General features: G+C 46.7%; 69 protein-coding genes, 1 rRNA gene and 1 other annotated feature (1 of these 71 cut by a window edge). Of the genes, 69 read left to right on the forward strand and 1 reads right to left on the reverse strand.

All coding sequences use genetic code 11. From position 1 onward, the window contains the following. Positions 1-245: 245 nt before the first annotated feature. The 9 genes from rrf (at position 246) to pssA (ending at position 10,524) form a co-directional block, all read left to right on the forward strand. Positions 246-362: ribosomal RNA gene (rrf, locus tag MH144_RS28840) — 5S ribosomal RNA — on the forward strand. Between the two features lie 211 nt (positions 363-573). Then, entirely contained in the window at positions 574-1,758 is a 1,185-nt protein-coding gene (locus tag MH144_RS28845) for a GNAT family N-acetyltransferase (RefSeq protein WP_239305637.1), read from the forward strand. Between the two features lie 486 nt (positions 1,759-2,244). Beyond that, entirely contained in the window at positions 2,245-2,706 is a 462-nt protein-coding gene (locus MH144_RS28850; protein WP_095293442.1) for a CtsR family transcriptional regulator, read from the forward strand. Positions 2,707-2,737: 31 nt separating this feature from the next. Continuing rightward, positions 2,738-3,256 carry a protein-arginine kinase activator protein McsA gene (mcsA, locus tag MH144_RS28855; protein WP_095362295.1) on the forward strand — a complete coding sequence of 173 codons (519 nt, stop codon included), beginning with the start codon at positions 2,738-2,740 and terminating at the stop codon, positions 3,254-3,256. A gap of 28 nt (positions 3,257-3,284) precedes the next feature. Next, the gene (gene mcsB / locus MH144_RS28860; RefSeq protein ID WP_239305639.1) at positions 3,285-4,355 is read left to right on the forward strand and encodes a protein-arginine kinase McsB; all 1,071 of its coding nucleotides are present in this window, start codon (positions 3,285-3,287) and stop codon (positions 4,353-4,355) included. A gap of 188 nt (positions 4,356-4,543) precedes the next feature. Beyond that, positions 4,544-7,015, forward strand: coding sequence for an ATP-dependent protease ATP-binding subunit ClpC (gene clpC / locus MH144_RS28865; protein ID WP_183527006.1), 2,472 nt, complete (start codon positions 4,544-4,546; stop codon positions 7,013-7,015). A 258-nt stretch (positions 7,016-7,273) separates the two neighbouring features. After that, entirely contained in the window at positions 7,274-8,641 is a 1,368-nt protein-coding gene (gene radA / locus MH144_RS28870; protein ID WP_095293438.1) for a DNA repair protein RadA, read from the forward strand. Between the two features lie 13 nt (positions 8,642-8,654). Next, on the forward strand, positions 8,655-9,731 hold the full coding sequence (disA, locus tag MH144_RS28875; RefSeq protein WP_239305640.1) for a DNA integrity scanning diadenylate cyclase DisA: 1,077 nt from the start codon (positions 8,655-8,657) through the stop codon (positions 9,729-9,731). Between the two features lie 61 nt (positions 9,732-9,792). Then, a complete protein-coding gene (pssA, locus tag MH144_RS28880; RefSeq protein WP_239305641.1) occupies positions 9,793-10,524 on the forward strand; it encodes a CDP-diacylglycerol--serine O-phosphatidyltransferase in 732 nt (243 codons plus the stop codon). Between the two features lie 135 nt (positions 10,525-10,659). On the opposite strand, the gene MH144_RS28885 is transcribed toward pssA, so the two are convergent. Then, entirely contained in the window at positions 10,660-11,055 is a 396-nt protein-coding gene (locus MH144_RS28885) for a nucleoside triphosphate pyrophosphohydrolase family protein (protein ID WP_095293446.1), read from the reverse strand. Positions 11,056-11,229: 174 nt separating this feature from the next. Between MH144_RS28885 and MH144_RS28890 the strand changes: the two genes are divergently transcribed. The 60 genes from MH144_RS28890 to MH144_RS29185 form a co-directional block, all read left to right on the forward strand. Beyond that, positions 11,230-12,315: a PIN/TRAM domain-containing protein gene (locus MH144_RS28890; RefSeq protein WP_095362290.1), complete on the forward strand. Its 1,086-nt coding sequence runs from the start codon at positions 11,230-11,232 to the stop codon at positions 12,313-12,315. 101 nt (positions 12,316-12,416) lie between these two features. Next, entirely contained in the window at positions 12,417-13,109 is a 693-nt protein-coding gene (ispD, locus tag MH144_RS28895; protein WP_095362289.1) for a 2-C-methyl-D-erythritol 4-phosphate cytidylyltransferase, read from the forward strand. Continuing rightward, the gene (gene ispF, locus MH144_RS28900; protein ID WP_095293433.1) at positions 13,106-13,582 is read left to right on the forward strand and encodes a 2-C-methyl-D-erythritol 2,4-cyclodiphosphate synthase; all 477 of its coding nucleotides are present in this window, start codon (positions 13,106-13,108) and stop codon (positions 13,580-13,582) included. The genes ispD and ispF overlap by 4 nt, the downstream gene beginning before the upstream one ends. Before the next feature lie 36 nt (positions 13,583-13,618). After that, the gene (gene gltX, locus MH144_RS28905; RefSeq protein ID WP_239305642.1) at positions 13,619-15,082 is read left to right on the forward strand and encodes a glutamate--tRNA ligase; all 1,464 of its coding nucleotides are present in this window, start codon (positions 13,619-13,621) and stop codon (positions 15,080-15,082) included. Positions 15,083-15,679: 597 nt separating this feature from the next. After that, positions 15,680-16,348, forward strand: coding sequence for a serine O-acetyltransferase (gene cysE, locus MH144_RS28910; RefSeq protein WP_239305654.1), 669 nt, complete (start codon positions 15,680-15,682; stop codon positions 16,346-16,348). Positions 16,349-16,375: 27 nt separating this feature from the next. Then, the gene (cysS, locus tag MH144_RS28915) at positions 16,376-17,776 is read left to right on the forward strand and encodes a cysteine--tRNA ligase (RefSeq protein ID WP_239305643.1); all 1,401 of its coding nucleotides are present in this window, start codon (positions 16,376-16,378) and stop codon (positions 17,774-17,776) included. An 83-nt stretch (positions 17,777-17,859) separates the two neighbouring features. Then, entirely contained in the window at positions 17,860-18,297 is a 438-nt protein-coding gene (locus MH144_RS28920; protein ID WP_239305655.1) for a Mini-ribonuclease 3, read from the forward strand. Positions 18,298-18,376: 79 nt separating this feature from the next. Then, the gene (gene rlmB / locus MH144_RS28925; protein ID WP_095362297.1) at positions 18,377-19,123 is read left to right on the forward strand and encodes a 23S rRNA (guanosine(2251)-2'-O)-methyltransferase RlmB; all 747 of its coding nucleotides are present in this window, start codon (positions 18,377-18,379) and stop codon (positions 19,121-19,123) included. A 5-nt stretch (positions 19,124-19,128) separates the two neighbouring features. Further along, complete coding sequence (locus MH144_RS28930; protein WP_239305644.1) at positions 19,129-19,650, forward strand: NYN domain-containing protein; 522 nt, start codon at positions 19,129-19,131, stop codon at positions 19,648-19,650. A 170-nt stretch (positions 19,651-19,820) separates the two neighbouring features. After that, positions 19,821-20,465 (forward strand): RNA polymerase sporulation sigma factor SigH, encoded by a 645-nt coding sequence (gene sigH, locus MH144_RS28935; protein WP_024633601.1) that lies wholly within the window; start codon positions 19,821-19,823, stop codon positions 20,463-20,465. A 304-nt stretch (positions 20,466-20,769) separates the two neighbouring features. After that, positions 20,770-20,919 (forward strand): 50S ribosomal protein L33, encoded by a 150-nt coding sequence (gene rpmG, locus MH144_RS28940; protein WP_072735843.1) that lies wholly within the window; start codon positions 20,770-20,772, stop codon positions 20,917-20,919. Between the two features lie 21 nt (positions 20,920-20,940). Continuing rightward, positions 20,941-21,132, forward strand: a complete 192-nt coding sequence (gene secE / locus MH144_RS28945; RefSeq protein ID WP_024633600.1) for a preprotein translocase subunit SecE — start codon at positions 20,941-20,943, stop codon at positions 21,130-21,132. A gap of 22 nt (positions 21,133-21,154) precedes the next feature. After that, a complete protein-coding gene (gene nusG / locus MH144_RS28950; RefSeq protein WP_056697652.1) occupies positions 21,155-21,688 on the forward strand; it encodes a transcription termination/antitermination protein NusG in 534 nt (177 codons plus the stop codon). Between the two features lie 68 nt (positions 21,689-21,756). Continuing rightward, positions 21,757-22,182 (forward strand): 50S ribosomal protein L11, encoded by a 426-nt coding sequence (gene rplK, locus MH144_RS28955; protein ID WP_053779217.1) that lies wholly within the window; start codon positions 21,757-21,759, stop codon positions 22,180-22,182. Positions 22,183-22,277: 95 nt separating this feature from the next. Beyond that, positions 22,278-22,970: a 50S ribosomal protein L1 gene (rplA, locus tag MH144_RS28960; protein WP_095293428.1), complete on the forward strand. Its 693-nt coding sequence runs from the start codon at positions 22,278-22,280 to the stop codon at positions 22,968-22,970. Positions 22,971-23,037: 67 nt separating this feature from the next. After that, positions 23,038-23,184 (forward strand) — a sequence feature (ribosomal protein L10 leader region). 24 nt (positions 23,185-23,208) lie between these two features. Next, positions 23,209-23,712 (forward strand): 50S ribosomal protein L10, encoded by a 504-nt coding sequence (gene rplJ / locus MH144_RS28965; protein ID WP_095293427.1) that lies wholly within the window; start codon positions 23,209-23,211, stop codon positions 23,710-23,712. A gap of 72 nt (positions 23,713-23,784) precedes the next feature. Then, positions 23,785-24,147 carry a 50S ribosomal protein L7/L12 gene (rplL, locus tag MH144_RS28970; RefSeq protein ID WP_239305645.1) on the forward strand — a complete coding sequence of 121 codons (363 nt, stop codon included), beginning with the start codon at positions 23,785-23,787 and terminating at the stop codon, positions 24,145-24,147. A gap of 96 nt (positions 24,148-24,243) precedes the next feature. Continuing rightward, positions 24,244-24,861: a class I SAM-dependent methyltransferase gene (locus MH144_RS28975; protein ID WP_095293425.1), complete on the forward strand. Its 618-nt coding sequence runs from the start codon at positions 24,244-24,246 to the stop codon at positions 24,859-24,861. A gap of 393 nt (positions 24,862-25,254) precedes the next feature. After that, positions 25,255-28,800 carry a DNA-directed RNA polymerase subunit beta gene (gene rpoB, locus MH144_RS28980; RefSeq protein ID WP_239305646.1) on the forward strand — a complete coding sequence of 1,182 codons (3,546 nt, stop codon included), beginning with the start codon at positions 25,255-25,257 and terminating at the stop codon, positions 28,798-28,800. Between the two features lie 112 nt (positions 28,801-28,912). Then, positions 28,913-32,527, forward strand: a complete 3,615-nt coding sequence (gene rpoC, locus MH144_RS28985) for a DNA-directed RNA polymerase subunit beta' (RefSeq protein WP_095293423.1) — start codon at positions 28,913-28,915, stop codon at positions 32,525-32,527. 203 nt (positions 32,528-32,730) lie between these two features. Next, positions 32,731-32,979: a ribosomal L7Ae/L30e/S12e/Gadd45 family protein gene (locus tag MH144_RS28990; protein ID WP_076292165.1), complete on the forward strand. Its 249-nt coding sequence runs from the start codon at positions 32,731-32,733 to the stop codon at positions 32,977-32,979. A gap of 154 nt (positions 32,980-33,133) precedes the next feature. Then, complete coding sequence (gene rpsL, locus MH144_RS28995; RefSeq protein ID WP_017692070.1) at positions 33,134-33,556, forward strand: 30S ribosomal protein S12; 423 nt, start codon at positions 33,134-33,136, stop codon at positions 33,554-33,556. An 87-nt stretch (positions 33,557-33,643) separates the two neighbouring features. Beyond that, on the forward strand, positions 33,644-34,114 hold the full coding sequence (gene rpsG / locus MH144_RS29000; RefSeq protein WP_056697679.1) for a 30S ribosomal protein S7: 471 nt from the start codon (positions 33,644-33,646) through the stop codon (positions 34,112-34,114). 47 nt (positions 34,115-34,161) lie between these two features. Further along, on the forward strand, positions 34,162-36,240 hold the full coding sequence (gene fusA, locus MH144_RS29005; protein WP_095362282.1) for an elongation factor G: 2,079 nt from the start codon (positions 34,162-34,164) through the stop codon (positions 36,238-36,240). A gap of 99 nt (positions 36,241-36,339) precedes the next feature. Continuing rightward, a complete protein-coding gene (tuf, locus tag MH144_RS29010) occupies positions 36,340-37,530 on the forward strand; it encodes an elongation factor Tu (RefSeq protein ID WP_095362281.1) in 1,191 nt (396 codons plus the stop codon). A gap of 437 nt (positions 37,531-37,967) precedes the next feature. Beyond that, complete coding sequence (gene rpsJ / locus MH144_RS29015; RefSeq protein ID WP_017692074.1) at positions 37,968-38,276, forward strand: 30S ribosomal protein S10; 309 nt, start codon at positions 37,968-37,970, stop codon at positions 38,274-38,276. A 43-nt stretch (positions 38,277-38,319) separates the two neighbouring features. Then, positions 38,320-38,943, forward strand: a complete 624-nt coding sequence (rplC, locus tag MH144_RS29020; protein ID WP_095362280.1) for a 50S ribosomal protein L3 — start codon at positions 38,320-38,322, stop codon at positions 38,941-38,943. A gap of 25 nt (positions 38,944-38,968) precedes the next feature. Continuing rightward, positions 38,969-39,592 carry a 50S ribosomal protein L4 gene (gene rplD, locus MH144_RS29025; RefSeq protein ID WP_095293419.1) on the forward strand — a complete coding sequence of 208 codons (624 nt, stop codon included), beginning with the start codon at positions 38,969-38,971 and terminating at the stop codon, positions 39,590-39,592. Then, entirely contained in the window at positions 39,592-39,882 is a 291-nt protein-coding gene (gene rplW / locus MH144_RS29030) for a 50S ribosomal protein L23 (protein WP_024633586.1), read from the forward strand. The genes rplD and rplW overlap by 1 nt, the downstream gene beginning before the upstream one ends. 31 nt (positions 39,883-39,913) lie before the next feature. Beyond that, entirely contained in the window at positions 39,914-40,744 is an 831-nt protein-coding gene (rplB, locus tag MH144_RS29035; protein ID WP_095293418.1) for a 50S ribosomal protein L2, read from the forward strand. A 71-nt stretch (positions 40,745-40,815) separates the two neighbouring features. Then, positions 40,816-41,094 carry a 30S ribosomal protein S19 gene (gene rpsS / locus MH144_RS29040; RefSeq protein WP_095293417.1) on the forward strand — a complete coding sequence of 93 codons (279 nt, stop codon included), beginning with the start codon at positions 40,816-40,818 and terminating at the stop codon, positions 41,092-41,094. 35 nt (positions 41,095-41,129) lie between these two features. After that, a complete protein-coding gene (gene rplV / locus MH144_RS29045; RefSeq protein WP_095293416.1) occupies positions 41,130-41,462 on the forward strand; it encodes a 50S ribosomal protein L22 in 333 nt (110 codons plus the stop codon). A 15-nt stretch (positions 41,463-41,477) separates the two neighbouring features. Next, positions 41,478-42,143 (forward strand): 30S ribosomal protein S3, encoded by a 666-nt coding sequence (gene rpsC, locus MH144_RS29050; RefSeq protein WP_090924673.1) that lies wholly within the window; start codon positions 41,478-41,480, stop codon positions 42,141-42,143. 2 nt (positions 42,144-42,145) lie between these two features. Then, a complete protein-coding gene (rplP, locus tag MH144_RS29055) occupies positions 42,146-42,580 on the forward strand; it encodes a 50S ribosomal protein L16 (protein ID WP_017692082.1) in 435 nt (144 codons plus the stop codon). Beyond that, positions 42,570-42,767: a 50S ribosomal protein L29 gene (rpmC, locus tag MH144_RS29060; RefSeq protein ID WP_017692083.1), complete on the forward strand. Its 198-nt coding sequence runs from the start codon at positions 42,570-42,572 to the stop codon at positions 42,765-42,767. The genes rplP and rpmC overlap by 11 nt, the downstream gene beginning before the upstream one ends. Before the next feature lie 48 nt (positions 42,768-42,815). After that, complete coding sequence (gene rpsQ / locus MH144_RS29065; RefSeq protein WP_056697701.1) at positions 42,816-43,082, forward strand: 30S ribosomal protein S17; 267 nt, start codon at positions 42,816-42,818, stop codon at positions 43,080-43,082. A 35-nt stretch (positions 43,083-43,117) separates the two neighbouring features. Further along, positions 43,118-43,486: a 50S ribosomal protein L14 gene (rplN, locus tag MH144_RS29070; protein WP_090905289.1), complete on the forward strand. Its 369-nt coding sequence runs from the start codon at positions 43,118-43,120 to the stop codon at positions 43,484-43,486. A 41-nt stretch (positions 43,487-43,527) separates the two neighbouring features. Next, positions 43,528-43,881 (forward strand): 50S ribosomal protein L24, encoded by a 354-nt coding sequence (gene rplX, locus MH144_RS29075; RefSeq protein ID WP_024633578.1) that lies wholly within the window; start codon positions 43,528-43,530, stop codon positions 43,879-43,881. Between the two features lie 32 nt (positions 43,882-43,913). After that, complete coding sequence (rplE, locus tag MH144_RS29080) at positions 43,914-44,456, forward strand: 50S ribosomal protein L5 (RefSeq protein WP_095293414.1); 543 nt, start codon at positions 43,914-43,916, stop codon at positions 44,454-44,456. 74 nt (positions 44,457-44,530) lie between these two features. Continuing rightward, a complete protein-coding gene (locus MH144_RS29085) occupies positions 44,531-44,716 on the forward strand; it encodes a type Z 30S ribosomal protein S14 (protein WP_095362279.1) in 186 nt (61 codons plus the stop codon). Between the two features lie 32 nt (positions 44,717-44,748). After that, a complete protein-coding gene (gene rpsH / locus MH144_RS29090; RefSeq protein ID WP_095293413.1) occupies positions 44,749-45,147 on the forward strand; it encodes a 30S ribosomal protein S8 in 399 nt (132 codons plus the stop codon). A 30-nt stretch (positions 45,148-45,177) separates the two neighbouring features. Continuing rightward, positions 45,178-45,720: a 50S ribosomal protein L6 gene (rplF, locus tag MH144_RS29095; protein WP_017692089.1), complete on the forward strand. Its 543-nt coding sequence runs from the start codon at positions 45,178-45,180 to the stop codon at positions 45,718-45,720. Between the two features lie 117 nt (positions 45,721-45,837). Further along, positions 45,838-46,206, forward strand: a complete 369-nt coding sequence (gene rplR / locus MH144_RS29100; RefSeq protein ID WP_095293412.1) for a 50S ribosomal protein L18 — start codon at positions 45,838-45,840, stop codon at positions 46,204-46,206. Between the two features lie 27 nt (positions 46,207-46,233). After that, positions 46,234-46,731: a 30S ribosomal protein S5 gene (gene rpsE / locus MH144_RS29105; protein ID WP_017692091.1), complete on the forward strand. Its 498-nt coding sequence runs from the start codon at positions 46,234-46,236 to the stop codon at positions 46,729-46,731. Between the two features lie 12 nt (positions 46,732-46,743). Then, the gene (rpmD, locus tag MH144_RS29110; RefSeq protein ID WP_017692092.1) at positions 46,744-46,929 is read left to right on the forward strand and encodes a 50S ribosomal protein L30; all 186 of its coding nucleotides are present in this window, start codon (positions 46,744-46,746) and stop codon (positions 46,927-46,929) included. A gap of 42 nt (positions 46,930-46,971) precedes the next feature. After that, the gene (rplO, locus tag MH144_RS29115; protein ID WP_095293411.1) at positions 46,972-47,412 is read left to right on the forward strand and encodes a 50S ribosomal protein L15; all 441 of its coding nucleotides are present in this window, start codon (positions 46,972-46,974) and stop codon (positions 47,410-47,412) included. After that, entirely contained in the window at positions 47,412-48,710 is a 1,299-nt protein-coding gene (gene secY / locus MH144_RS29120) for a preprotein translocase subunit SecY (RefSeq protein WP_095293410.1), read from the forward strand. Before rplO ends, secY begins: the two co-directional genes overlap by 1 nt. Before the next feature lie 90 nt (positions 48,711-48,800). Further along, entirely contained in the window at positions 48,801-49,445 is a 645-nt protein-coding gene (locus tag MH144_RS29125) for an adenylate kinase (RefSeq protein WP_095293409.1), read from the forward strand. A 4-nt stretch (positions 49,446-49,449) separates the two neighbouring features. Beyond that, the gene (map, locus tag MH144_RS29130; protein ID WP_239305648.1) at positions 49,450-50,202 is read left to right on the forward strand and encodes a type I methionyl aminopeptidase; all 753 of its coding nucleotides are present in this window, start codon (positions 49,450-49,452) and stop codon (positions 50,200-50,202) included. A 10-nt stretch (positions 50,203-50,212) separates the two neighbouring features. Continuing rightward, positions 50,213-50,521 carry a KOW domain-containing RNA-binding protein gene (locus tag MH144_RS29135; RefSeq protein WP_095293407.1) on the forward strand — a complete coding sequence of 103 codons (309 nt, stop codon included), beginning with the start codon at positions 50,213-50,215 and terminating at the stop codon, positions 50,519-50,521. Between the two features lie 3 nt (positions 50,522-50,524). Next, on the forward strand, positions 50,525-50,740 hold the full coding sequence (gene infA, locus MH144_RS29140) for a translation initiation factor IF-1 (protein ID WP_017692098.1): 216 nt from the start codon (positions 50,525-50,527) through the stop codon (positions 50,738-50,740). 150 nt (positions 50,741-50,890) lie between these two features. Next, positions 50,891-51,004, forward strand: coding sequence for a 50S ribosomal protein L36 (gene rpmJ, locus MH144_RS29145; RefSeq protein ID WP_003333770.1), 114 nt, complete (start codon positions 50,891-50,893; stop codon positions 51,002-51,004). A gap of 20 nt (positions 51,005-51,024) precedes the next feature. Then, positions 51,025-51,393: a 30S ribosomal protein S13 gene (rpsM, locus tag MH144_RS29150; protein WP_095293406.1), complete on the forward strand. Its 369-nt coding sequence runs from the start codon at positions 51,025-51,027 to the stop codon at positions 51,391-51,393. 19 nt (positions 51,394-51,412) lie between these two features. Beyond that, on the forward strand, positions 51,413-51,808 hold the full coding sequence (gene rpsK, locus MH144_RS29155; protein ID WP_017692100.1) for a 30S ribosomal protein S11: 396 nt from the start codon (positions 51,413-51,415) through the stop codon (positions 51,806-51,808). Positions 51,809-51,944: 136 nt separating this feature from the next. Beyond that, positions 51,945-52,889: a DNA-directed RNA polymerase subunit alpha gene (locus tag MH144_RS29160; protein WP_024633566.1), complete on the forward strand. Its 945-nt coding sequence runs from the start codon at positions 51,945-51,947 to the stop codon at positions 52,887-52,889. Positions 52,890-52,923: 34 nt separating this feature from the next. Next, positions 52,924-53,289: a 50S ribosomal protein L17 gene (rplQ, locus tag MH144_RS29165; protein WP_017692102.1), complete on the forward strand. Its 366-nt coding sequence runs from the start codon at positions 52,924-52,926 to the stop codon at positions 53,287-53,289. A 158-nt stretch (positions 53,290-53,447) separates the two neighbouring features. Beyond that, the gene (truA, locus tag MH144_RS29170) at positions 53,448-54,221 is read left to right on the forward strand and encodes a tRNA pseudouridine(38-40) synthase TruA (protein ID WP_239305649.1); all 774 of its coding nucleotides are present in this window, start codon (positions 53,448-53,450) and stop codon (positions 54,219-54,221) included. A gap of 205 nt (positions 54,222-54,426) precedes the next feature. Then, positions 54,427-54,864, forward strand: a complete 438-nt coding sequence (gene rplM, locus MH144_RS29175) for a 50S ribosomal protein L13 (RefSeq protein ID WP_095293404.1) — start codon at positions 54,427-54,429, stop codon at positions 54,862-54,864. 19 nt (positions 54,865-54,883) lie between these two features. After that, positions 54,884-55,276 carry a 30S ribosomal protein S9 gene (gene rpsI, locus MH144_RS29180; protein WP_056697740.1) on the forward strand — a complete coding sequence of 131 codons (393 nt, stop codon included), beginning with the start codon at positions 54,884-54,886 and terminating at the stop codon, positions 55,274-55,276. A gap of 611 nt (positions 55,277-55,887) precedes the next feature. Next, positions 55,888-56,218, forward strand: the beginning of a protein-coding gene (locus MH144_RS29185; RefSeq protein ID WP_239305650.1) for a phosphoadenylyl-sulfate reductase. Its footprint extends 362 nt past the window's final position; the window shows 331 of its 693 coding nt (coding positions 1-331); the start codon lies at positions 55,888-55,890; its stop codon lies beyond the right edge, outside the window.

A 56,218-nucleotide genomic window follows, 5' to 3' on the forward strand; every position in this document is an offset into this window, starting at 1 on the left:
GGGGGTGGAAGTGCAGTAATGCATGGAGCTGACCAGTACTAATCGGTCGAGGGCTTATCCAAATTGCAGGTTTTAGTCGCAAGTTTCGTTTCGGATCTAGTTTTCAGAGAATAATCTCTGAAATGAAAATCGGTACATCACTCCAATGTGTGTATGATTTTCAGTTCCACAGACGCTGAACCATTCATCCACACTAATGTGTTGGACCGAATGGAACGCGAACGCATTTGTTACACAAATGCTCGTTTGGTGGCGATAGCGGAGGGGTTCCACACGTACCCATCCCGAACACGACCGTTAAGCCCTCTAGCGCCGATGGTACTTGGACCGAAGGGTCCTGGGAGAGTAGGACGTTGCCAAGCAAAGAACCACTGCCGATGAACTTCGGTGGTGGTTCTTATTTTTTTGTTTGTCTACTTAACAGATCTATATATGATTACACCGGGAGATGCGAATGCATCTCATATTTGACTTTGTACGACGCCTCTGACACACTCATAGAAGATACATACATCACATTTAAGGGCACAATTAGAGTCGCTTACAATTCTGAAGAATGGGGTGCAGGATGATATGGATATTCGCAAACTAACCATGGATGATTTCGAAGCGTGTATGACGCTTTCAGAGTACGCTTTCCAATTTGTATTAAACGAGGAACAGATTGAAAAGCGCCGAGAGGAGTTCGCTTCACACAATGTGTTGGGAGTATATGAGGATGGACAAGTTGGAGCCAAGCTTCAGATCATTCCTTTTCAGACTTACATTCAAGGTCGATCATTTGCGATGGGCGGTATTGCGGGTGTGGCAACTTGGCCTGAATACCGGCGCAAAGGCTGGGTAGCAGGGCTGCTTAAATTTGCACTCGAAGAGATGAATCGGAATAAACAGAGCATTTCCTTCCTGCATCCATTCTCGTTTGCTTTTTATCGGAAATATGGATGGGAGACTTATGTAGAATTTAAAAATTACAAGCTGTTTACCGATCAATTACCTGCGAAGAAGCCAACTTCAGGTACTCTCCGGCGAGGCAATCCAGAGCTTTCAGTGTTGAAGGAGGTATATGACACGTATGCAGAACGTTATAACGGAACCTTAGCCCGAAATGATGCTTGGTGGGAAAATTCAGTTTATGCTAAGAAAGGTAGCCAGCGGGCTGTTTACTATGATGAAGCAGGACTACCTCAAGGCTACGTGCTTTACGAGGTGAAGGAAAGAAAATTTACCATCGGTGAGATGGTGCATCTTAATGAAGAGGCAAGACAAGGGTTATGGACGTTTATCGCCAACCATGATTCGATGATTGATGAAGTGACGTTAAAAGCGCCTGCGAACGATACACTGGCCTTTCAACTTGATAATCCACGGATTCAGCAGGAGGTTACCCCATACTTTATGGCGAGAATCGTTAGTGTGGAGCAGTTTATTTCACAGTATCCTTTTGCAAGCCAAGACTCTCCGGTACAGATTCAGCTTGAGGTAGAAGATGCACATGCACCGTGGAATGAAGGGCTATGGGAATTGAATGTGGCCATGAACGGAACAGCTTCTATATGGAAAAAAGGGGAGCTTACTACGGAAGATCAGCCTGCTAAGCATATCAGACTCGACATCCAATCGCTTACGGCATTGTTGATGGGGTATCGCAGACCCTCTGAGATGGCCCAGATTGACAGGATCCAAGGCTCGGAAGAGGATATTCAGTCTTTGGAAAAAGCGATACCTGTTCGCCAGACTTACCTGATGGATTTCTTTTGATTTTTCAAGTGTGTTTATGAGTATTTCCGAGCCAATTTATACTGGCAGCTTTCCCTTTTCGTATTTATAGAAAAACAGTGCTACAGTGAGACAAATGAACTTCTCCGGCTTTTTTGGAGAGGTTTTTTTGTGTCCGGGGAATATTTCGTGTAAAATCGTAAAAAATGAATAGTGACCCCACTTGGCAAAACCACAAAATATGCTATAATGTATATAAAGTCAAAGAAAGTCAAAGTCAACCGAAGGTTAAATACTTACGTAGCTTTCTTTCTACATTCCGGTGATGAGACACATTTCATGACGATGGATATCATCGGAAAGAGGCAGTACCAAGAGGACCTTCGTGCGTCCTTGCTCTCCCGAATAAGCCAGCGGAAATCAAGATTCGTTGTTTCCCTGTTTGGTTAAAATGGTTGAGAAGGTGCACTCTGTGGGGGCGTGTGGGTCCTTATTGACTTAACGTTTCAGACAGTGGAGGATGAGTGGATGCGTAATATCTCTGATATTATCGAACAATATCTGAAGAGTATTTTGCATGAAAGTCCCGAAGGAATGGTTGAAATTCAGCGCAATGATCTTGCAGATCAATTCTCATGCGTACCATCCCAGATCAACTATGTAATAAGCACACGCTTTACTCTTGAAAAAGGATATTTGGTAGAGAGTAAACGTGGTGGCGGCGGTTATGTCCGCATACAGCGGATCGAATTGCCGGCTCACTCTGCTCTGCATAATCATCTGCACCATAGCATCGGGGATGAGATTGGACAGACAGCTGCCGAAGGCTTGATATATCAGCTGGAAGAAGCACGTTTTCTGAGTAAAAGGGAAGCCGGGCTGATGCGTGCAGCTGTATCAAGAGAAATTTTATTGGTCAAACTTCCTTACCGGGATCAAATTCGTGCCAGAATGTTAAAGGCGATGTTAATATCTTTGCTCGGTAAATGAAAACTATCGGGATCAAGGAGGTACATCCTAAATGCTGTGCCAAGAATGCGACAAACGTCCGGCGACTCTTCATTTCACCAAAATCGTGAATGGCGAGAAGACGGAATTCCATATTTGTGAGTCATGTGCCCGTGAAAAGGGAGAAATGATTCCGGGAACATCGAATGGATTTTCCATTCATAATCTGTTGTCCGGGTTGCTTGATTTCGAACCTAAGAATGGAAATGCCGGGGCTCCCCCTGCTCAGACTCTTCGTTGTGAAGAGTGTGGCATGACTTACTCACAGTTTAGCAAAATCGGCCGATTCGGCTGCAGTTCTTGTTATAAATATTTTGACAGTCGTCTGGATCCATTGTTCAAACGGGTTCATGGCAGCACAACCCATGTGGGCAAAGTGCCTGCACGAGCTGGTGGTCGCATTAAAGTGAAGCGGCAGATTGCCGACCTGAAACGCGATCTTCAGGAGAGTATCGCCCAGGAAGAATTTGAAGAGGCGGCTCAGATCCGTGACCAGATCAGGGAACTTGAAAAAGAAATAGCTCAGGAGTAGAGTTTGTCATGAGTAGGAGGGACGCGTAATGCCTAATCTGCGCTTTACAGAGAAGGCGCTCAGCGACTGGATGCGCAGCGATGCGGCTGATTCCGAAATCGTCATTAGCAGCCGTGTCCGGATCGCACGTAATCTTCAGCATTATCCATTTCCAATGCTTGCTTCCAATGAGCAATCGGAAGAAGTGCTGAATAAGCTGAGCGAAGTACTTCAATATGATGACGTTCATGCCTTTGGAGATTTCCATACCTTGGACCTGATGGATATTGATGACCTCGATAAGCGGGTGCTGGTGGAGAAACATTTGATTAGCCCCAGTCTTGCGAATGAATCAAAGAATGGTGCGGTTATTCTCAGTGAGGATGAATCTGTCAGTATTATGATTAACGAAGAAGACCATCTTCGTATCCAATGCCTCTATCCGGGGTTCCAGGTGAAAGAAGCCTGGGAGAAAGCTTCCGCCATAGACGATGCTTTTGAAGCGCATGTGGATTATGCTTTTGATGATCGCAGAGGGTACCTGACCAGCTGTCCTACCAATGTAGGTACAGGGGTAAGAGCATCTGTAATGATGCATCTACCTGCTCTGGTGATGACACAGCAGATCGGACGCATTCTGACAGCTGTTTCTCAAGTGGGATTGACCGTGCGTGGAATTTATGGCGAAGGCAGCGAGGCGATGGGCAACCTTTTCCAGATATCCAATCAGATTACGCTTGGACAGACGGAACAAGAGGTCATCGATAATCTGCACAGCGTTGTGCTTCAGATGATTGGGCATGAGCGTACTGCCAGAGAGCGGTTAATTTCCGACTCGAGACTGCGGATTACCGATAGAGTGATGCGTTCATATGGGATTTTGTCCCACGCAGCCATTATGGATTCTAAGGAAGCCGCGCAGCGTCTCTCGGATGTTCGCTTAGGTGTAGATCTGGGGCTGTTGAACGGATTGTCCATTACGGTAATGAACGAGTTAAACGTGATGACACAACCAGGCTTTTTGCAGAAAACATTCGGAGAAGATATGCGCACAGATGAGCGTGACATCTACCGGGCTCAGTTGATTCGTGATACGATCAATGCAGCCAATCAATCCTAGTAATTGTTTTCGTCAGATTTAATATTAAGGTTTCATGCCGCATCTGCGGCTTTATATAAAATAGGCATTTACCTAAGTGCTGAATGACTTTATTCGCAGCATGGCTGCAAACAAAAATGATATGAATTATACGGCGGGATCATGATCAAGGCCCCCGTTTTATCCAAAACCATGGAGGTGCAGGAGATATGATGTTTGGAAGATTTACGGAACGGGCCCAAAAGGTGCTCGCACTCGCGCAGGAAGAAGCTGTCCGTCTCGGTCATAATAACATCGGTACAGAGCACATTTTGCTCGGCCTCATTCGTGAAGGCGAAGGCATCGCAGCCAAAGCGCTGATCGGCCTGGGACTCGGATTGGAAAAAATTCAAGATGAAGTAGAAACGCTGATTGGCCGCGGCCAAGAGCAACCTACGAACATTGCATATACGCCTCGTGCGAAAAAAGTAATTGAACTGTCCATGGATGAGGCTCGCAAATTGGGCCACACCTATGTAGGTACAGAGCATATCTTGCTCGGATTGATTCGTGAAGGCGAGGGCGTTGCAGCACGCGTGCTGAACAACCTTGGTATTAGTTTGAACAAAGCACGTCAACAAGTGCTGCAGTTGCTTGGCAGCAGTGAGGCTGTATCCAGTCATAATGGAACGCCTGCTAATGTTAGCACACCAACACTGGACAGTCTGGCACGTGACCTTACCGCTTATGCGAAGGAGAACAACCTGGATCCGGTTATTGGCCGCAGCAAAGAAATCGAGCGTGTCATTCAAGTATTGAGCCGTCGTACCAAGAACAACCCTGTATTGATCGGTGAACCTGGTGTAGGTAAAACAGCGATTGCTGAAGGTCTTGCACAGAAAATCATCGCCAACGAAATTCCGGAAACATTGCGCGACAAACGTGTCATGACCCTGGATATGGGTTCTGTTGTTGCCGGAACGAAGTACCGTGGTGAGTTTGAGGATCGTTTGAAAAAAATCATGGATGAGATTCGTCAGGCAGGTAACATTGTCCTGTTCATCGACGAATTGCACACCCTAATTGGTGCAGGCGGAGCTGAGGGCGCCATCGATGCTTCGAACATTTTGAAACCGGCCCTGGCTCGTGGAGAATTGCAATGCATTGGTGCAACAACCCTGGATGAATACCGCAAATATATCGAGAAGGATGCAGCGCTTGAGCGTCGTTTCCAACCGATTACTGTAGATCAGCCTTCTCCAGAAGAAGCTATCCAAATCTTGCACGGCCTGCGTGATCGTTATGAAGCGCATCACCGCGTGAAAATTACGGACGAAGCTATTGTACAGGCGGTTAAATTGTCTGACCGTTACATCACAGATCGTTTCCTGCCAGACAAAGCGATTGACCTGATTGATGAAGCGGGTTCCAAAGTAAGATTGAACTCATACACCATTCCGCCGAATCTGAAACAACTGGAAAGCCGTCTCGAAGATATCCGTAAGGAAAAAGACGCTGCGGTCCAAAGTCAGGAGTTCGAAAAAGCAGCAGCTCTGCGCGATACGGAACAAAAAATACGTGAAGAGCTGGATGTAACGAAGAACCAATGGAAAGAAAAACAAGGTCGTACGGATTCCGAAGTAACGCCTGAGGATATCGCACAAGTGGTAGCCAACTGGACGGGAATTCCGGTGAACAAGCTGAAAGAGGAAGAGACACAACGCCTAATGAATCTGGAATCCATCCTGCATGAACGTGTCATCGGTCAGGATGAAGCCGTGAAATCAGTGAGCCGTGCGGTTCGCCGTGCTCGTGCTGGATTGAAAGATCCAAAACGTCCAATGGGATCCTTCATCTTCCTCGGCCCTACTGGGGTAGGTAAAACGGAGCTGGCTCGTGCCCTTGCCGAAGCTATGTTCGGCGATGAAAATGCAGTGATCCGGATCGACATGTCCGAGTATGGTGAGAAGCACTCGACTTCAAGACTCGTTGGAGCGCCTCCAGGATATGTTGGTTACGAAGAAGGCGGTCAGTTGACAGAGAAAGTTCGTCGCAAACCGTATTCCGTAGTCCTGCTCGACGAGATCGAGAAAGCACATCCGGAAGTATTCAACATCTTGCTGCAAGTGCTTGAGGATGGCCGTCTGACAGACTCGAAAGGTCGTGTCGTGGACTTCCGCAACACATTGATCATTTTGACATCCAACGTGGGTGCCGAAGCGATTAAACGTAACTCTACACTCGGCTTCACAGCTGTTGTGGATGCAGGTGCGGATTACGATAACATGAAGGGTAAAGTCATGGATGAGCTGAAGAAAAGCTTCCGTCCAGAGTTCCTTAACCGGATTGATGAGATCATCGTATTCCACTCTCTTGAAGAGAAACACATTGCAGAGATTGTCACCCTGATGAGCGAGGAGCTTCGGAAACGTCTGCGTGAATACGAGGTCGACTTCGAGCTCACAGACAACGCCAAGGCCTTCCTGGCCAAAGCTGGCTTTGACCCAGCTTACGGTGCTCGTCCGCTTCGCCGGGCAATCCAGAAGCATATCGAAGACAAATTGTCTGAAGAATTGCTTACAGGTACGGTAACCAAAGGTGATTCGTTGTTGATTGACGAAGAGAACGGTGCACTGTCCGTAACCAAAAAGGAAGCCGTCGTTCCTTCCAATGAAGCCAATGAAGAAATTGAAACAAAATAAAGGATGAATAGGTTGGGTTTAAGCCCAACAGCTATTGATTCTGAATGTCCTTCTCGGCCCCGGCCGGGAAGGATTTTTTTGATGTATGGACTTAACACAAATGATTATGTTAGGAACATGTGTAAAGTTTACGATAATCCTTTACGAAAAATCTCAAACAATGGTAAACTTTTATTAACCCTGCACGTCAGAAATTCAGGGCAAAATTCGTCGAAAAATGCAAAATGCTGTTATAAAATAAATCCTAGGAGTGCTGAAGTGGCCAAAGTTAAAACCAAGTTTCAATGTACGGAATGTGGTTATGAAGCCCCGAAATGGTATGGCAAATGTCCGGGGTGTCAGTCATGGAATTCCATGGTGGAAGAAACGGAAACGGTTGTCAAAACACAAGGGAGAAATTCCCCCCTCTTTGACAGTAAAGATAAACCGCTTCCCATCATAGATATAGATAGCGGTCAGGAACCGCGTGTGCAGACTGGAATCGGAGAGCTGAACCGGGTATTGGGTGGCGGGATTGTTCCGGGGTCTCTCGTGCTGGTAGGCGGAGATCCGGGAATCGGAAAATCAACGCTGATGTTGCAAACCTCGCATGCTCTAACGCATTCGGGTTTGCGCGTGTTATATGTTTCGGGTGAGGAATCGGTGAAACAGACCAAATTGCGGGCTGACCGCCTGGATGCACTCTCTCCTGAACTGTATGTGCTGTGTGAAACAAATATGGAACGTGTAGAGGAAGCTGTGGAGCAGATCCAGCCGCATTTTCTTGTCATCGACTCCATTCAGACGGTTTACCTTCCAGAAGTCACCAGTGCACCCGGTAGCGTAGCACAGGTAAGGGAATGTACTTCCCGGTTCATGCGGATCGCCAAAGGCCGAGGCATTGCAACCGTGCTTGTGGGGCATGTTACGAAAGAAGGGGCTATCGCCGGTCCGCGTATGCTGGAACATATGGTGGACTGTGTTCTTTACTTTGAAGGGGAACGGCATCATACGTATAGACTGTTACGTGCGGTGAAAAACCGTTTCGGTTCAACCAATGAGATCGGTATTTTCGAAATGGGCGAAGACGGCTTGCGTGAAGTGGGCAATCCTTCTGAACTCTTTTTGTCTGAACGACCGCTCGGTGTAGCGGGTTCTACGGTAGTTGCAAGTATGGAAGGCACAAGACCGATGCTGGTTGAGCTGCAGGCACTCATCTCTGCAACACATTTCCCGTCTCCCCGCCGTATGGCAACAGGGATAGATCATCACAGGCTGAACCTGATTATTGCGGTGCTTGAGAAGCGAATGGGCATGTTTTTGCAAACGCAGGATGCGTACCTGAATGTGGCCGGGGGAGTACGGCTCGATGAACCGGCGGTGGATTTGGCGGTTGCCGTCAGCATTGCATCCAGTCTGAGGGATGTGCCGACCAAGCCAGATGATGTGATATTTGGCGAAATTGGTTTGACAGGTGAGGTACGGGCCGTATCACGGGCTGAACAACGTGTGAAGGAAGCCGAGAAACTGGGCTTCAAACGAGTCATTTTACCAGAGAAAAGCTTAAAGGGCTGGAAACATCCTCGCGGGATACAACTGATCGGTGTGAATACCGTGGCAGATGCACTAGCGGTTGCTTTAGATTAGGGGGCATAACAAGATGAAAGATTCGAGCCAACTGGATAATATGAATGAATTGTTGAGGCTGATCGCACCAGGTACACCTTTCCGCGAAGGTCTGGAGAACGTGCTGCGCGCCAAGACGGGGGCACTGCTTGTTGTAGGATACAGCCCTGAAGTAATGGAAGTGGTCGACGGGGGCTTCTCGATTAATTGCGATTTCTCCCCCAACTATCTATATGAACTCGCCAAGATGGACGGTGCCATCATTCTTAGCGAGGATTTAAAGCGTATTCTGTATGCCAACACCCAGCTTATTCCGGATTCCTCCATCTCTTCCTCTGAGACAGGGATCCGTCACCGGACAGCAGAACGTGTAGCCAAGCAAACAGGCAAATTGGTCGTATCCATCTCGCAACGCCGGAATATTATTACCTTATATCAGGGAACGCTTAGATATTCGCTCAAGGAAATTGGAGTTATTTTGACGAAGGCTAACCAGGCGATTCAAACGTTGGAGAAGTACAAAGCTGTACTTACCCAATCCCTTACGAATCTAAGTGCCTCGGAGTTCGAAGAACTTGTCACCATCCCTGAAGTGGTAAACGTCATTATACGTACGGAAATGGTGATGCGCATCAAAACGGAAATCAAGCGCTACATCCATGAACTTGGGAATGAAGGACGACTCATCTCCATGCAGATGGAAGAATTGGTTGGAACGACGGAGGAAGAAGCGTGGTTGCTGTACAAGGACTATGCACGTGATGATAGTGACGAGAAGATCCGCGAAATTATCGTGGGCCTCAAGCGCCTGTCGGATGATGAATTGCTGGATGCGCATCACATTGTCCGTCTGCTCGGCTATCCTTCATCAGCTGCGACATCCGAAGATTCGGTTGCACCGCGCGGATATCGGGTATTGAATAAGATACCACGCCTTCCGAATGTTATTATTCATAACCTTGTGGACCAATTTGAACAATTGCCGCATGTGATCATGGCAACGATTGAAGAGCTGGATGAAGTCGACGGTATTGGTGAGGTACGTGCTCGGACCATTAAAGAAGGGCTGAAGCGTCTGCAGGAGCAAATGTTTATTGACAGACAAATGTAATCCAGAGCTATCAGTATAGGTTTGCCTATAACGGCCCTGAAGATGATGAGGTGAAACAACAATGTTAACCAGATTCATTCCGAACCTCTTTACCTTGGGTAATCTGTTTCTTGGAATGATGGCGATACTGCTTGCAATTGATGGGAATTATAGCCTGGCTGCGATTATGGTCATCGTTGCGATGCTGCTGGATGGGTTGGATGGCCGGGTAGCGCGTGCACTCAATGCCCAAAGTGAATTTGGCAAGGAGCTGGACTCCCTGTCTGATATGGTTTCGTTCGGTGCAGCCCCGGCACTCATTATGTTTATGGTTTCCTTCCAGGATGCAACGCCGGTTCTCGCCTGGATCGCTACGGCAAGCTTCCCCATTTGCGGAGCCATTCGGCTGGCACGCTTTAATGTAAGACCCGGAATTCCCGGATACTTCACCGGCCTGCCCATTCCGGCAGCTGGAGGTGTGCTTGCAACGCTGACGTTGTTTAACAAGGATATTGGTCCCGTGAGCATGATGATAGCCACATTGTTATTATCCTATCTGATGGTCAGCTCGCTTAAATATCCGAATTTCAAAAAGGTCGGTCTGCCGCGAAAAGCGATCTGGATCGCCCCTTGGGTGGTTGTATTCGCTGTAGCGGTTGCTGTCATTTTCCCGGAACAGTTGTCGAAGCTGATCTTTATTCCGCTGGTGCTTTACGCTCTATATGGAATGAAGCATAATATGCGGACGGCCGCCTCCCGCAACCGGGCAAAGAAGCGCAAGGAAGAGAAGTCTTCCCGTCCTTCTGATCGGTAATTCTTTTTTTAATTGGGACAATACCCCGGAAATGCATAAGAAAAAGCACGCATTCTCCTTCAGGAGCGTACGTGCTTTTTTTATTGATTCGAATCTATACGGTACCTACTTTTGTACGGCAACTTGGCCAATCATTTACGACAAATTGAACATCCCTAACGTCGAACACTTCTGTGACTCGTGATTCACGACTTCTTCCATGTTGATATCCAGCAGATTGCAGAGAGCTGACATATAAAACAGGTTTCGCCCCAGTTCGGAGCTGATGACCTCTTTGCAATTCTCACACAATTCACCTTCCACATGCGTTTCCAGCAGGCCCTTGGTTTGAGCAATACCGCTCTCGGGGGCATATTTCTGCTTGGTGGCGTGCAGCTCAATGCAGCCGCATTCGGTAATGGCCTTGGACACGGCACGGTTGACAGAAGCTCCGGCTTGTCCTGTTTTGGACAGTACATCAATCAGACTGCGATGACGCAGCAACAGCTCGGAAACCTGATCCTGAAAAGCCTGTAAACTTAGCGTACTCATTTTGCTACTCACCTCGGGATATGAATTGAATTCATTATATGCCAATAATTTACCTTCTTTCAACTGACGATTGCAAACATTTCCAAAAAGTTCTTGCAACCGGGATTAGCAATCCAACAATTGGATCATACTGGATATGAAGATGAAGGACAATTAAAGGAGGTGCAGGGACATATGTGGAAAAAAGGCATTTTAACTTTTACAGGATTGTGCGGTGCATGGTTTGGCTACACGGCATATCATCTGGCAGGAAAATCCGTCCCGTGGATGGCTGAATGGATTCAGTCAGCAGGGCTGCTGGGGGCAGGAGTAGCAACGGCACTGGGCGCTGTATTGTTTATGGCTGTGTGTAATATTGGTGGAACCTTGCTGGCAAGCAGGCTGCAAAATGGGATTGATGCTTTGGCTAAAGTACCGATGAACGAACTGGCTGCTGGTGCAGCAGGTACCGTTGCAGGGTTACTGGTGGCTTTGCTGCTCTATCCATGTCTGACTTGGCTGGGAACAGCAGGAGAGGTGCTTCAGGTGGCGCTGACGGCCGTTAGCGGATATACGGGGTACATGCTAGCCATGGCGAAGAAAGAGGACCTCGCTGCATTCTGGATGTCTGGGCGATGGGGTCACCCCGAGCTGGATGAAGACAGACGGATGGAAGAACACAAGATTTTGGATACCAGTGTCATTATTGATGGCCGTATTGCAGATATATGCAAGACCGGGTTTATCGAAGGTACAATCGTGATTCCGGAATTCGTCCTGGAAGAACTTCAGCATATTGCAGATTCCTCCGATCTGCTGAAGCGAAACAGAGGACGGCGTGGACTCGACATATTGAATAAAATCCAAAAAGAACTCGACGTGAAGGTGCTCATTTACGAAGGGGATTTTGAAGAAATATCAGAAGTGGACAGCAAGCTGGTCAAACTGGCCAAAGTGCTTCAGGGCAAGGTGGTTACCAATGACTTTAACCTGAACAAGGTTTGCGAGCTCCAGGGTGTATCTGTACTGAACATCAACGATCTGGCGAATGCGGTGAAGCCAGTGGTGCTGCCTGGTGAAGAGATCATGGTGCAAATCATCAAGGATGGCAAGGAGCATGGCCAAGGTGTAGCTTATCTGGATGACGGTACAATGATTGTCGTGGAAGGCGGACGCGAGTATATTGGCATGATGATGGAAGTGCTGGTGACCAGTGTGCTGCAGACTTCCGCGGGACGAATGATTTTTGCCAAGCCGAAACTGTTGGAAAAAGCCCAATAAAGGGGTATGATGGGTAGTGTATCGTTCACCGATATTTATATCGCTTGAAGATATTCAGTATCGTAGAACGATAAACTGACAGACAAGGCAGGGATTACGGCATGGATAAAGGGTGGGGTGTCGTCATTGTGGCAGCAGGTCGGGGAACCCGAATGGGAACAACCGAGAGCAAGCAGTTTCTGCTGCTGCAGGACAAGCCCGTTTTCATACATACGCTTGAAGTGTTTGCCGCTCTGGACGAGATCAGCGAGATCGTGCTGGTAACCGGAGCCGCAGATGTTGAACGCTGCCTGGATTGGGTAAAAGAATACCGACTGGAGTCGCGTGTCCGTGTCATCCCCGGAGGGAAAGAGAGACAGCATTCTGTTCAAGAAGGCCTGAAGGCCTTACAGACGGATTGGGTTCTCGTTCACGACGGGGTACGTCCTTTTGTTGACCGTAATCAGATTACAGGTTGCATGGAGGCCGCGATGTCGGGGGGAGCCGCTGTACTTGCCGTTCCCGTTAAAGATACGATTAAACAAGTGAATGCGGAAGGAATCGTTACGGCGACGCCTGACCGCAGCAGTCTGTGGAGTATTCAAACCCCGCAGGCTTTTCGTCTTTCTTCACTGCTGCTTGCTTACGAGTCGGCCGCAAGGGACGGATTTCTCGGGACGGATGACGCCATGCTGGCTGAGCGCCAGGGGATGTCCGTCCAGGTTGTGGAAGGAAGTTATACCAACATCAAATTAACGACGCCGGAAGATTTGGAATATGCCGCGTTTTTGCTTGGGGGAGAAAAGAAGCGATGATACGTGTAGGACAGGGATTTGATGTACACCAATTGGTGGAGGGACGTCCGTGCATCATTGGCGGGGTAACGATTCCTTATGAAAAAGGACTGCTTGGTCACTCGGATGCAGATGTGCTGCTGCATGCCATCAGTGATGCCATTCTGGGTGCACTTGCACTTGGGGACATCGGCAAACACTTTCCGGACACCGATCCGGAGTTCAAGGACGCGGATAGCCTCAAACTGCTGGAGCATGTATGGCAGCTCGTGAAAGATCGCGGATATCGTTTGGGCAACATCGATTCCACCATTATTGCGCAGAAACCGAAAATGGCACCTTACATTCCACAGATGGCCGAGGTTATTGCCAAGGCACTGGAAGCGGATGTTGATCAGGTCAATGTCAAAGCAACGACTACGGAGCAACTCGGATTCCCTGGACGGGGAGAGGGCATTGCGGCCCAATCGGTTGTTTGCCTTGTTCGTGTGTGATATTATCAACCAACTAATATACGGAGGGGATATTTTATGAGCACAGAAGTTCGTGTGCGTTACGCGCCAAGTCCAACGGGACATCTGCATATCGGGAATGCCCGTACGGCGCTTTTTAACTATTTGTATGCTAAACATAATAACGGGAAATTCATCATTCGTATTGAGGATACTGACGTAAAACGGAACATTGCGGGTGGCGAGGAAAGCCAGCTTAAATATTTGAAATGGCTCGGAATCGAGTGGGATGAAAGCATTGATGTAGGCGGGGAATACGGACCTTACCGTCAGACGGAGCGTTTGGATATTTACCGCAAATACACCCAGGAGCTGCTGGACAAAGGTCTGGCTTACCGCTGTTTCTGCACTGAAGAAGAGCTGGAGCAAGAGCGTGAAGAGCAAACGGCACGTGGAGAAACGCCGCGTTATTCGGGTAAACACCGGGACCTAACGCCAGAGCAGATCAGTGCTTTTGAAGCTGAAGGCCGCGTTGCGAGCATTCGTTTCCGTGTACCGGAAGAGCGTACGTATACATTCGATGATATGGTTAAAGGGACTATTTCATTCAACAGCAAGGAATCTGGGGACTTCGTCATTGTGAAAAAAGACGGCATTCCCACGTACAATTATGCCGTTGCAGTGGATGATCACCTGATGAAAATCTCCCACGTTCTCCGCGGGGAAGATCACATCTCCAATACGCCGCGTCAGCTGATGATTTATGAAGCGCTCGGCTGGGAGCCGCCGCAATTTGGTCATATGACCCTGATCGTGAATGAAAATCACAAGAAGCTGAGTAAACGGGACGAGTCCGTCATTCAGTTTATCGAACAATATGATCAGCTCGGCTACTTGCCGGAGGCGATGTTCAACTTCATTTCCCTGCTTGGCTGGTCGCCGGAAGGGGAAGAAGAGATCTTCTCGCAGGAACAGTTGATCTCCATCTTTGATACCAAACGTTTGTCCAAGAGCCCGGCTGTATTCGATACGCATAAGCTGGCGCACTTGAACAATCACTATATTAAACATGCAGACCCGGATCGTATTGCCGAAATGGCGATTCCACATCTGCAAAAGGCAGGACGCATCGCAGCTGAGCTGTCACCTGAACAGAAGGAATGGGCATATGCACTCGTTCATCTGTACCAGGAGCAAATGACTGCAGCCTCTGACATTGTGGAACTGTCTGAAGTATTCTTCCGCTCCCATCTGGAGCTGGATGCAGAAGCGACTGCTGTACTTGGAGAAGAGCAGGTGCCAACCGTTCTGAAGGCCTTTGCCGACAAAGTTCAGGCGAGTGAAGAGTTTACCCCAAGTAAAATGGCCGCATTGATCAAGGAAGTACAGAAGGAAACCGGCTTTAAAGGTAAGCAGCTCTTTATGCCTATCCGTGTAGCACTGACTGGGCAGACCCATGGACGTGACCTGAATCAGACGATTGTATTGCTCGGGCGGGATACGGTTATTGAGCGTCTGCATGCACAGGTGAAAGGCGCGTAATCCAGGAACGCTGTCGATCCTGGTACTGACGCCAATGAGGGCGGGTATCGCCTGGGATGAAGTTATTGCAAGGTTGTTGTCAGTCCAGTACCTTTTCGCTATAATAGCAACACAAAGGTTAAATGACATGTTTCAGCATTCATCATAGAACAGCAAAGACCGGGAGGAGTAAACCGAACCGGACAGTTCCAGAGAGGATGGTCCTGCAGCGAAGAATGAATTTCTTTGGCTGCGGTGGCTGTGAACCATCCACTGTCTATCGGTCGAAATGCGCCCGTGAGCTGCATAGCCGAATCCGGCCCCGCCTCTTGTACGTGTAGGAGAGGAAAACGTCAGGATAGGTTGTGACGGTTGGTTTCCGTTACCGAACCGCTTGAGGGTTCATTCTTATTTGTCGGAACAGGTGGCAGACATTTGCTGACTGTATAATTCTGATATATAAGTCTGGGCCGAGCAGAGTGGGACCGCGATTAACGCCTCTGCAGCATAATGCTGCAGGGGCGTTTTTTGTTTGGGGCGAGTCAGCAGTACACTACCAAGAGGGCTGCGCCGTCCGGTATGCCGGAGGACGAAGACCTGAACAAGAGGGGAACGAGCATGTTCAAGAAGATCAGATCAGATATCCAGGCGGTGTTTGAAAACGATCCGGCTGCCCGGGGATGGTTCGAGGTGGTATTCACCTATTCGGGGCTGCATGCGATATGGGCTCATCGGATCGCGCACTTTTTCTACAAACGCGAATGGTTCTCGGTTGCCCGTTTCATCTCGCAGATCAGCCGGTTTATGACAGGAATCGAGATTCACCCTGGAGCGACCATAGGAAATCGGCTGTTTATTGACCATGGAATGGGTGTAGTTATTGGTGAAACCTGTGAGATAGGCGATGATGTTGTTATTTACCAGGGGGTTACACTTGGCGGAACAGGGAAAGAAAAAGGAAAGAGACACCCGACGATTGGCAATAATGTGGTTATCTCATCGGGAGCCAAAGTGCTCGGTTCATTCAGCGTTGGTGATCAATGTAACATTGGAGCCAACTCGGTCGTATTGAAAGAAGTGCCATCCAACAGTACGGTTGTAGGCATACCGGGGAGAATCGTCAAGCAGGACGGACGCCGGGTCGATCGTCTGAATCAGCAGCTGCCCGATCCGGTCATTGATTCTCTGCGCAGTATGCAGCAAGAGATCGAACGATTGCGCGAAGAAGTGCGTACACTACAGGATAGCCGTAAGAATGAGACTTCACGTGATACAATAAATAAATAGGGAAGTATGAATGAAAGGAAAGTGACCATGACGCTTCAAATTTACAATACGATGAGTCGTACCAAAGAAAATTTCGTTCCCCAAGAGCCGGGGAAGGTAAAAATGTATGTGTGCGGACCGACAGTATATGATTACATTCATATCGGGAATGCACGTCCTGTTATTTTTTTCGACACCGTTCGCGGTTACTTGGAACAGATAGGACATGAAGTAAACTACGTTGTAAACTTCACGGATGTTGATGATAAATTGATTCGCAAAGCTGAACAGCTGGGTACTGACGTTCCTCATGTTGCAGAGAAGTTTATTGCTGCGTACTATGAGGATCTTGAGGGATTGGGGATACCCAAAGCCAGCAGCAACCCGAGAGTTACAGAGAATATGCCGCTCATTATCGATTTTATCCGTGAGTTGGTTGAAAAGGGCTTTGCCTACGAAAATGGTGGTGACGTATATTACCGCACAGGCAAATTCGAGGAGTACGGCAAGCTGTCGAAGCAGAACCTGCAGGAATTGCAGTTCGGTATCCGGATTGGTGTAGATGAGCGCAAAGAGCACCCCGAAGATTTCGTGCTCTGGAAAGCGGCTAAACCAGGTGAGATCTACTGGTCCAGTCCTTGGGGTAATGGTCGTCCGGGCTGGCATATCGAATGCTCTGCTATGGCGCGTGAATACCTGGGAGATACGCTCGATATCCATGGAGGTGGACAGGATCTGCAGTTCCCTCACCATGAGTGCGAATGCGCACAATCCGAGGTGCTTACAGGCAAACCGCTCGCCAACTACTGGATGCATAACGGATTTATCCGTATCGATAACGAAAAAATGTCGAAATCACTCGGTAACGGAGTGCTTGTAAAAGACCTTCGAACCCAGTACAAACGTGAAGCTATTCGTTATTTCATGTTGTCGACACATTACCGCAACCCGCTTAACTTTACCGAAGATACAATGGAGCAAGCGCAAAACAGTGTAGATCGGATCGCGAATGCCGTTGGCAATCTGAAGCATCGTTTGCAGGCGGTAACGGTAGATCAGGATGTTACACCGGAGTTCGCTACTAAACTGGAGCAGATTCGCCAGCAGTATCACGAGAAAATGCAGGATGATTTCAATACTCCGGATGCCATTACCGCATTGTTCGAATGGGCTGCGGAAGCAAACCAGCTGCTGCAAAAGGAAGTCGTAAACGCCGCGGAAATTCGTGCATTGCTTGAACTGTTTGGTGAGTTGAATGCGGTGCTTCGCATTTATACGGAAGCAGAACCAGAGCTCCTGGATGAAGAGATTGAACGCCTGATTGAAGAGCGTACGGAAGCGCGCAAGTCCAAGAACTGGGCACGGGCTGATGAAATTAGAGACGAATTGTCAGCGCAGGGCATCCTTCTTGAAGATACGGCTCAAGGGATGAGATGGCGGCGCAAATGAACGAGGACCAGTTGAGAAATCTGTCTGATTCTGTCGATCATTCTGAGCAGGGGGAACGGCCTGCTGAAGAGCACACAGAGGCTATGACACAGGGAGGGTGGTTTCCGTACCCGCCTTCCCGCCCTGCAAGATTGATTCCTCCGATTGCACTCGCCTATATCGGTGATGCAGTGTATGAGGTAGCTGTAAGGCAGTATCTGTTGTCCAAAGCCAATATGCGTCCGAATCACTTGCACCGCAGTGCGACGGGTCTCGTTTCAGCCAAGGCACAGAGTCGAATCCTTACAGGTATCGAGGAACAATTGACCGAAGAAGAGCGCGACGTTGTAAGACAGGGGCGGAATGCCAAGTCGGGCAGTATTCCCAAGAATGCCGATGTGCTTGAATACAGACATGCCACTGCTCTAGAGTGTCTTGTTGGTTACCTGTACAGTAGTGGTCGGCATGAGCGCATGATCCAACTGATTACGCAGGGTATTGAGCATGCAGAGCAGCAGTCACCGGCACCAAACAAAAAATAAAAATAACAACTTAGTCGTTCCTGTGGTACAAGCCAATAAAGAGGTATATGCAGGACGTAATAGAGAGGACCGAAGCAATATGGAAGAAGAATGGATTGCTGGTAAGCACTCCGTGACGGAGGCGCTGCGTTCAGGCCGGACCATCAACAAAATATGGATCGCTGATACAGCACAGAAACACTTGACTCAACCAATTATCGCGGAAGCCAAAAAACTCGGAATCGTGATTCAGCATGTGGACAAGCGCAAATTGGATCAAACGGTGCCAGGCATTCAGCATCAGGGTGTTGTCGCACAAGCGGCCCCGTATGCTTATGCTGAGGTAGAGGATATTTTGGAAGCGGCAAAATCGAAGAATGAGCATCCGTTTTTGATTTTGCTGGACGAAATTGAAGATCCTCATAACCTTGGTTCTATTCTGCGGACAGCTGACTGCACGGGGGCTCATGGTGTGATTGTCCCTAAACGGCGTTCAGCATCAGTGACTGCAACGGTGTCAAAAACTTCTGCAGGTGCGGCTGAATATGTACCGGTTGCCAGGGTTAGCAACCTGGCACAGACCATTGATCGTCTCAAGGAAGAGGGCGTGTGGGTTGTGGGTACAGATGTGACCGCACAAGAGGCGGTATTTGGCAATGGCGTCTTCACAGGACCGGTAGCCCTGGTTATCGGGAACGAAAACAAAGGTATGGGCCGACTAATTCGTGAGAAGTGTGATGTACTGGTCAAATTGCCGATGCAGGGGCAGATTAACTCCCTGAATGCTTCCGTGGCGGCGGGTGTTGTTATGTACGAAGTGCTTCGTTCGCGCCAAGCACAGGGATAGATGGTATGGCAGATTCCCGGGATGTGCTTCTGGTAGACGGGTATAACATGATTGGTGACTGGCCAGAACTGTCCAGATTGGCAGAGAGTGGGCTTGAGGAGGCGCGGAATCGTCTTCTCTTCCGTCTTGCCGACTATCAGGCGTTCTCCGGTCGCAAGGTCATCGTTGTTTTTGATGCCTATCTCGTACCCGGACTTGGTAAAACATACACACAGAGCAAAGTACAGATCTATTTTACCAAGGAAAAAGAGACGGCTGACGAATGCATTGAGAGACTCGTACGGGAACTAAGCTCGCGGAGACGCCAAATCTATGTAGCCACAAGCGATATGGTAGAACAGCATGTCATTTTTGGACAGGGAGCATTACGTGTGTCTGCCAGGGAACTGCTGATCGAAGTGGAGCAGAATGAGAAAGAGTTGCAGAAGCGTTTGGAGGAGGATCAGGCCAAGTCCACACGCAATACACTTGGGGCCAAGCTTAGCCCGGATGTGTTGAAGCAATTCGAGCGCTGGCGACGTGGATAGGGAACTGTTTTACAAATATTTCAATCTTGAAAGTCTTGACAATTATGTTATTGATGTTCTTTTTTAGGGATAGCGTGGTTGACGGTGTGAGGTGCCATCATATATACTGTTCGTATATTTCATAGAGTAGAGTAACGGTGTACCTTGCGTTGCAGCCGGAGGGATTGTCTGTGAGTGTCGACCTCAAAGATATCATGTTATCAAAGTATGATTACCAAAGTGACGAAGACATTGTCGAAGCGGTCCGTGAAGGTGAGAGCGAAGCGCTGGAGTTTTTGATTAACAAATATCGCAACTTTGTACGCGCCAAGGCAAGATCTTATTTTCTGATTGGGGCAGACCGGGAAGATATCATTCAGGAAGGAATGATTGGTCTCTACAAATCCATTCGGGATTTCAAAGGAGACAAGCTGGCTTCGTTCAAAGCTTTTGCCGAGCTGTGTATCACCAGACAGATTATTACGGCAATTAAGACGGCAACACGTCAGAAACATATTCCGCTTAATTCCTATGTATCGTTGGACAAGCCAATCTATGATGAAGAATCCGATCGTACGTTACTCGATGTGATTTGTGGAACTCAGGTCAGTGATCCGGAAGAGCTTATCATTAATCAGGAAGAGTTTGTGGGCCTGGAAGATAAGATGTCGGAGATTTTAAGTGACTTGGAACGAAAAGTATTGATGTTGTATCTTGACGGGAGATCTTATCAAGAGATTGCAGTAGATTTGGACCGGCACGTGAAGTCCATTGATAATGCACTGCAGCGCGTGAAGCGCAAACTTGAAAAGTACCTGGAAGTTCGAGATAATTGAACAATGTTGTTGTTGACGGAAAAGGCTCGGAGTTTGAGTCTTTTTTTGCTGCTCTAAGTTTATAAGTCAAAAGTTTGATAATACTAGTAATCGCTTGGTCCAAGCAGGAGAAGAGAAAAATCAGAGACGCTCGAACTACACGATTTTTGTACGGAACTTTTACCAGTGATGAAAGGCTATTCTTTCATTGACATGGTTATACCCTTATGATAAAGTGTTTTAGGTAGGCCTAAATTCGCGGCTTTTTTTTAGGATCAATTTAGAGACTCTCCTTTAAAGTGGAAGTCTTCGGGAGGTGTACATCATGCGGGTAATTATTACTTTGGCTTGTACAAACTGCAAACAAAGAAATTACACTACGACAAAAAACAAGCGTAATCACCCCGACCGCATGGAGATGAAGAAATTTTGCAAGTTTTGTAACGAGCAGACTTCTCATCGCGAAACCAGATAGTTTTTGGGAGGTGTAGTCGGCGTGAAACGTAGTTTCAAATCTCTGATTTCCTTTTTCTCAGAAAGCTGGGCTGAACTTAAAAAAGTTCGCTGGCCTAATCGTAAAGAGCTGACCAACTACACATTGATCGTTCTTGGTACTGTTGTGGTTATGACGCTGTTTTTTTGGGTCGTTGATATCGGCATCTCCGCTGTGATCGAAGCGATTATTTAAGAAGGGTCCCAGGTGGCTTGATATGGAAAAAAGATGGTACGTCGTTCATACCTACTCAGGGTATGAGAATAAGGTCAAAGCCAATTTGGAAAAACGCGTAGAGTCCATGGGCATGGAAGACAAGATATTCCGCGTTCTTGTTCCTATGGAAGAAGAAGTGGTAAACAAGGACGGTAAGAAAAAGACCGTTATGCGCAAAGTTTACCCCGGCTATGTCTTGGTGGAAATGATCCAAACGGATGACTCTTGGTATGTTGTTCGCAATACACCGGGTGTTACGGGATTTGTCGGTTCGACAGGTTCCGGGTCCAAACCAACTGCTCTGTTGCCTGAAGAAGTGGAACAAATTCTGAAGCATATGGGCATGGTTGAGCCGAAGCCGAAAATTGAATTCGACATTAAGGAATCCGTACGAATCAAAGTTGGTCCTTTTGCGAATTTTGTGGGCTCCGTGGAAGAAATTTTGGTAGACAAAAGCAAGTTGAAAGTGCATGTGAACATGTTTGGACGGGAAACACCGCTTGAGTTGGAATATACACAAGTGGAGAAGATATAGTCTCTTCAAGTTTCTTGTGGGAGGACCGAAAGGTTCGTTAACCACTATTTTGCAAGGAGGTGTCAATCATGGCAAAAAAGGTAATCAAAATGGTAAAACTGCAAATTCCAGCAGGTAAAGCGAATCCAGCGCCTCCGGTAGGTCCAGCTTTGGGTCAAGCAGGTGTCAACATCATGGCATTCTGTAAAGAGTTCAACGCTCGTACAGCCGATCAAGCGGGATTGATTATTCCTGTTGAAATCACAGTATTCGAGGACCGTTCCTTTACTTTCATCACTAAAACTCCACCAGCAGCAGTTCTGTTGAAAGTGGCAGCTAAAGTGGAAAAAGGATCCGGCGAACCGAACAAGAAAAAAGTTGCTACCGTTAAACGTGATGCGGTACGTCAAATCGCAGAACAAAAAATGCCTGACCTGAATGCAGCGAACGTTGAGTCCGCAATGCGTATGGTCGAAGGTACTGCCCGTAGCATGGGTATCACCATCGAAGACTAATTTTTCATCTGAAACATGGCTTCGTAAAGCCGGCCGATTCGCGGCCGGTTGATGTGGGAGGTATATCCGCTAAAACCACAAAGGAGGAATATAACATGGCTAAACACGGTAAAAAATACCTGGAAGCTGCTAAGCTGATCGACAGCGAAGCAACTTACGAGCCTTCAGAAGCTGTAGAGCTTGTGAAAAAGGCAGCCACTGCAAAATTCGATGAAACTATCGAAGCAGCAGTACGCTTGGGCGTTGACCCACGTAAGCAAGACCAGGCTGTACGTGGTGTAGTTGTCTTGCCACACGGCACAGGTAAAACACAACGCGTATTGGTATTTGCAAAAGGTGACAAAGCGAAAGAAGCGGAAGCGGCTGGCGCGGACTATGTTGGTGATGCAGACATGATCAACAAAATCCAACAAGGCTGGTTCGAATTCGACGTCTGCGTAGCGACACCAGATATGATGAGTGAAGTAGGTAAATTGGGCCGACTGCTCGGCGGTAAAGGTCTGATGCCTAACCCTAAAGCCGGAACGGTAACTTTCGATGTATCCAAGGCTGTTCAAGAAATCAAAGCCGGTAAAATCGAATATCGTCTGGATCGTGCAGGTCAAATTCATGCACCGATCGGTAAAGCATCTTTCTCTGCAGAGCAACTTAACGAGAACTTGAAAGCTCTCATGGACGCTCTGAACCGTGCTAAACCGGCGGCAGCAAAAGGTGTTTATCTGAAGAACGTTTCTCTTTCTTCCACGATGGGCCCTGGCGCACGCGTGAACGCAGCATCTTTTAGATAATATCTGTTGACAGACTTGTTCTGTTCTGGTATGATATAAAAGTTGTGAGTCCGAGTGACTGACCGTTGACATTTGAATATGCTTGCCGTAGACAGTAGGTGCCATCAGGCTTAATTTCCTACCGAGGTATGATTATAGAACTTAGAACGATGCAAATCGATTATGAGTATATATCAAGCCTTCGTGATTCTACGGAGGCTTTTCTTAATGGGATAAATTTGATCAGGAGGTGTACAGTTTGGCAAACGCAAAAGTGATTCAAGCAAAACAAGAGTCCGTTGATGCAGTAACAGCGAAATTGCGCGAGAGCGCTACGACAGTTGTTGTTGACTATCGCGGTCTGAACGTTGCCCAAGTAACTGAGCTGCGTAAGCAGCTTCGTGAAGCCGGAATTGAATTCCAAGTGCTGAAAAACACATTGCTTCGCCGTGCGACTGCTGCAGCAGAACTGACAGAACTCGATAGCGTTCTTACAGGTCCTACTGCAATTGCATTCAGCGCCGAAGATGCTGTGGCTCCAGCCAAAATTCTGAACGACTTCGCTAAAAAGAACGACGCACTGGAATTGAAAGGTGCAGTTGTTGAAGGTCGTGTAATCGGAGTAGAAGAAGTTAAGGCATTGGCAGAACTGCCATCCCGCGAAGGTCTCCTCTCCATGCTCCTCAGCGTGCTTCAAGCGCCAGTGCGCAACTTCGCGCTTGCGGTTAAAGCTGTTGCGGAAAAAGAAGAACAAGGCGCGTAAGCTACTTGATCTAATAGCTGCTTAGGCGGCATTGAATGACAAAAAAATAAAATTATATATGGAGGTTCAATCATGAGTAAAGAGCAAATCTTGGAAGCAATCAAAGGCATGACTGTACTGGAACTGAACGATCTTGTTAAAGCAATCGAAGAAGAATTCGGCGTAACTGCTGCAGCTCCAGTAGCTGTTGTAGGTGGCGGTGCTGCTTCTGCTGAAGCTGAGCAATCCGAGTTCGACGTAATCTTGGCAAGCGCTGGCGCTTCCAAAATCAACGTTATCAAAGCAGTTCGTGAAATCACAGGTCTTGGCCTGAAAGAAGCTAAAGAAGTAGTTGACAATGCTCCAAAAGCATTGAAAGAAAAAGTTAGCAAAGAAGAAGCTGAATCCATCAAAGCTAAATTGGAAGAAGCAGGCGCTACAATCGAAGTTAAATAATTTGGCTTTTATAAGCTAAATGAACAAAACAACAAACCCCTTGACTTATATCAAGGGGTTTGTTGCTGTAATTGTATATGGAAAGTGAGTGAGGACATGTCCAATCATTATTATTCGGACAAACCGCAGGTCGCACATGACAGACGGGCAACGGAAGCGGAGCTTCGTGGATGGAAATTGCGATTCGTTACCGATGCAGGTGTATTTTCCAAAAGCGGAATCGATTACGGCAGCAGAGTGCTGATTGATGCAATAGAGTTAACTGCTGGGGCTCATGTTCTGGATGTGGGTTGCGGGTATGGACCGATTGGTCTTACGGCAGCCAAGCTTGTACCCGAAGGGCATGTCACCATGATTGATATCAACGAGAGAGCGGTTGAGCTTTCCAGAGAAAATGCAAAAGCAAATGGAATTACGAATGTAACGGTAATGCAAAGTAATCTACTTTCTGAAGTGAACCAGAGGGACTTTGACGCAGTTCTAACCAACCCGCCAATTCGAGCAGGGAAGGAAACCGTTCATACCATTTTTGAGCAGGCGCATCAGCATCTGAAGGTGGGCGGTTCGTTGTGGATTGTCATTCAAAAAAAGCAAGGGGCTCCTTCGGCAAAAGCGAAGCTGGAATCCTTGTTTGGCAGAGTGGAAGAAGTAACGAAAGATAAAGGCTACCGGATTTTCAAAGCGGTGAAAACGGAGGACTCGTCTGAAGGCTAGTTTCCGATTTGTAAAGTAAGCAGGGGAGCATTTTTTTTGCAATAGGACTATTGACTTGAAATTCAGGTCGTGGTATTATTGTAAAATGTCAGTATTAAGATGCCCTACTTGGCTTTAGCTAACTAAAAATGTCAATCTTTTTTTACGCCGAACGGGCTTATTATGCCTACGTTTGGCGTATAATATGTACATTTTGGGCAAACTGGGGATAAGTATGATTTTGGAAGACATCCGCCGATCAAAGTTGCTCTTTTTTCGAACGACATTCGAGTAAGGGCTTTTCTTTATTTGTGGATGCATTGCTTTGCTCTGTATGTGTACCATTATAAGGTTACAAACAGAGGTTCGCAACGAAATTTTTAAAGTGAGTAGACATTGAGGGGTGAGTTTAAGTTGGCAGGACATCTTGTTCAATATGGTCGACGCACTCGGCGCAGTTATGCACGAATTAACGAGATACTCGAAGTTCCGAACCTGATTGAGATCCAACAAAAATCTTACGATTGGTTTTTGGAGGAAGGGTTGCGCGAAATGTTCCAGGATATCTCGCCGATCCAGGATTTTACAGGTAATTTGATTTTGGAATTTATCGATTACAGTCTCGGTGAACCGAAGTATACAGTAGACGACGCGAAAGAGCGTGACGTTACTTATGCAGCACCGCTTCGGGTCAAAGTCCGGCTCATTAATAAGGAAACCGGAGAAGTCAAAGAGCAGGAAGTATTCATGGGAGATTTCCCGCTGATGACCGAAACCGGCACATTTATTATTAATGGTGCGGAACGGGTTATTGTCAGCCAGTTGGTTCGCTCTCCTAGCGTTTACTTCAGTACCAAAGTAGATAAGAACGCCAAAAAAACGTATACCGCTACAGTTATTCCTAACCGCGGCGCTTGGCTCGAACTGGAGATGGACGCGAAGGATGTTGTATACGTCCGGATCGACCGTACACGTAAAATTCCAGTTACGGTTCTCCTGCGTGCTCTTGGTTTTGGCACAGACGCTGAGATTCTGGATCTGCTCGGTAATGACGAATATATTCGCAACACGCTGGACAAAGACAATACGGATTCCACGGAGAAAGCGCTGATTGAAATTTATGAGCGTCTTCGTCCGGGCGAGCCACCAACGCTGGATAACGCGAAAAGCTTGCTCGTAGCTCGTTTCTTTGATCCAAAACGCTATGACCTGGCTAACGTAGGTCGTTACAAAATCAACAAAAAGCTTCACATCAAAAACCGTTTGTTCAATCAACGTTTGGCTGAGTCTCTCGTTGATACTGAAACTGGCGAAATTATCGCCGAAGCAGGTCAAATGGTTGACCGTCGTTTGCTCGATGAAATCATGCCTCATCTGGAGAAGAGTGTTGGCTTCCGTACGTATCACGTGGCTAACGGAGTTCTGGATGCGAATGATATTCCGATGCAAACGATCGATGTGTTCTCACCGATTGAAGATGGTAAAGTTGTTAAGCTGATTGCCAATGCTAACATTGATAAATCAGTTAAAAACGTAACACCAGCTGATATCATTTCTTCAATCAGTTATTTCATTAACCTTCTGCACGGCATCGGAAGCACAGATGATATCGATCACCTGGGTAACCGTCGTCTGCGTTCGGTTGGTGAACTCTTGCAAAACCAGTTCCGTATCGGTTTGTCCCGTATGGAACGTGTTGTTCGTGAGAGAATGTCCATTCAGGATGCTAACGTGATCACGCCACAGGCATTGATTAACATACGTCCTGTAATTGCATCCATTAAAGAGTTCTTTGGTAGCTCCCAATTGTCACAGTTTATGGATCAAACGAACCCTCTGGGTGAGTTGACGCATAAACGTCGTCTGTCGGCACTCGGACCGGGCGGTTTGACACGTGAGCGTGCAGGCATGGAAGTCCGTGACGTCCATCCATCCCACTATGGTCGGATGTGTCCAATCGAGACTCCAGAGGGACCAAACATTGGTTTGATCAACTCCTTGTCTACATTTGCCCGTGTGAACGAATATGGTTTCATTGAAGCTCCATATCGCTGGGTAGATCCGAAGACTGGTGTCGTAACCGAGCAAATCGATTATCTGACAGCAGACGAAGAGGACAACTACGTTGTCGCTCAAGCGAACGCGAAACTGAATGAAGATGGAACATTTGCAGAAGAAGCGATCATTGTACGTTACAACAAACAATCGGATAACATCCTTACGATGCCGAGCGAGCGCGTTGACTACATGGACGTATCTCCTAAACAAGTTGTATCCGTCGCTACGGCGCTCATTCCGTTCCTTGAAAACGATGACTCCAACCGCGCACTGATGGGATCAAACATGCAGCGGCAGGCGGTTCCTCTCTTGATTCCTAAAGCTCCGCTTGTAGGAACAGGTATGGAACACAAAGCTGCAAAAGATTCCGGTGTATGTATTGTCTCCAAATATGACGGGATTATTGAGCGTTCTTCTGCGAATGAAATCTGGCTCCGTCGTGTGGAAGAGGTAGATGGCCAAGAAGTTAAAGGCGATATCGTTAAATATAAATTACACAAATTTATGCGTTCGAACCAAGGAACATGCATTAACCAACGTCCGATTGTCAAACGTGGTGCTGTTGTCAAAGCTGGCGACATCCTCGCTGATGGTCCTTCGACGGAAATGGGCGAATTGGCTTTGGGACGCAACGTCGTTGTTGCCTTCATGACTTGGGAAGGTTACAACTACGAGGATGCGATTCTGCTTAGTGAAAAACTCGTGAAGGAAGATGTCTACACATCCATCCACATCGAGGAGTATGAGTCAGAAGCGCGTGATACCAAGCTCGGACCTGAGGAGATCACACGTGACATCCCTAACGTAGGGGAAGAAGCGCTGCGTAACCTTGATGAGCGTGGTATTATCCGGATTGGTGCCGAAATCGCTGCTGGCGATATCCTGGTTGGTAAAGTAACGCCTAAAGGTGTAACTGAACTGACTGCTGAGGAACGTCTCCTGCATGCAATCTTCGGTGAGAAAGCACGCGAAGTTCGTGATACATCCTTGCGTGTGCCTCACGGTACTGACGGTATCGTCGTAGACGTGAAAGTATTTACCCGTGAAAACGGTGATGAACTGCCTCCAGGTGTTAACCAGCTCGTTCGTGTCTATATCGCTCAAAAACGGAAAATCTCCGAGGGTGATAAAATGGCCGGACGTCACGGTAACAAAGGGGTCGTGGCTCGTATCCTGCCGGAAGAAGATATGCCTTTCCTGCCGGACGGAACACCGGTTCAAATCGTTCTTAACCCGCTGGGCGTACCTTCCCGGATGAACATCGGTCAAGTGCTCGAAGTTCACTTGGGTATGGCTGCTATGCAGCTCGGTATCCACGTAGCTACCCCTGTATTCGACGGAGCGAAAGAGTATGACGTCTTCGATACGATGGAAGAAGCAGGCATGCAGCGTAATGGTAAAACCGTTCTGTACGATGGCCGTACGGGTGAAGAGTTTGAACGTGAAGTAACTGTCGGCGTCATGCACATGATCAAGCTGGCGCACATGGTTGATGATAAAATCCATGCGCGTTCCACAGGTCCTTACTCACTCGTTACGCAACAGCCGCTGGGTGGTAAAGCCCAATTCGGTGGACAACGTTTCGGGGAGATGGAAGTTTGGGCGCTTGAAGCATATGGCGCTGCCTACACACTGCAAGAAATCTTGACTGTTAAATCCGATGATGTTGTTGGTCGGGTGAAAACGTATGAGTCCATTGTCAAAGGTGAGAATGTTCCGGAGCCGGGTGTTCCTGAATCATTCAAAGTATTGATCAAAGAGCTGCAAAGCTTGGGTATGGACGTTAAGATTTTGAGTGAAGATGAACAAGAGATTGAAATGAAAGAAATGGACGATGAAGATGACGCTGCGAGCGACAAGCTCAGCCTCAACCTTGAGGGTTCAGAGGTCGGAGTGGAGTAACCGCTTCGGGCGCATGATGACCGGCGTTTTTCATCAGGCTCGCGTCTTGCTCCGGCTTCGGCCGGAGAAGGCGTAACCTAGAATACAGGAATTGGTTAAGGAGGGTTGCTCCTTGTTGGACGTCAACAATTTCGAATACATGAAGATCGGGCTTGCTTCCCCAGAAAAAATTCGTTCTTGGTCCCGCGGAGAAGTGAAAAAACCGGAAACGATCAACTATCGTACGTTGAAACCGGAAAAAGAAGGGCTGTTCTGCGAAAAGATTTTTGGCCCTACGAAAGACTGGGAATGTCACTGTGGTAAATACAAACGCGTTCGTTATAAAGGCGTTGTCTGTGACCGCTGTGGTGTTGAAGTAACACGTGCCAAAGTACGCCGTGAACGGATGGGCCATATTGAGCTCGCTGCTCCGGTATCGCACATCTGGTACTTCAAAGGTATTCCGAGCCGCATGGGTCTCGCTTTGGATATGTCTCCAAGATCACTTGAGGAGATTATCTATTTTGCATCTTATGTAGTAACTGATCCAGGAGAAACTCCACTTGAGAAAAAACAGCTGTTGTCCGAGAAAGAATACCGCAGCTACCGTGAAAAATACGGATATGGATTCCAAGCAGGCATGGGTGCAGAAGCGGTTAAAAAACTGCTTCAAGACCTTGATGTGGACAAAGAGCTCGAATTCCTGAAGGAAGAGCTCCGCACTGCACAAGGACAACGTCGTAACCGTGCAATTAAACGTTTGGAAGTTATTGAAGCTTTCCGCAACTCGGGTAACAAACCTGAGTGGATGATCATGGATGTACTTCCTGTTATCCCGCCGGAACTTCGTCCAATGGTACAATTGGATGGTGGACGTTTTGCAACATCTGACCTGAATGATCTGTACCGCCGTGTAATTAACCGGAACAACCGTCTGAAACGTTTGCTTGATCTGGGCGCACCAGACATTATCGTGCAAAACGAAAAACGGATGCTGCAGGAAGCTGTTGACGCATTGATCGACAACGGCCGTCGCGGACGCCCGGTAACGGGTCCTGGTAACCGTCCATTGAAATCTCTCAGCCATATGCTGAAAGGTAAACAAGGACGTTTCCGTCAAAACTTGCTCGGTAAACGTGTTGACTATTCTGGTCGTTCCGTTATCGTTGTCGGACCTTACCTGAAAATGTATCAGTGTGGTCTGCCAAAAGATATGGCACTTGAACTGTTCAAGCCTTTCGTTATGAAAGAACTTGTAAATAAAGGGCTTGCCCACAATATCAAGAGCGCTAAACGTAAAGTTGAGCGTGTAAGTCCTGAAGTTTGGGATGTTCTTGAGGAAGTAATCAAGGAGCACCCGGTTCTACTCAACCGTGCCCCTACGCTTCACCGTCTCGGTATTCAAGCATTTGAACCAATTCTCGTTGAAGGTAAAGCCATTCGTCTTCACCCGCTCGTATGTACGGCATACAATGCCGACTTTGACGGTGACCAAATGGCCGTGCACGTTCCGTTGTCTGCTGAGGCACAAGCGGAAGCACGTATCCTGATGCTTGCATCTGGTAACATTTTGAACCCGAAAGACGGTAAACCAGTTGTTACCCCTTCCCAGGATATGGTCCTAGGTTCATACTACCTGACTATGGACAACAAGGAAGAAAAAGGAACTGGCATGATCCTGCGTACAGTGAACGAAGCTGTATCTGCGTATCAACGCGGTACTGCCGGTTTGCATGCACGCGTAGCGATTCCAGTTAAAGCTCTGGGTAAAACTAGCTTTACTGAAAAACAACAAGATGCAATGTTGCTGACAACTGTTGGTAAAATCATCTTTAATGAAATCTTCCCAGCAAGTTTCCCTTACATCAATGATGCAACTCGTGCAAACCTCTATCAAGGTACTGCAGAGCATTTCTTTGTTTATGAGAAGGGGACTGACCTGAGAGAAGCAATCATGAATGCACCTCAAGCAGGTGGTGTTGGTAAGGAATATCTGGGTACAATCATCGCTCGTTGTTTTGAAATTTACCATACAACGGAAACAGCCGTTATTCTGGATAAAATCAAACAGCTTGGTTTCACTTACTCGACTCGTGCCGGTATTACGGTTGCGGTTTCGGATGTTGTGGTACCAGATGAGAAAACAGAGATCCTCAGACAATCCGAAGAAAAAGCACAAATCGTTACAAACCAGTACCGTCGTGGTCTGATTACGAACGAAGAGCGCTATGACCGCATCATTGATATCTGGTCTAAATCGAAAGATGATATCACCGAGATTCTGATGAAGTCGATGGATCGTTACAACTCTATCATGATGATGGTTGACTCCAAAGCACGGGGTAACAAATCGCAAATTACCCAATTGGGTGGTATGCGTGGTCTGATGGCCAACCCGTCCGGTCGTATCATCGAACTCCCAATCAAATCGAACTTCCGTGAAGGTCTGACGGTACTCGAGTACTTCATCTCGACACACGGTGCGCGTAAAGGTCTGGCCGATACAGCGTTGCGTACAGCCGACTCAGGTTACCTGACTCGTCGTCTCGTAGACGTGGCACAAGATGTTATCGTGCGTGAAGATGATTGTGGTACAGATAAAGGGTTCACGGTTAGCCGTATCCAGGATGGTAAAGAGGTTATTGAAGATCTCTACGACCGTATCGAAGGAAGATACTGCTTCGAAACTGTTCGTCATCCGGAAACAAAAGAAATTATTGCGCACCGCAATGAATTGATTGACTCTGACAAAGCAGAGGCAATCATCAAAGCAGGTGTAACCAAATTGCAAATCCGCTCCGTACTCAGTTGCCGTGCTCGTCATGGTGTCTGCAAAAAATGTTACGGTCGCAACCTGGCGACTGGTAAACACGTGGAGATCGGTGAAGCAGTTGGTATTATCGCTGCGCAATCCATTGGTGAGCCAGGAACACAGCTGACAATGCGTACGTTCCACACCGGTGGTGTAGCCGGAGACGATATCACGCAAGGTTTGCCGCGTATCCAGGAGTTGTTTGAGGCTCGTAATCCTAAGGGTCAAGCAACGATCAGTGAGATTGACGGTATTGTCAAAGAGATTCGTGAAGCGAAAGATCGTCGCGAAATCGAAATTCAAGGTGAAGCGGAATCCAAAGTTTACTCCGTTACCTACGGCTCCCGTGTTCGCGTAAGCGAAGGCATGGAGATCGAAGCAGGCGACGAGCTGACAGATGGTTCCATCGATCCAAAAGAAATGCTGCGCATCAAAGGCGTACGTGGTGTACAGAACTACATTCTGCAGGAAGTACAACGCGTATACCGTAACCAGGGCGTAGAAATTAATGATAAACACGTTGAAGTTATGATCCGTCAAATGCTGCGTAAAATCCGCATCGTCGATGCAGGAGATACAACGCTGCTGCCAGGATCGTTCGTAGATACGCATGAGTACGAAAGAGCTAACAAAACAGCGATTCTTAGTGATAAAGAGCCAGCGGTTGCCAAACCAATCTTGCTCGGTATCACAAAAGCATCTCTCGAAACAGACTCCTTCCTCTCTGCGGCATCGTTCCAAGAGACTACACGTGTACTGACAGATGCAGCGATCAAAGGTAAAGTCGATCAGTTGCTCGGTCTGAAGGAAAATGTAATCATCGGTAAACTGATCCCTGCAGGTACAGGTATGAACCGTTACCGCAGCATCAAGTTTGCTGAGCCGGAAGATGGCCAATCTTCAGTTGAAGAACTTGAACCAGTTTCCGTTGATTAAATAGATTCCCCCTGTGTAGGGTGAAGATAAAGTTTTGTATGTCAGGGGATGGACGTATGTTTAATACAGACGGACATTTCCTGATGTGCGAAAACTTTGAATAAATCTTTCACGATTAGCATTGACATTGCTTGCGCTAGATGCTAATATATCAAAGGTGCGTGAGCAGCTGATTGTATATGTCCTATTCGGAGGAATGAACAATGTCTAATGAAAAAGGCCTGCAAGATGCTCATGTCAAAATAGGAACAAAACAGACCATGCGGATGGTCCAGTCAGGAATGGCTGCTGAGGTCTATGTGGCCGAAGATAGTGATCCGCAGCTCACTTCCAAAATCATTGCCTTGTGTGAACAACACAATGTGAAGTACACGAAAGTGGACACAATGAAAAATCTCGGCAAGGCTTGCGGGATTGGAGTGGGAGCAGCAATGGCTGCTGTCGCAAAATGATACGGTAAGGAACGTTTTTGTCCGAGAACTTTTTAGGGATTCTCCAAGGCAAAAACTTTTCATTTGTCTTTTTATGAACCGCCTGGGTCTGTGGACTTAGCGATAAGAGGTTTATAAAGAAACATGAACAATTGAGGAAGGGGGTGGCAATCACATGCCAACTATTAACCAACTGGTACGCAAAGGACGTCAAGCTAAAGTTGAAAAGTCCAAATCACCAGCATTGCAAAAAGGGTTCAACGCTTTGAAACGTGAATCTACTAACATCAGTGCCCCACAAAAACGTGGTGTCTGCACTCGTGTAGGTACAATGACTCCACGTAAACCGAACTCTGCACTTCGTAAATATGCCCGTGTTCGTTTGACGAACCGTCTCGAGGTAACTGCTTATATCCCGGGTATCGGACATAACTTGCAAGAGCACAGTGTTGTATTGATTCGCGGAGGTAAAGTTAAGGACCTTGCAGGGGTTCGTTACCACATCGTTCGTGGAGCACTCGATACAGCAGGCGTGAACAACCGTATGCAAGCTCGTTCTAAATACGGTGCTAAACGTCCTAAAGCTAAAAAAGCCTAACACATTATAAGAAGCAATCCTGAATATCTTCTGGTCTAATGTCCAGAGGACAAGGGTTAGCTTAACAAGAAAGAAAGGGGGATATCCATGCCACGCAAAGGTCCAGTTACGAAAAGAGACGTGTTGCCAGATCCGGTATACAACAGCAAGTTGGTTACTCGTTTGATCAACCGCATCATGCTCGACGGAAAACGCGGTGTTGCTCAAAGCATTCTGTATAATGCGTTCAAGTTGATCCAAGAACGCACGGGTAATGACCCGATGGAAGTATTTGAGACAGCAATCAAGAATATCATGCCAGTCCTGGAAGTTAAAGCTCGCCGTGTCGGCGGTGCCAACTACCAAGTACCAATCGAGGTAAAACCAGAGAGACGTACTGCTTTGGGTTTACGTTGGCTCGTGAACTACTCCCGCAACCGCGGTGAGAAAACAATGGAAGAGCGTTTGGCAGCTGAGATCATCGACGCTTCCAACAACACAGGCGCTTCCGTTAAGAAACGTGAAGATACGCACAAAATGGCTGAAGCGAACAAAGCGTTTGCTCACTACCGTTGGTAGGATTCAGTTCACAATAAAAACTTCAATTTTGAAGGGAGACCCATTTCATGGCAAGAGAGTTCTCCTTGAAAAATACACGTAATATCGGGATCATGGCTCATATTGATGCGGGTAAAACCACGACAACTGAGCGGATCTTGTTCTACACAGGCCGTACGCACAAAATCGGTGAAGTTCACGAAGGCGCTGCGACAATGGACTGGATGGAACAGGAACAGGAGCGCGGAATTACGATTACTTCCGCTGCGACTACCGCTGCTTGGAAAGGCCACCGCGTTAATATCATTGATACCCCGGGACACGTTGACTTCACTGTTGAAGTTGAACGTTCCCTTCGTGTATTGGACGGAGCAGTTGGTGTATTCAGTGCGAAAGAAGGCGTTGAGCCTCAGTCTGAAACTGTATGGAGACAGGCTGACAAGTACGGCGTACCTCGTATCGCTTACGTAAATAAAATGGATATCATCGGTGCTGACTTCTTGAATGTTGTTTCCGACATGCGTGATCGCCTTCAAGCGAACGCAGTTGCGATTCAACTGCCAATCGGCGCTGAAAATGATTTTAAAGGTATCATTGATATCGTTGCACAAAGAGCTCATATGTACAAAGATGACCTTGGTCAAGATATCGAAGAAACCGAAATTCCTGCGGAATTTGCAGATCAAGTTGAAGAACTCCGCAACGAATTGATTGAGCGGGTTGCAGAACTCGACGAAGAATTGACTATGAAATACCTGGAAGGCGAAGAGATCACTGTTGAAGAGATCAAATCCGCTCTCCGTAAAGGTGTAGTAGAAGTTAAGATCTTCCCAGTAATCTGTGGATCCTCTTATCGTAACAAAGGTGTTCAACTTATGTTGGACGCTGTTATCGACTACTTGCCAGCTCCAATTGACGTTCCAGCGATCAAGGGTCTCCTTGAAGATGGAACCGAAGCGGTTCGCAAGTCTTCCGATGAAGAGCCATTCTCTGCATTGGCATTCAAAATCATGACTGACCCTTACGTTGGTAAATTGACATTCTTCCGCGTATACTCCGGTGTTCTTCAATCCGGTTCTTATGTATTGAATGCCACTAAAAACAAACGTGAGCGTATCGGTCGTATCCTTCAAATGCACGCGAACAGCCGTCAAGAGATCACTGAAGTTTACTCCGGTGACATTGCAGCTGCCGTAGGTTTGAAAGATACTGGTACAGGTGATACACTATGTGATGAGAAAAACCCGGTTATCTTGGAATCCATGAACTTCCCTGATCCGGTTATCGAAATCGCCGTTGAACCTAAAACCAAAGCTGACCAAGATAAAATGGGTGTTGCTCTCGGCAAGTTGACAGAAGAGGATCCAACTCTTCGCGCTCACACTGACGAAGAAACAGGCCAAACAATCTTGGCAGGTATGGGTGAGCTTCACCTTGATATCATCATCGACCGTATGCGTCGTGAGTTCAAGGTTGAAACTACTGTGGGTAAACCACAAGTAGCTTACCGTGAAACTTTCCGTGCTCCAGCGCGCGTTGAAGGTAAATTCGTACGTCAATCCGGTGGTCGTGGTCAATACGGTCACGTATGGGTTGAATTCGAACCTCTCGAGCCGGGTACAGGCAGCCAGTTTGAAAGTAAGGTTGTCGGTGGTTCCGTTCCTAGAGAATACATTCAACCAGCACTGTCAGGGATTGAAGAGCAAATGAAAAACGGCGTTATTGCAGGCTTCCCGCTTGTTGACGTTAAGGCTACGATTGTAGACGGATCTTACCATGATGTCGATTCCAACGAGATGGCATTTAAAATTGCCGGATCTATGGCGCTGAAAGCAGCGAAAGACAAATGTAGTCCAGTTCTGCTTGAGCCAATCATGAAAGTAGAAGTAACCGTTCCGGAAGAGTACATGGGTGACGTTATGGGTATGCTTAACTCCCGTCGTGGCCGCATCGAAGGTATGGATTCCCGTAGTGGAGCTCAAATCATTCGTGCTAAAGTACCTTTGTCCGAAATGTTCGGATACTCTACAACTCTTCGTTCCGGTACTCAAGGACGCGGCGTATTCTCCATGGAGCTTTCTCACTACGAAGAAGTTCCTAAGAGCATCGCTGAAGAGATCGTTGCCAAAACAAAAGGCACCGAGTAGTTTTCTCACACTGGACGCTAGTGCATAGGGGTTTAATCTTCTAGATGCTAGGGTCCAGTGAAAACATAAAATTTAACATTTTAAGGAGGCCACGTTCAAATGGCAAAGGCTAAATACGAACGTAATAAACCACACGTTAACATTGGTACTATCGGTCACGTCGACCATGGTAAAACAACTCTGACTGCTGCAATCACTACTGTATTGTCCAAAACTTACGGTGGCGCAGCAATCGCTTTCGATCAAATCGATAAAGCTCCAGAAGAGCGCGAACGCGGTATCACAATCTCCACAGCTCACGTTGAGTACGAAACTGACGCTCGTCACTACGCTCACGTTGACTGCCCAGGTCACGCCGACTATGTTAAAAACATGATCACTGGCGCGGCACAAATGGACGGAGCTATCTTGGTAGTATCCGCAGCTGACGGCCCAATGCCACAAACTCGTGAGCACATCTTGCTCTCCCGTCAAGTAGGCGTACCTTACATCGTTGTATTCTTGAACAAATGCGACATGGTTGAAGACGAAGAGTTGTTGGAACTGGTTGAAATGGAAGTTCGCGACTTGCTCAACGAATATGAGTTCCCAGGTGACGATACTCCAATCACTCGTGGTTCCGCTCGTGAAGCTCTGCAAAACCCTGATGGTGAGTGGGCTCAAAAAATCGTTGAGATGTTCAAAGAAATCGATACTTACATCCCAACTCCAGAGCGCGACACTGACAAACCTTTCTTGATGCCAGTTGAGGACGTATTCTCCATCACTGGTCGTGGTACAGTAGCTACAGGTCGTGTAGAGCGTGGTACTGTTAAAGTCGGTGAAGAGATCGAAATCGTGGGTATCCACGAAGAAACTAAAAAATCCGTAGTTACGGGCGTTGAAATGTTCCGTAAATTGCTGGATTCCGCTCAAGCGGGTGACAACATCGGCGCATTGCTGCGTGGTGTTGACCGTGAAAGCATCGAGCGTGGACAAGTACTGGCTAAACCAGGTTCTGTTAAACCACACACAGAATTTACAGCTCAAGTATACGTTCTGACTAAAGAAGAGGGTGGACGTCACAAACCTTTCTTCACAGGATACCGTCCACAATTCTATTTCCGTACAACTGACGTAACAGGTATCATCAACCTGCCAGAAGGTACTGAAATGGTAATGCCAGGCGACAACATCACAGTAACTGTACAACTGATCAATCCAATTGCGATTGAAGAAGGTACACGCTTCGCGATCCGCGAAGGTGGACGTACAGTTGGTGCCGGTGCGGTAGCATCCATCCAAAAATAATTCAGCTTTTCGCTGAGTAAGCATATGCAACAGTGTACTGGAACGAGTAACATTGTACTGTAACGAAGCTTCGGAAGAGTTCTTTATCCGACATCGGATAAAGAACTCTTTTATTATGTATAAGTGATTCGGGACCTGCGTCATAATGGTGAGGAACATTCAGATGTATAAAAAGGATCGGTTAAGGCAGCTTGCATAACGGTGAAATAACACATTAAACAACGTCATTTCTATATGAAAAGATTAGTTTAAATGTTTTTCTTAAATATGCTTGCAATACGCCCATTTTTTCTATATAATAATGAATGTTGTTCTGAGACGTTGCGATGATGTGAGAGGTTACTGGCACACCCGGCCCCTTTGCCATGGGAGGGTTGTTGGAAAATTTTCACGGAGTATGTCCGATAATAAATTGGGCGATAGAAGGAGGGACTAAAATGGCAAAGCAAAAAATTCGTATTCGTTTGAAAGCTTACGACCACAGAATTCTTGATCAATCCGCGGAGAAAATTGTTGAAACAGCAAAACGTTCGGGTGCTGGTGTATCCGGTCCGATTCCGCTTCCAACTGAAAAACAAATCATTACTATTCTTCGTGCGGTACACAAGTACAAGGATTCTCGGGAGCAATTCGAGCAACGCACACATAAGCGTTTGATCGACATCGTTAACCCGACTCCACAAACTGTGGATGCCTTGATGCGCTTGGATCTGCCGTCCGGTGTAGATATCGAAATCAAATTGTAATATAAATCAACAAGACCATGTATAAAGGAAAAGAGGTGTCAACATGAAAGGTATCTTAGGAAAAAAACTTGGAATGACTCAAGTGTTTACCGCTGAAGGTAACGTAGTACCAGTAACAGTTATCGAAGCAGGACCTTGTGTTGTTTTGCAAAAGAAAGATCTTGAGAACGATGGCTACGAAGCGGTTCAAATCGGATACTCCGATAAGAAAGAGAAAAATGCCAACAAGCCAGAAGCAGGACACGCTAAAAAAGCGAATACTGCCCCTAAGCGCTACGTTCGTGAACTTCGCGGCATCAACATCGCGGAATATGAAGTTGGCCAAGAGTTGAAAGCTGACATTTTCGCAGAAGGCGAATTCGTTGACGTAACGGGTATTTCTAAAGGTAAAGGTTTTGCCGGCGTAATCAAACGTTGGGGACAAAGCACTGGACCTATGTCTCACGGTTCTCGTTATCACCGTGGCCCGGGTTCGATGGGTTCGATCCAAGCTAACCGCGTTCCTAAAGGCAAACACTTGCCAGGACACATGGGTCATGAGACTGTTACAATCCAACGTCTTGAAGTTGTTAAAGTAGACGCTGAGCGTAACGTGTTGCTCGTGAAGGGTTCCATTCCTGGACCGAAAAACAGTCTTGTAAAAGTTAAAGAAACGGTGAAAAAATAACCACTGAAGAAAGGAGGAACACAAAATGCCAAAAGTATCAGTTTACAATGTAGATGGTAGCCAAGTGGGCGAAGTTGAACTGAACGATGCAGTATTCGGAGTAGAGCCGAACACTTCCGTTCTGTACGATGCAGTGCTTATGCAACGCGCTTCCCTTCGTCAAGGTACCCACAAAGTAAAAGGACGTTCTGAAGTACGTGGCGGTGGACGTAAGCCTTGGAAACAAAAAGGTACAGGTCGCGCTCGTCAAGGTTCGATTCGTTCTCCACAATGGAAAGGCGGCGGTATCGTATTTGGTCCGACACCTCGGAGCTATGCGTACAAACTGCCTAAGAAAGTTCGCCGTTTGGCGATCAAATCAGCTCTTTCATCCAAAGTGCTCGACAATGACATTATCGTTTTGGATGCTCTTTCGCTGAGCACACCTAAAACTAAAGAATTTGCAGCCATCTTGAACAACTTGAAAGTTGGACGCAAAGCTTTGATCGTAGCTCCTAGCTATGATGATAATGTGGCTCTTTCCGCACGGAATATTCCTGGCGTGAAATTCGTAGCAGCTGACGGCATTAATGTTCTTGACGTGCTTGCGCACGACAAACTGATCATTACGAAAGAAGCAGTTCAGAAGGTAGAGGAGGTGCTCGCGTAATGAAGGATCCTCGTGATATTGTTAAACGTCCGATTATTACGGAACGTACTGCTGACATGATGAATGACTTGAAATATGTATTTGAAGTCGATATCCGTGCAAACAAAACCGAGATCAAAAAAGCCGTGGAAGCTATTTTCAACGTAAAAGTGAAAAACGTGAACACTCTTCGTGTTCCAGCTAAGCCTAAACGGTACGGACGTTATTCCGGATATACTAGCGAATGGAAAAAAGCGTTTGTAACACTGACACAAGACAGCAAAACGCTTGAGTTCTTTGAAACTGTATAATTGAAATTGTTGAAGTAAGGAGGGAAACCCAGTGCCAATCAAAAAGTATAAACCGACATCCCCGGCAAGACGGAACATGTCCGTATCTACATTTGAGGAAATCACCACAGATCAGCCGGAGAAATCGTTGTTGGCCCCACTGAGCAAAAAAGCAGGCCGCAACAACCAAGGTAAAATTACAGTTCGTCACCACGGTGGTGGACACAAACGTAAATACCGTATCATTGACTTCAAACGTACTAAAGATGGAATACCGGGCCGCGTTGCTACGATCGAGTATGACCCGAACCGTACATCGAACATCGCCCTGATTCACTATGCTGATGGTGAGAAACGTTACATCATCGCTCCTAAAGGATTGAAAGTTGGAGATCAAATCTTCTCCGGTCCTGAATCCGACATCAAAATCGGTAACGCACTGCCACTCGAAAACATTCCAGTAGGTACCGTTATCCACAACATCGAGTTGAAACCAGGTAAAGGCGGACAATTGGTTCGTGCTGCTGGTACAGAAGCTCAATTGCTTGGTAAAGAAGAAAAATACGTTTCCGTTCGTCTCTCTTCCGGAGAAGTTCGTCGTATTCTGAAAGTTTGCCGTGCAACAATCGGTTCTGTTGGTAACCAAGACCACGAGCTCATCAAAATCGGTAAAGCCGGTCGTAGCCGTTGGTTGGGACAACGTCCTGAAGTTCGTGGTGTAGTAATGAACCCTAACGATCACCCTCACGGTGGTGGTGAAGGTCGTGCTCCAATCGGACGTAAATCGCCAATGTCACCATGGGGTAAACCTACTCTTGGTTACAAAACGCGTAAGAAAAATAAAGCATCTGATAAATACATCATTCGCCGCCGCACGAAGTAATACACACTGTGCATAACTTCGTGAGGCATCTGCGGATGCATAAACGCTACGTTTGAAGGGAGGATCTCCACATGGGTCGCAGTTTGAAAAAAGGGCCATTCATTGATGGCTACATGCTGAAAAAGGTAGAAGAGATGGACGCTTCCGGTAAAAAGAACGTTATCAAAACCTGGTCCCGTCGCTCTACAATTTTTCCACAATTCATCGGACACACATTCGGCGTATATGACGGACGTAAACACGTGCCAGTATACGTGACTGAGGACATGGTCGGACACAAATTGGGTGAGTTCGCTCCAACCCGTACGTACAAAGGCCATACTGATGATGACAAGAAAACAAGAAGATAAATGAACATCTTTAATGTTTGAGAGGAGGTTACACAATGGAAGCAAAAGCACATGCTAAGTTTATCCGGATTGCTCCTCGTAAAGTTCAACTCGTTGTTGACTTGATTCGCGGCAAGCAAGTTGGTGAGGCGGTTGCCATTCTCCGTCACACTCCGAAATCCGCTTCTCCAATCGTTGAGAAGTTGCTTAACTCCGCTATTGCGAATGCGGAACATAACTATTCTATGGATGTTAATAACTTGGTCATTTCGCAAGCTTACGTGAACCAAGGACCGACAATGAAACGTTTCCGCCCTCGTGCAATGGGACGTGCAAGTCGTATTAACAAACGTACTAGCCACATCACTTTGGTGGTATCTGAAAAGTAGAAGGAGGGAAAACGTGTGGGCCAAAAGGTAAATCCGGTCGGACTCCGTGTCGGAGTTATCCGTGACTGGGAATCTAAATGGTATGCAGGCAAAGACTTCGGTGATCTTTTGATGGAAGACGTGAAAATTCGTGAATTCCTGAAAAATAAATTGAAAGACTCCGCTATGTCTCGTGTTGAAATCGAGAGAGCGGCTAACCGCGTAAACGTAACGATTCACACAGCGAAACCAGGTATGGTAATCGGTAAAGGTGGATCTGAAGTTGAGAATCTTCGTAACCAAATTACGAAAATTGCTGGCGGTAAAAAAGTACACATCAACATCTCTGAAATTAAGAACCAAGACCTGGACGCAATCCTGGTAGCAGAAAGCATTGCACAACAACTGGAACGTCGCGTTTCTTTCCGTCGTGCTCTGAAACAAGCTATTCAAAGAACTATGCGCTCTGGTGCAAAAGGTATTAAAACTCAAGTGGGCGGACGTCTTGGCGGAGCTGAGATCGCACGTTCGGAAGGCTACAGCGAAGGAACTGTTCCACTGCACACGCTTCGTGCCGACATCGACTACGGTACAGCAGAGGCTCATACAACTTACGGCCGTATCGGCGTAAAAGTATGGATCTATCGTGGAGAGGTTCTTCCTACGGCTAAGAAACAAGCTGCTAAGGAAGGAGGCAACTAATCATGTTGGTACCAAAACGTGTAAAACACCGTAAGCAACAACGCGGACATATGAAAGGCCAAGCAAAAGGCGGAACTACGCTGAACTTTGGCGAATACGGTCTGCAAGCTACGGAACCGGCTTGGATTACGAACCGTCAAATTGAAGCGGCTCGTATTGCGATGACTCGTTACATCAAACGTGGTGGTAAAGTCTGGATCAAAATTTTCCCTGACAAACCAATCACTCAAAAGCCTCTCGAGGTTCGGATGGGTAGCGGTAAAGGTAACGTAGAAAAATGGGTTGCAGTTGTGAAACCAGGTAAGATCATGTTTGAACTTGCTGGTGTACCGGAGGAGATTGCACGCGAAGCGATGCGTCTTGCCGCTCACAAACTGCCAATCAAAACGAAGTTCGTGAAACGTGAAGAATTGGGTGGTGAAGCAAATGAAAGCTAGTGAATTTCGCAACCTAACCTCTGCTGAAATCGAGCAAAAGATTGCCGGATTTAAAGAAGAACTCTTTAACCTCCGCTTTCAACTCGCTACCGGTCAGCTGGATAACCCGACTCGAATCCGTGATGTGCGGAAAGAAATAGCTCGTGCTAAAACCATCATCCGTGAAAGAGAACTGGGTATCGGTTAATTAGAGGTCGGATATACATTCCGTCCGTAATCAGGAAGGAGGCCAACAATGAGCGAAGAACGTAACGCACGTAAAGTGCAAACTGGTAAAGTTGTTAGCGATAAAATGGATAAAACGATTGTTGTTGCTGTAGAAACTTACAAAAACCATAAGTTGTACCATAAACGCATCAAGGTTACTAAAAAGTTCAAAGCGCATGACGAAGAAAACACTGCGAAAATCGGTGACACGGTGAAAATCATGGAGACTCGTCCGCTTTCGAAAGATAAACGCTGGAGACTTACTGAAGTCGTAGAAAAAGCGGTTATCATCTAATGCATTATCAGCATAGCTGGAAGGAGGAATACTAAATGATTCAACCATTTACACGTTTGGCTGTAGCCGACAACTCCGGTGCGAAGGAACTGATGTGTATCCGCGTACTCGGCGGTACGGGACGTCGTACAGCACAAATCGGTGATCTGATCGTTTGTTCTGTAAAACAAGCAACACCAGGCGGCGTTGTCAAAAAAGGTGATGTAGTTAGAGCGGTTGTCGTTCGTACGAAACGTTCTGTACGTCGTAAAGACGGTTCCTACATCGGTTTTGATGAAAATGCAGCTGTTGTTGTAAAAGACGACAGAAGCCCACGTGGAACACGTATTTTCGGACCTGTTGCTCGTGAACTTCGCGAGAAAGACTTCATGAAAATCGTTTCCTTGGCCCCAGAGGTTATCTAATAGATTAAGCTCGTGATGTTTAGAAACAGGAGGTGTACGAAATGCCAAGAGTGAAAAAAGTTCTGGAATCCCATAACAACAAACTTCACGTTAAAAAGGAAGATACGGTTATGGTGATCAGCGGTAAAGACAAAGGTAAAAAAGGCCGTGTCATCGCTGCTTATCCTCGTGAGAACCGCGTCCTTGTGGAAGGTGTTAACATGATTAAAAAACACCAGAAGCCTAACCAGCAAAATCCGCAAGGCGGCATTATCGAGAAGGAAGCTCCGATTCACGTTTCCAACGTGATGCACATCGATCCAAAGAGCGGAAAAGTAACCCGTGTTGGTTACAAAGTGTTGGATAACGGAAAGAAAGTGCGCGTTGCTAAACGTTCCGGAGAAATTATCGACTAATTGAACCGAATGAGAAAGGAGGGCTATGATTCATGGCATCAAGAATGAAAGAACGTTACCTGCAAGAAATCGCTCCTGGTTTGATGCAGAAGTTTAACTATACAACGGTAATGCAAGTGCCTAAAATCGAGAAAATCGTTATCAACATGGGTGTGGGCGACGCTGTCCAAAACTCCAAAGTGTTGGATTCCGCAGTAAACGATTTGCAACTGATCGCGGGTCAAAAACCTGTAATCACTCGTGCTAAGAAATCTATCGCAGGTTTCAAACTGCGTGAGAACATGCCTATCGGTGTGAAAGTTACATTGCGCGGCGAGCGTATGTACTACTTCCTCGATAAATTGTTCAACGTTACATTGCCTCGTGTCCGCGACTTCCGCGGTGTATCGAGCAAAGCGTTCGACGGACGTGGTAACTACACACTGGGTCTGAAAGAACAATTGATCTTCCCAGAGATCGAGTACGATAAAGTAGACAAAGTCCGCGGTATGGACATTGTTATTGTAACAACGGCGAAAACAGACGAAGAGTCCCGTGAGTTGCTCACGCAACTGGGAATGCCTTTCGTAAAATAAAGTTGGCATAACGTTTCCGGGTGTCTGGAAGGACTCCCTTTTCTCCGAAATTATTTAGGAGGTGTCAGGCTAAAGTGGCAAAAACTTCGATGAAAGTTAAACAACAACGTACACCAAAGTTTAAAGTGCGTTCTTATACACGCTGTGAGCGTTGCGGACGTCCACATTCGGTGCTGCAAAAGTTCAAAATTTGCAGAATTTGCTTCCGTGAATTAGCTTATAAAGGCCAGATTCCTGGCGTGAAAAAAGCAAGCTGGTAAAAAGTCCTGAACGGGAAGGAGGTTAACTCACAATGACTATGTCTGATCCAATTGCAGATATGCTTACTCGTATTCGTAACGCGAACACTGTTCGTCACGAAACAGTAGAAATGCCTGCTTCGACAATGAAAAAACAAATCGCCGATATCCTGAAGCGTGAAGGTTTCATCCGTGACGCTGAAGTTATCGATGATAACAAACAAGGGATTATCCGTGTTTTCCTGAAATACGGTCAAAATAACGAGCGCGTTATCACTGGTCTGAAAAGAATCAGTAAACCTGGTCTTCGTGTTTACACGAAAAGCAACGAAGTACCTCGTGTACTTGGTGGCCTGGGTATCGCGATCATCTCGACATCCAAAGGTGTTATGACGGACAAAGAAGCTCGTCAATCGAAATCCGGCGGAGAAGTCGTTTGCTACGTTTGGTAATATAACGTCACAAGATAGGAGGTGCAACATATGTCTCGTATTGGTCGCAAACCAATTACAGTACCAAGTGGTGTGGACATCACACTGGACAACACCGTTATTACGGTAAAAGGACCAAAAGGAACTCTGACTCGTGAACTTCATAAAGACATGAAGGTTACAGTTGAGAACAACGAAATTACAGTTGTGCGTCCTTCCGATAACAAAACTCACCGTTCTTTGCACGGCACAACGCGTAGCGTTGTAAACAACATGGTGAGCGGCGTTACTGAAGGATTCGCAAAATCTCTGGAGTTGGTTGGGGTCGGATATCGTGCAAGCAAATCCGGAGATAAAATCGTTCTGAACGTTGGATACTCTCACCCGGTTGAAATTACACCGGAAGCGGGAATTGAATTCGAAGTACCTTCGAATACAAAAATCATCGTTCGCGGGATCGACAAAGAGCGCGTAGGTGCTTACGCTGCTAAAATCCGTTCCGTTCGTGAACCTGAGCCGTACAAAGGTAAAGGTATTAAATATGAAGGCGAGCGTATCATCCGTAAGGAAGGTAAAGCCGGTAAGAAGAAATAAGATTTCTCTTACCGCCTTTGCGCGGCTTTCGGCTTGCTTGCTTCGTGTGTTTCTAATATACCCCGTGGCTTCCGGTTTGAAGCCAGCGAGGTAACCTGAAAGGAGTGAATCCCTGAGATGATTACGAAACAGGATAAAAACAAGGCTCGTCTGAAAAGACACCTGCGTGTTCGTAAGAAAATCCAAGGAACGGCAGCACGTCCTCGTTTGAACGTATTCCGTTCTGGTAAACATATGTACGCTCAAATTATCGATGACGTAGCTGGTGTAACGATCGCTTCCGCGTCTACTGTAGACAAAGAACTGAGCAGCGACATCAAAAACGGCGCTTCTGTTGAGTCAGCTCGTAAAGTTGGCGAACTCGTTGCAAAACGTGCGAAAGACAAAGGCGTTTCCAACATCGTATTTGACCGTAGCGGATATCTGTACCATGGTCGTATCGCAGCATTGGCTGAAGCGGCTCGTGAAGCAGGACTTGAGTTTTAAGATATTTTTCAAAAGGAGGTTAACGACTTGCGTGTAGATCCGAATACTTTGGAACTGACTGAAAGAGTTGTAAATATTAATCGCGTAGCTAAAGTAGTAAAAGGCGGACGCCGTTTCAGCTTTAGCGCACTGGTTGTAGTCGGCGACGGCAACGGCTGGGTTGGAGCTGGTATCGGTAAAGCGGGCGAAGTACCTGATGCAATTCGCAAAGGTATTGAAGATGCTAAGAAAAACCTTGTACACGTTCCACTCGTAGGAACATCGATTCCTCACTTGGTAACAGGTAAGTTCGGCGCAGGACGCGTTCTGTTGAAACCAGCATCTGAAGGTACTGGTGTTATCGCTGGTGGTCCTGTGCGTGCGGTTCTCGAACTTGCTGGTGTAGGTGATATTTTGACAAAATCTCTGGGTTCTTCGAATTCCATGAACATGGTCAATGCGACTTTGGAAGGTTTGTCCCGTTTGAAGCGTGCTGAAGACGTGGCTAAACTGCGCGGAAAATCCGTCGAAGAGCTTCTGGGTTAAGGAGGGAATCTCATGGCTAAATTGGAAATTACCCTCGTCCGCAGCTTGATCGGACGTCCGGAGACGCAAAGAACAACTGTGAAAACATTGGGCTTGCGTAAAATCAACAGCAAAGTGGTTCAAAACGATAATCCAGCCATTCGTGGTATGATTAACAAAGTAAGCCACTTGGTTGCTGTTAAAGAAGTAGAAGCTTAATACGGGATATTCCCATAAATCTTTAAGGAGGTGCAACGAACGATGAAGTTACATGAGCTTTCCCCAGCTCCTGGATCCCGCAAAGAGCGTAAACGTCTTGGTCGCGGTCCAAGTAGTGGTACGGGTAAAACATCAGGTCGCGGTCACAAAGGACAAAACGCTCGTTCCGGCGGTGGTGTACGTCCGGGCTTCGAAGGTGGACAAAATCCATTGTATCGTCGCTTGCCAAAACGTGGTTTCGTAAACCCAACTCGCAAGGAATATGCGGTTGTGAATATTGAAGACCTGAACAGTTTTGCTGCGGGTACTGAAGTAACTCCAGAATTCTTGATGACGAACGGCGTAGTTAAAAACGCTAAATCCGGAATCAAGATCCTGGGTAACGGTGAAGTCACTGTGAAGCTGACTGTTAAAGCTAACAAGTTTTCTCAATCTGCGGTGGAGAAAATTGAAGCTGCCGGCGGTACAACCGAGGTGATTTAATGTTCAAGACCCTAAAGAATATCTGGCGGGTTGAAGATCTGCGCAAAAGGGTATTATTTACCCTTTTTGTACTGATCATTTACCGCATCGGATCCTTCGTTCCAGTACCTGGAGTAAACAAAGAGGTTTTCGAAGCGACAAATTCTGCGGGTAAAGAAGTTTTTGGACTTCTAAATACGTTCTCGGGTGGAGCACTGTTCCAGTTCTCGATCTTTGCACTCGGGATCGTACCTTACATCACTGCGTCTATCATAGTACAGTTGCTTTCCATGGACGTTATCCCTAAGTTAGCGGAATGGGCTAAGCAAGGTGAACAAGGTAAGAAGAAATCAGCTCAGCTGACTCGTTATTTAACGATTGGTCTGGCATTGATTCAAGCGTTTGGTACGTCGATCGGATTCAACCGCTTGTACAATACAGAGATGGTGCCTAACGCCACTTTTGCTGATTATATCTTGATCGCGATTGTACTTACGGCCGGTACTTCATTCCTGATGTGGCTTGGTGAGCAGATCACCGAGAAGGGCATAGGAAACGGGATTTCGATTTTGATCTTTGCGGGTATCCTATCAACGGTGCCTAACATTATCAAACAGACAATCGAATCCGACTTCATTCAACCTGATCAGTTGTTCATGAACATCCTTAAAGGTGTAATCGTCGCAATTGTTATTGTGTTGATTATCATCGGTGTCATTTACATTCAACAGGCGATTCGGAAAATTCCTGTACAGTACGCAAAACGCGTCGTAGGTAACAAAATGTACGGTGGACAGAATACACACATCCCGCTGAAGATTAACGCAGCAGGTGTTATCCCTGTCATCTTTGCTTCATCTCTGTTGATGTTCCCAACGATTATCGCCAACTTCTGGGCTGATCGTTTATGGGCACAGTGGATCGGACAAAATCTGACTACTCACAAACCTCTGGGTATGTTATTGTATGTCGTGATGATCTTCGGTTTCACTTTCTTCTATACTTTCGTACAGATGAATCCACAGCAGATGGCTGATAATATGAAAAAGAACGGCGGTTACATCCCAGGCATTCGCCCGGGTAAAGCAACCGAGAAATATCTGACCCGTGTCATGACTCGTTTGACAATGGCCGGAGCCATCTTCTTGGCAGTCATTTCCGTTCTGCCTGTATTCTTAGGGGCACTTTCTGGTTTGCCTCAATCGGCGCAAATTGGAGGAACGTCTCTCCTGATCGTTATCGGTGTTGCGCTCGATACCATGAAGCAAATCGAAAGCCAATTGATCAAACGCCACTACAAAGGTTTTATCAATAAATAGGCAATAGGTACCGGTCAAGCTAAGATTTACTTGCCGGCACCTATTGTGCTGTTTGTTGATGTAGGGTAGTCTTGGAGGGAGTGACATAACGTGAACATCCTATTCATGGGCCCTCCGGGGGCAGGAAAAGGAACGCAAGCAGACGTCATCGTGAAAGAGTTCGGTATTCCCCACATTTCAACAGGCGATGCATTTCGTCTGGCGATTAAGCAGGGAACTCCCATTGGCCTGAAAGCCAAGGAATATATGGATCAAGGATTGCTTGTACCAGATGATGTAACCATCGGCATCGTTGAAGAACGATTGCAGCAGCCTGACTGCAGAGAAGGATTCCTCTTGGATGGTTTTCCAAGAACCCTGTCTCAAGCTGAAGCGCTTGATGGCATCCTGGACCGACTGAACTCAGGTCTCGATCATGTAATCAACCTGAAAGTGGACCGCGACAAATTGCTGGCTCGTTTGACGGGTCGTCGCATTTGCAAAAACTGTGGCGCCACTTATCATGTCGTATTCAATCCGCCTAAGCAGGAAGGTATTTGTGATAAATGCGGCGGCGAGTTGTACCAACGTTCGGATGATAACGAAGAGAGCGTAGGAACTCGTCTTGACGAATATATCAACAAAACAGCACCACTCCTCACGTTTTATGAGAACAAGGGTCTTCTTCGTCAAATGAACGGAGAACAGGATATTGATCAAGTCTCTCAAGAGATCGTGTCCTTACTGCGAGGTTAATTGAATGATCATTGGTAAGTCCGAAACGGAACTGGGCTTGATGAGGGAAGCAGGGAGAATAGTTGCGGAAACGCATCGTCTCTTGGCAGAGCATATCGCTCCCGGTATTACGACTGGAGAACTTGACCATATGGCCGATCAATACATCCGCAGTCAAGGAGCTGTGCCGTCTTTCAAAGGTTATAACGGTTTTCCTGCCAGTGTGTGCGCTTCAGTAAATGAAGAGTTGGTGCATGGATTTCCCGGCAAACGCAAGTTGAACGAGGGCGATATCGTTACGTTTGACATTGGCGCGCAGTACCAGGGGTATCATGGAGATTCTGCCTGGACTTATCCGGTCGGCCGTATTTCCGAAGAAGCCCGTCGTCTTCTGGACGTTACCGAGGCTTCGTTATACGCAGGTCTGGCGCTGGTTAAACCGGACGTTCGCTTGTTTACTATATCTCATGCGATTCAGAAATATATTGAGGATGCCGGTTTTTCGGTAGTTCGGGAGTATGTCGGTCACGGCATAGGAGCGGATCTGCACGAAGAACCCCAAATTCCAAACTATGGTCTTCCTGATCGGGGACCACGGCTTAAAGCGGGCATGGTGCTGGCCATAGAGCCGATGGTTAACGCAGGTAGCCGGTATGTGAAAACGCTGGAAGATAACTGGACTGTCGTAACTGTTGACGGTTCGTTATGTGCCCACTTTGAACACACCGTAGCAGTTACACCAGATGGCATGGAAATTTTCACAAAACTGAATGCGTAGGTGATGAGGCATGAATAATCAGTCTAATCCGCAGCTCGGTCAACTTGTGAAGATCCGTAAAGGCCGCAATGCGGACCAAGCCGCGGTAATTGTTGCTATAGCGGACAGTAGGTTCGTGTATATAGCGGATGGAGACAAACGTAAGTTTGATCAACCCAAGAAGAAGAATATTCTTCATCTGGAGCTCCAGCCGATGATCAGCAGCGAGGTTGTAAACAGTTTAAACGAGAGTGGTCGGGTGACAAACGGAAAACTCCGCTATGCGGTTCATTCGTTTCTGGAATCCACCAACATTCAAGCTGAAGAGAAAGGAGACTGACTAATGGCCAAGGAAGATGTCATTGAAGTGGAAGGTACGGTTCTTGAACCGCTGCCGAATGCAACATTCAAGGTTGAGCTTGAGAACGGTCATCAAATTCTCGCTCACGTTTCCGGCAAGCTGCGGATGCACTTCATCCGTATCCTGACTGGTGACAAAGTAGTTGTTCAGTTATCGCCTTATGATCTGACAAAAGGACGTATAACTTACCGTAAATAGTAGTAGACAGTTGCAATGAACTGTGAAGCTTGAAGCGGGTTTTGCCCGGCAAAACTTGCGAAAGCTTCGAAGCCGGTTTTACAATGGTAAAACGAGGTCAATGCTTACGAAGAGAGTTTTGCTAAGCAGAACTTTGAGGAGGTAATTCACATGAAGGTAAGACCTTCGGTCAAACCGATTTGCGAAAAATGCAAAGTCATTCGCCGCAAAGGGAATGTTATGGTTATCTGTGAAAATCCGAAACACAAACAAAAACAAGGTTAATGAAGGGGGTGTAGCGTAAAATGGCACGTATAGCTGGTGTGGATTTGCCACGTGATAAGCGCGTTGAGATCGCCTTGACTTATATTTTCGGAATCGGTAAAACGACTTCCCAGAAAATTCTGAGCTCTACAGGCATCAATCCGGACACTCGTGTTCGTGATTTGACGGAAGATGAAGTCAGCAAATTGCGTGAAAGTATCGACAAAGAGGTCAAAGTAGAAGGTGACCTGCGTCGTGAAATCTCTTTGAATATTAAACGTTTGACGGAGATCGGTTGTTACCGTGGAGTTCGTCATCGTCGTGGTCTGCCTGTTCGTGGACAACGTACGAAAACGAATGCTCGTACTCGTAAAGGTCCTCGTCGTACAGTAGCGAACAAGAAGAAATAATAAGGGGGGATAAGAGAAAATGGCTAAACCGAAAAAAGTCGTACGTACTAAACGTCGTGACCGTAAAAATATTGAATCTGGCGTGGCACATATCCGTTCCACTTTCAATAACACTATCGTTACCATTACGGATCCTCACGGAAATGCAATTTCGTGGGCAAGCTCCGGCGGCCTCGGATTCAGAGGTTCCCGTAAATCGACTCCGTTTGCTGCACAAATGGCTGCTGAGACTGCTGCCAAAGCTGCAATGGAACATGGGATGAAAGCCGTTGAGGTTATGGTTAAAGGACCAGGCGCAGGCCGTGAAGCAGCGATTCGCTCTTTGCAAGCTGCAGGTCTGGAAGTTAACCTGATCAAAGACGTAACTCCAGTCCCACATAACGGATGCCGTCCTCCAAAACGTCGTCGTGTCTAATGAGATTTGCCCCTGCGTGTGGTATAAATCCAGCACAATCTGCTAATAATGGTTGTTTAGGCATACTACTACATGTTTTCGCAAGAGAAGGTAAATGTTTCATAGAGGACCGACGTTTTGAAGGAGGGGTATTGCAGTGATTGAAATCGAAAAGCCGAAAATTGAGACGGTAGACGTCAACGATGATGGCACCTATGGGAAATTCGTAGTAGAACCGCTAGAGCGCGGATACGGAACGACGCTTGGAAACTCGCTTCGCCGAATCTTGCTCTCGTCACTGCCGGGTGCGGCAGTGTCTTCGGTTCAAATCGATGGCGTTCTGCATGAATTTGCTACAGTTCCTGGCGTAATGGAAGATGTAACGGAGATTATTCTTAACCTGAAAGCTTTGTCGCTAAAAATTCATTCGGATGAGGAGAAAGTGCTCGAGATTGATGCTGAAGGCGAAGGAGCAATCACGGCTGGAGATATCCGTGCTGATTCCGATGTGGAAATCCTTAATCCGGATCTGCACATCGCTACGCTCGGACCAGGTTCGAGACTTCACATGCGTATTTTTGCCAATCGCGGTCGCGGCTACGTCCAGGCAGATCGGAATAAACGCGATGACCAGCCGATCGGCGTCATCCCAGTCGATTCCATCTTCACCCCGATCAGCCGCGTTAACTACGCTGTGGAAAATACGCGTGTTGGCCAAGTAACCAACTATGACAAGCTCACGTTGGAAGTTTGGACAGACGGAAGTATTCGTCCTGAAGAGGCTGTAAGCCTCGGCGCTAAAATTTTGACCGAGCATTTGATGCTCTTCGTGGGTCTTACAGACGAAGCGAAAGACGCTGAGATCATGGTCGAAAAAGAAGAAGACAAAAAAGAAAAAGTACTCGAAATGACGATCGAAGAGCTGGATCTCTCTGTTCGTTCCTACAACTGCCTGAAACGTGCCGGTATTAATACCGTGCAAGAGCTGACTACGAAAACGGAAGAAGACATGATGAAAGTCCGTAACCTCGGACGCAAGTCTTTGGAAGAAGTTCAAGAGAAGCTCGAAGAATTGGGTCTGGGACTCCGTACAGAAGAATAGACAGCTGAGTGCTTGAAGTGAAGGAGGGAAAACAATGGCATACCAAAAGTTGGGCCGTAATTCCAGCGCACGTAAAGCTTTGTTCCGTGACCTGGTAACCGACCTGTTCTTGTACGAGCGCATTCAGACAACTGAAGCGAAAGCAAAAGAGGTTCGCTCTATTGCTGAAAAACTGATCACTAAAGCGAAAAAGGGAGATCTTCATGCCCGTCGCCAAGTGGCAGCTTATGTTCGCCGCGAAACTATCGATGGTGAGCAAGATGCAATCCAAAAACTGTTTAGCGAATTGTCCGGTCGTTACGCTGAGCGTCCAGGTGGATACACTCGTATCCTGAAACTGGGACCTCGTCGTGGTGACGCAGCGCCTATGGTTTACTTGGAACTGGTTGACCGCGCGTAAAACAGATGAGATGAGGAAAGGGGACAGAGTCGATGATTCTGGATTAACCCTTTTTTTCACTTCATTTCGGAATTCGTGCTGTAATAGAAGCTCCGGAAGGGGCTTCTTTTGCTGTTCGGGGTAGGGTATGTTTAGTATGGAACAAAGGTGTGGTAATGATGCGCAACTTGTGTATGACGCTAACTTATGATGGCACTGCTTATTACGGCTTCCAGGTACAGCCGGGAGGGAATACCATCCAGGATCATCTTGAAGATGCCATTCATGCATTGACAGGTGAGACGGTAAAGATAACGGGGTCAGGTAGGACCGACGCGGGTGTTCATGCTCGCAGACAGATCTTCAACTTTTTCACCGAATCTCAAATCCCGATTGAACGATGGTGCATTGCACTTAATTCTAGATTACCTTCGGATATTGTTGTTATTGATGCGATAGAGGTACCGCTTGAGTTTCATTCTCGCTATGCAGCGAAAACGAAGACGTACCGCTATACGATCAATGCAAATCAATTTCCGGATGTATTCAACAGAAGGCTGCAATACCATCATCATGCCAGATTAGACGTAACTGCAATGCAGAAGGGGCTTCGTCATTTTATTGGTACGTATGATTTCACCTCCTTTGCTTCTCGCAAGTCTCAGAAAGACAATCATGTACGTTCGGTATACGATGCATGGATAGAGGTTGACCGTTCAATGTGTAGAGATCATCCGCGCGATCAGGGAGTCATTCATATTTATGTGAGCGGCAACGGCTTTTTGCAGCATATGGTTCGCATTATTGTAGGTACACTGCTGGAGATCGGAGAGGGCAAACGGAAAGCCTCTGATGTACCGAATATGATTGCCGCATGTAATCGCTCTGCTGCAGGACCAACTGCGGTAAGTTGTGGTTTAATGCTCTGGGATCTTGAATACAAAAAAGATTAAATTTGGTGAGTGAAAAGCTTAATTAACACTTGCGATTTAAGCTCCTATCATGTAATATAAAAGTTGTGTTTTCTTAATGGCTTTCCCACAGCCCCAATTAAGAGGTTCACATCGCAACAACTATCCATCAACACCTAAAGTTATCACTTAATGAACGAAGATAAATGAAAAATGAGATTTTGAACATTTTAAGGAGGAACTTTTCATGCGTACCACGTACATGGCGAAGCCTAACGAAGTTGAGCGCCAATGGCACATCATTGATGCCGAAGGCAAAACGCTCGGACGTTTGGCGAGCGAAGCAGCTGCTTTGATCCGCGGCAAACACAAGCCACAATTCACTCCACATGTGGACACTGGCGATTTCGTAGTTATCATCAATGCGGAGAAAATCGTATTGACTGGTAAAAAAATGCAAGACAAAAAATACTACCGTCACTCGATGCACCCAGGTGGTTTGAAAGTAACTACTGCAGAAGATATGGTTAAAAACAAACCGGAACGTATGTTGGAATTGGCTGTTCGCGGTATGCTTCCTAAAACTCGCATGGGCGAAAAAATGAAGCTGAGACTTAAAGCGTACAGAGGCACTGAGCATCCACATGCAGCACAAAAACCAGAAGTTTACGAACTTCGCGGTTAATTAAAAGGAGGACAGTTTCATGGCACAAGTACAATACTATGGGACAGGTCGTCGTAAACATTCGGTAGCTCGTGTTCGCCTTGTACCGGGTGAAGGACGCATTGTCATCAATAAACGTGATATTAATGAATACTTCGGTTTGGAAACACTCAAACTGATCGTAAAACAACCATTGACTTTGACAGAAACGCTTAGCAACTATGACGTTTTGGTTATCGCTCATGGTGGCGGTATCTCTGGTCAAGCTGGAGCAATCCGTCATGGTATCTCCCGCGCTCTGCTCAAAGCAGATCCGGAATACCGTGCTTCCCTGAAAAAAGCAGGATTCCTGACTCGTGACCCACGGATGAAAGAACGTAAAAAATACGGTCTCAAAGCCGCTCGTCGCGCTCCTCAGTTCTCCAAACGTTAATATGCACTACAAGCCTCTGGCCTCGGCCAGAGGCTTTTTTGTTGTCTTTTAAAGCAAGGTTTAGTTGATCCAATAGAATCCCACAGATATTTTGTTATATATGGGTAATCTAAATATGGCTTATTTCTAATTTTAAATACGGCTGAAGGTGGTCAATCTGTACAGTTTGAGCGTGATGACAATCATCAGTTTTTTTTATAAAAACAATAAAAGTCGCTTACATGTATGCACGAAGAATGAAGGGTCTTTTCATACATTTTAGGTCTTATTGCATCTTTTACTTGAGATTAGCACGAGTATAAATCCATTCCAAATTTAATACAGTTTAAGCCGTATACTCCAAAGGACAAAGGGGTTCATGATTAGCGTGCCGAATTGAATCTCTAGTACATTCTAGTCTGCTTAGAATTATTAAAATGGTTTGAATGAAAAGATTCAAGGTGCTTTCACATAATATTTTTAAATCACTCAGAAAAATGGGCTCCAAATGCGTCATTTTACCATGTGGCAGGCATTGACATCCCCCCTGAAAGATTTATACTATACATAATTCATATTAGAATGGTCGGCATTAAATTTTTCGGGAAAAGCAGAATGGGGGAAATTCAGAAATGAACTTGTTGGAAAAAGAAGATCTTGCTCGGAAGAAAGCAGAAGAATTGGAAAATGCAAGCCCTGAGGATATTATTCGTTACGCTGTTGAGACATTCCCAAATATCACTTTTGCATGCAGCTTTGGTGCGGAAGATGTTGTACTTGTAGATATGCTGCAGAAGATCAGTCCCTCGACGGATGTTTTTTATCTCGACACTGATTTTCATTTCAAGGAAACGTATGAGACTCGTGATCTTATGAAAGAGAAATACAATTTGGATTTTGTGCGTGTCTCTCCTAAAATTACGCCTGAAGAGCAGGCGGCCCAACATGGAGATGAATTGTGGA

This window comes from Paenibacillus sp. ACRRY, assembly GCF_022346995.1.
Taxonomy (GTDB): Bacteria; Bacillota; Bacilli; order Paenibacillales; family Paenibacillaceae; genus Paenibacillus.

Bases quoted from the DNA above. Each gene is read 5' to 3' on its own strand.
- MH144_RS28845 (WP_239305637.1), top strand. From the start codon at position 574: ATGGATATTCGCAAACTAACCATGGATGATTTCGAAGCGTGTATGACG.
- MH144_RS28850 (WP_095293442.1), top strand. From the start codon at position 2,245: ATGCGTAATATCTCTGATATTATCGAACAATATCTGAAGAGTATTTTG.
- mcsA (WP_095362295.1), top strand. From the start codon at position 2,738: ATGCTGTGCCAAGAATGCGACAAACGTCCGGCGACTCTTCATTTCACC.
- mcsB (WP_239305639.1), top strand. From the start codon at position 3,285: ATGCCTAATCTGCGCTTTACAGAGAAGGCGCTCAGCGACTGGATGCGC.
- clpC (WP_183527006.1), top strand. From the start codon at position 4,544: ATGATGTTTGGAAGATTTACGGAACGGGCCCAAAAGGTGCTCGCACTC.
- disA (WP_239305640.1), top strand. From the start codon at position 8,655: ATGAAAGATTCGAGCCAACTGGATAATATGAATGAATTGTTGAGGCTG.
- pssA (WP_239305641.1), top strand. From the start codon at position 9,793: ATGTTAACCAGATTCATTCCGAACCTCTTTACCTTGGGTAATCTGTTT.
- MH144_RS28885 (WP_095293446.1), bottom strand. From the start codon at position 11,055: ATGAGTACGCTAAGTTTACAGGCTTTTCAGGATCAGGTTTCCGAGCTG.
- MH144_RS28890 (WP_095362290.1), top strand. From the start codon at position 11,230: ATGTGGAAAAAAGGCATTTTAACTTTTACAGGATTGTGCGGTGCATGG.
- ispD (WP_095362289.1), top strand. From the start codon at position 12,417: ATGGATAAAGGGTGGGGTGTCGTCATTGTGGCAGCAGGTCGGGGAACC.
- ispF (WP_095293433.1), top strand. From the start codon at position 13,106: ATGATACGTGTAGGACAGGGATTTGATGTACACCAATTGGTGGAGGGA.
- gltX (WP_239305642.1), top strand. From the start codon at position 13,619: ATGAGCACAGAAGTTCGTGTGCGTTACGCGCCAAGTCCAACGGGACAT.
- cysE (WP_239305654.1), top strand. From the start codon at position 15,680: ATGTTCAAGAAGATCAGATCAGATATCCAGGCGGTGTTTGAAAACGAT.
- cysS (WP_239305643.1), top strand. From the start codon at position 16,376: ATGACGCTTCAAATTTACAATACGATGAGTCGTACCAAAGAAAATTTC.
- MH144_RS28920 (WP_239305655.1), top strand. From the start codon at position 17,860: ATGACACAGGGAGGGTGGTTTCCGTACCCGCCTTCCCGCCCTGCAAGA.
- rlmB (WP_095362297.1), top strand. From the start codon at position 18,377: ATGGAAGAAGAATGGATTGCTGGTAAGCACTCCGTGACGGAGGCGCTG.
- MH144_RS28930 (WP_239305644.1), top strand. From the start codon at position 19,129: ATGGCAGATTCCCGGGATGTGCTTCTGGTAGACGGGTATAACATGATT.
- rpmG (WP_072735843.1), top strand. From the start codon at position 20,770: ATGCGGGTAATTATTACTTTGGCTTGTACAAACTGCAAACAAAGAAAT.
- nusG (WP_056697652.1), top strand. From the start codon at position 21,155: ATGGAAAAAAGATGGTACGTCGTTCATACCTACTCAGGGTATGAGAAT.
- rplK (WP_053779217.1), top strand. From the start codon at position 21,757: ATGGCAAAAAAGGTAATCAAAATGGTAAAACTGCAAATTCCAGCAGGT.
- rplA (WP_095293428.1), top strand. From the start codon at position 22,278: ATGGCTAAACACGGTAAAAAATACCTGGAAGCTGCTAAGCTGATCGAC.
- rplL (WP_239305645.1), top strand. From the start codon at position 23,785: ATGAGTAAAGAGCAAATCTTGGAAGCAATCAAAGGCATGACTGTACTG.
- MH144_RS28975 (WP_095293425.1), top strand. From the start codon at position 24,244: ATGTCCAATCATTATTATTCGGACAAACCGCAGGTCGCACATGACAGA.
- MH144_RS28990 (WP_076292165.1), top strand. From the start codon at position 32,731: ATGTCTAATGAAAAAGGCCTGCAAGATGCTCATGTCAAAATAGGAACA.
- rpsL (WP_017692070.1), top strand. From the start codon at position 33,134: ATGCCAACTATTAACCAACTGGTACGCAAAGGACGTCAAGCTAAAGTT.
- rpsG (WP_056697679.1), top strand. From the start codon at position 33,644: ATGCCACGCAAAGGTCCAGTTACGAAAAGAGACGTGTTGCCAGATCCG.
- fusA (WP_095362282.1), top strand. From the start codon at position 34,162: ATGGCAAGAGAGTTCTCCTTGAAAAATACACGTAATATCGGGATCATG.
- tuf (WP_095362281.1), top strand. From the start codon at position 36,340: ATGGCAAAGGCTAAATACGAACGTAATAAACCACACGTTAACATTGGT.
- rpsJ (WP_017692074.1), top strand. From the start codon at position 37,968: ATGGCAAAGCAAAAAATTCGTATTCGTTTGAAAGCTTACGACCACAGA.
- rplC (WP_095362280.1), top strand. From the start codon at position 38,320: ATGAAAGGTATCTTAGGAAAAAAACTTGGAATGACTCAAGTGTTTACC.
- rplD (WP_095293419.1), top strand. From the start codon at position 38,969: ATGCCAAAAGTATCAGTTTACAATGTAGATGGTAGCCAAGTGGGCGAA.
- rplW (WP_024633586.1), top strand. From the start codon at position 39,592: ATGAAGGATCCTCGTGATATTGTTAAACGTCCGATTATTACGGAACGT.
- rpsS (WP_095293417.1), top strand. From the start codon at position 40,816: ATGGGTCGCAGTTTGAAAAAAGGGCCATTCATTGATGGCTACATGCTG.
- rplV (WP_095293416.1), top strand. From the start codon at position 41,130: ATGGAAGCAAAAGCACATGCTAAGTTTATCCGGATTGCTCCTCGTAAA.
- rplP (WP_017692082.1), top strand. From the start codon at position 42,146: ATGTTGGTACCAAAACGTGTAAAACACCGTAAGCAACAACGCGGACAT.
- rpmC (WP_017692083.1), top strand. From the start codon at position 42,570: ATGAAAGCTAGTGAATTTCGCAACCTAACCTCTGCTGAAATCGAGCAA.
- rpsQ (WP_056697701.1), top strand. From the start codon at position 42,816: ATGAGCGAAGAACGTAACGCACGTAAAGTGCAAACTGGTAAAGTTGTT.
- rplN (WP_090905289.1), top strand. From the start codon at position 43,118: ATGATTCAACCATTTACACGTTTGGCTGTAGCCGACAACTCCGGTGCG.
- rplX (WP_024633578.1), top strand. From the start codon at position 43,528: ATGCCAAGAGTGAAAAAAGTTCTGGAATCCCATAACAACAAACTTCAC.
- rplE (WP_095293414.1), top strand. From the start codon at position 43,914: ATGGCATCAAGAATGAAAGAACGTTACCTGCAAGAAATCGCTCCTGGT.
- rpsH (WP_095293413.1), top strand. From the start codon at position 44,749: ATGACTATGTCTGATCCAATTGCAGATATGCTTACTCGTATTCGTAAC.
- rplF (WP_017692089.1), top strand. From the start codon at position 45,178: ATGTCTCGTATTGGTCGCAAACCAATTACAGTACCAAGTGGTGTGGAC.
- rplR (WP_095293412.1), top strand. From the start codon at position 45,838: ATGATTACGAAACAGGATAAAAACAAGGCTCGTCTGAAAAGACACCTG.
- rpmD (WP_017692092.1), top strand. From the start codon at position 46,744: ATGGCTAAATTGGAAATTACCCTCGTCCGCAGCTTGATCGGACGTCCG.
- rplO (WP_095293411.1), top strand. From the start codon at position 46,972: ATGAAGTTACATGAGCTTTCCCCAGCTCCTGGATCCCGCAAAGAGCGT.
- secY (WP_095293410.1), top strand. From the start codon at position 47,412: ATGTTCAAGACCCTAAAGAATATCTGGCGGGTTGAAGATCTGCGCAAA.
- map (WP_239305648.1), top strand. From the start codon at position 49,450: ATGATCATTGGTAAGTCCGAAACGGAACTGGGCTTGATGAGGGAAGCA.
- MH144_RS29135 (WP_095293407.1), top strand. From the start codon at position 50,213: ATGAATAATCAGTCTAATCCGCAGCTCGGTCAACTTGTGAAGATCCGT.
- infA (WP_017692098.1), top strand. From the start codon at position 50,525: ATGGCCAAGGAAGATGTCATTGAAGTGGAAGGTACGGTTCTTGAACCG.
- rpmJ (WP_003333770.1), top strand. From the start codon at position 50,891: ATGAAGGTAAGACCTTCGGTCAAACCGATTTGCGAAAAATGCAAAGTC.
- rpsM (WP_095293406.1), top strand. From the start codon at position 51,025: ATGGCACGTATAGCTGGTGTGGATTTGCCACGTGATAAGCGCGTTGAG.
- rpsK (WP_017692100.1), top strand. From the start codon at position 51,413: ATGGCTAAACCGAAAAAAGTCGTACGTACTAAACGTCGTGACCGTAAA.
- rplQ (WP_017692102.1), top strand. From the start codon at position 52,924: ATGGCATACCAAAAGTTGGGCCGTAATTCCAGCGCACGTAAAGCTTTG.
- truA (WP_239305649.1), top strand. From the start codon at position 53,448: ATGCGCAACTTGTGTATGACGCTAACTTATGATGGCACTGCTTATTAC.
- rplM (WP_095293404.1), top strand. From the start codon at position 54,427: ATGCGTACCACGTACATGGCGAAGCCTAACGAAGTTGAGCGCCAATGG.
- rpsI (WP_056697740.1), top strand. From the start codon at position 54,884: ATGGCACAAGTACAATACTATGGGACAGGTCGTCGTAAACATTCGGTA.